44 protein-coding genes (2 of these 44 only partly in view) are annotated in these 57,671 nt (G+C 63.7%); 24 read left to right on the top strand and 20 right to left on the bottom strand.

Going from position 1 to position 57,671, the window contains the following annotated elements:
- Positions 1–1,370, top strand: the 3' portion of a protein-coding gene (locus IVB42_RS07510; RefSeq protein ID WP_026233055.1) for a bifunctional diguanylate cyclase/phosphodiesterase. The gene continues 325 nt to the left of window position 1, outside the view; the window shows 1,370 of its 1,695 coding nt (coding positions 326–1,695); the start codon falls outside the window, past its left edge; the stop codon is at positions 1,368–1,370.
- A 16-nt stretch (positions 1,371–1,386) separates the two neighbouring features.
- Here IVB42_RS07510 and IVB42_RS07505 read toward each other — a convergent pair whose 3' ends face one another.
- The 7 genes from IVB42_RS07505 to IVB42_RS07475 form a co-directional block, all read right to left on the bottom strand.
- On the bottom strand, positions 1,387–2,895 hold the full coding sequence (locus IVB42_RS07505; RefSeq protein ID WP_018455927.1) for a tripartite tricarboxylate transporter permease: 1,509 nt from the start codon (positions 2,893–2,895) through the stop codon (positions 1,387–1,389).
- Positions 2,896–2,899: 4 nt separating this feature from the next.
- Positions 2,900–3,385 (bottom strand): tripartite tricarboxylate transporter TctB family protein, encoded by a 486-nt coding sequence (locus IVB42_RS07500; RefSeq protein WP_085349786.1) that lies wholly within the window; start codon positions 3,383–3,385, stop codon positions 2,900–2,902.
- 154 nt (positions 3,386–3,539) lie between these two features.
- On the bottom strand, positions 3,540–4,517 hold the full coding sequence (locus IVB42_RS07495; protein WP_247398901.1) for a tripartite tricarboxylate transporter substrate binding protein: 978 nt from the start codon (positions 4,515–4,517) through the stop codon (positions 3,540–3,542).
- A 192-nt stretch (positions 4,518–4,709) separates the two neighbouring features.
- Entirely contained in the window at positions 4,710–7,577 is a 2,868-nt protein-coding gene (locus tag IVB42_RS07490; protein ID WP_247469937.1) for a PAS-domain containing protein, read from the bottom strand.
- 226 nt (positions 7,578–7,803) lie between these two features.
- A complete protein-coding gene (locus IVB42_RS07485) occupies positions 7,804–8,679 on the bottom strand; it encodes a hypothetical protein (protein WP_026233056.1) in 876 nt (291 codons plus the stop codon).
- A 37-nt stretch (positions 8,680–8,716) separates the two neighbouring features.
- Positions 8,717–9,697, bottom strand: coding sequence for an amino acid--[acyl-carrier-protein] ligase (locus tag IVB42_RS07480; RefSeq protein ID WP_018455931.1), 981 nt, complete (start codon positions 9,695–9,697; stop codon positions 8,717–8,719).
- A gap of 64 nt (positions 9,698–9,761) precedes the next feature.
- Positions 9,762–10,979, bottom strand: a complete 1,218-nt coding sequence (locus IVB42_RS07475) for an acyl-CoA dehydrogenase family protein (protein WP_026233057.1) — start codon at positions 10,977–10,979, stop codon at positions 9,762–9,764.
- 356 nt (positions 10,980–11,335) lie between these two features.
- Between IVB42_RS07475 and IVB42_RS07470 the strand changes: the two genes are divergently transcribed.
- The 3 genes from IVB42_RS07470 to mtnA all read left to right on the top strand — a co-directional run bounded on the left by IVB42_RS07470 (position 11,336) and on the right by mtnA (position 13,736).
- A complete protein-coding gene (locus IVB42_RS07470; RefSeq protein WP_018455933.1) occupies positions 11,336–11,608 on the top strand; it encodes a phosphopantetheine-binding protein in 273 nt (90 codons plus the stop codon).
- A gap of 124 nt (positions 11,609–11,732) precedes the next feature.
- Positions 11,733–12,608, top strand: a complete 876-nt coding sequence (locus IVB42_RS07465; RefSeq protein ID WP_018455934.1) for an S-methyl-5'-thioadenosine phosphorylase — start codon at positions 11,733–11,735, stop codon at positions 12,606–12,608.
- Positions 12,609–12,626: 18 nt separating this feature from the next.
- Entirely contained in the window at positions 12,627–13,736 is a 1,110-nt protein-coding gene (gene mtnA / locus IVB42_RS07460) for an S-methyl-5-thioribose-1-phosphate isomerase (RefSeq protein WP_018455935.1), read from the top strand.
- 41 nt (positions 13,737–13,777) lie between these two features.
- Here mtnA and IVB42_RS07455 read toward each other — a convergent pair whose 3' ends face one another.
- The gene (locus IVB42_RS07455; RefSeq protein WP_018455936.1) at positions 13,778–14,413 is read right to left on the bottom strand and encodes an HAD-IA family hydrolase; all 636 of its coding nucleotides are present in this window, start codon (positions 14,411–14,413) and stop codon (positions 13,778–13,780) included.
- Between the two features lie 111 nt (positions 14,414–14,524).
- On the opposite strand from IVB42_RS07455, the gene IVB42_RS07450 reads away from it, so the two are divergent.
- On the top strand, positions 14,525–15,283 hold the full coding sequence (locus IVB42_RS07450) for a trypsin-like serine protease (RefSeq protein ID WP_018455937.1): 759 nt from the start codon (positions 14,525–14,527) through the stop codon (positions 15,281–15,283).
- Between the two features lie 125 nt (positions 15,284–15,408).
- On the top strand, positions 15,409–16,911 hold the full coding sequence (locus IVB42_RS07445; protein WP_247398903.1) for an NAD(P)/FAD-dependent oxidoreductase: 1,503 nt from the start codon (positions 15,409–15,411) through the stop codon (positions 16,909–16,911).
- A 213-nt stretch (positions 16,912–17,124) separates the two neighbouring features.
- Here the strand turns inward: IVB42_RS07445 and IVB42_RS07440 are convergent, their stop codons facing one another.
- Complete coding sequence (locus IVB42_RS07440; RefSeq protein WP_007598081.1) at positions 17,125–18,054, bottom strand: response regulator; 930 nt, start codon at positions 18,052–18,054, stop codon at positions 17,125–17,127.
- Positions 18,038–21,409 carry an ATP-binding protein gene (locus IVB42_RS07435; RefSeq protein ID WP_018455940.1) on the bottom strand — a complete coding sequence of 1,124 codons (3,372 nt, stop codon included), beginning with the start codon at positions 21,407–21,409 and terminating at the stop codon, positions 18,038–18,040. Before IVB42_RS07435 ends, IVB42_RS07440 begins: the two co-directional genes overlap by 17 nt.
- A 175-nt stretch (positions 21,410–21,584) precedes the next feature.
- Here IVB42_RS07435 and urtA point away from each other — a divergent pair, with 175 nt between their 5' ends.
- The 9 genes from urtA to IVB42_RS07390 all read left to right on the top strand — a co-directional run bounded on the left by urtA (position 21,585) and on the right by IVB42_RS07390 (position 32,877).
- Complete coding sequence (gene urtA / locus IVB42_RS07430) at positions 21,585–22,844, top strand: urea ABC transporter substrate-binding protein (protein ID WP_018455941.1); 1,260 nt, start codon at positions 21,585–21,587, stop codon at positions 22,842–22,844.
- A gap of 148 nt (positions 22,845–22,992) precedes the next feature.
- On the top strand, positions 22,993–23,919 hold the full coding sequence (gene urtB, locus IVB42_RS07425) for an urea ABC transporter permease subunit UrtB (RefSeq protein WP_018455942.1): 927 nt from the start codon (positions 22,993–22,995) through the stop codon (positions 23,917–23,919).
- Between the two features lie 17 nt (positions 23,920–23,936).
- Positions 23,937–25,076: an urea ABC transporter permease subunit UrtC gene (gene urtC / locus IVB42_RS07420; RefSeq protein ID WP_018455943.1), complete on the top strand. Its 1,140-nt coding sequence runs from the start codon at positions 23,937–23,939 to the stop codon at positions 25,074–25,076.
- 118 nt (positions 25,077–25,194) lie between these two features.
- Positions 25,195–25,950: an urea ABC transporter ATP-binding protein UrtD gene (urtD, locus tag IVB42_RS07415; protein WP_018455944.1), complete on the top strand. Its 756-nt coding sequence runs from the start codon at positions 25,195–25,197 to the stop codon at positions 25,948–25,950.
- A gap of 11 nt (positions 25,951–25,961) precedes the next feature.
- Positions 25,962–26,651 carry an urea ABC transporter ATP-binding subunit UrtE gene (gene urtE, locus IVB42_RS07410; protein ID WP_018455945.1) on the top strand — a complete coding sequence of 230 codons (690 nt, stop codon included), beginning with the start codon at positions 25,962–25,964 and terminating at the stop codon, positions 26,649–26,651.
- Between the two features lie 27 nt (positions 26,652–26,678).
- Positions 26,679–27,908, top strand: coding sequence for a formamidase (fmdA, locus tag IVB42_RS07405; RefSeq protein WP_007598072.1), 1,230 nt, complete (start codon positions 26,679–26,681; stop codon positions 27,906–27,908).
- A gap of 90 nt (positions 27,909–27,998) precedes the next feature.
- A complete protein-coding gene (locus IVB42_RS07400) occupies positions 27,999–28,373 on the top strand; it encodes a zinc ribbon domain-containing protein (protein ID WP_018455946.1) in 375 nt (124 codons plus the stop codon).
- A gap of 40 nt (positions 28,374–28,413) precedes the next feature.
- Entirely contained in the window at positions 28,414–29,454 is a 1,041-nt protein-coding gene (locus IVB42_RS07395) for an aliphatic amidase (protein ID WP_018455947.1), read from the top strand.
- 303 nt (positions 29,455–29,757) lie between these two features.
- Positions 29,758–32,877, top strand: coding sequence for an autotransporter domain-containing protein (locus IVB42_RS07390; protein WP_247469934.1), 3,120 nt, complete (start codon positions 29,758–29,760; stop codon positions 32,875–32,877).
- 3 nt (positions 32,878–32,880) lie between these two features.
- On the opposite strand, the gene IVB42_RS07385 is transcribed toward IVB42_RS07390, so the two are convergent.
- From IVB42_RS07385 to IVB42_RS07365, 5 genes are all read right to left on the bottom strand, one after another.
- Positions 32,881–33,711 carry an MlaD family protein gene (locus tag IVB42_RS07385; protein ID WP_018455949.1) on the bottom strand — a complete coding sequence of 277 codons (831 nt, stop codon included), beginning with the start codon at positions 33,709–33,711 and terminating at the stop codon, positions 32,881–32,883.
- A 158-nt stretch (positions 33,712–33,869) separates the two neighbouring features.
- A complete protein-coding gene (locus IVB42_RS07380; protein ID WP_026233059.1) occupies positions 33,870–36,089 on the bottom strand; it encodes an acetate--CoA ligase family protein in 2,220 nt (739 codons plus the stop codon).
- 159 nt (positions 36,090–36,248) lie between these two features.
- Complete coding sequence (locus IVB42_RS07375; RefSeq protein WP_085361926.1) at positions 36,249–37,229, bottom strand: glycosyltransferase family 2 protein; 981 nt, start codon at positions 37,227–37,229, stop codon at positions 36,249–36,251.
- A 151-nt stretch (positions 37,230–37,380) separates the two neighbouring features.
- Positions 37,381–37,950: a class GN sortase gene (locus tag IVB42_RS07370; RefSeq protein WP_085361925.1), complete on the bottom strand. Its 570-nt coding sequence runs from the start codon at positions 37,948–37,950 to the stop codon at positions 37,381–37,383.
- A gap of 189 nt (positions 37,951–38,139) precedes the next feature.
- Complete coding sequence (locus IVB42_RS07365; protein WP_247338298.1) at positions 38,140–40,401, bottom strand: marine proteobacterial sortase target protein; 2,262 nt, start codon at positions 40,399–40,401, stop codon at positions 38,140–38,142.
- 183 nt (positions 40,402–40,584) lie between these two features.
- On the opposite strand from IVB42_RS07365, the gene IVB42_RS07360 reads away from it, so the two are divergent.
- Positions 40,585–41,355 carry a helix-turn-helix transcriptional regulator gene (locus IVB42_RS07360; RefSeq protein ID WP_247295928.1) on the top strand — a complete coding sequence of 257 codons (771 nt, stop codon included), beginning with the start codon at positions 40,585–40,587 and terminating at the stop codon, positions 41,353–41,355.
- 47 nt (positions 41,356–41,402) lie between these two features.
- Entirely contained in the window at positions 41,403–42,914 is a 1,512-nt protein-coding gene (locus IVB42_RS07355; protein ID WP_018455954.1) for a glycosyltransferase family 2 protein, read from the top strand.
- A 50-nt stretch (positions 42,915–42,964) separates the two neighbouring features.
- On the opposite strand, the gene IVB42_RS07350 is transcribed toward IVB42_RS07355, so the two are convergent.
- Both IVB42_RS07350 and IVB42_RS07345 read right to left on the bottom strand, forming a co-directional pair.
- Entirely contained in the window at positions 42,965–44,185 is a 1,221-nt protein-coding gene (locus tag IVB42_RS07350; RefSeq protein ID WP_247295930.1) for an ABC transporter substrate-binding protein, read from the bottom strand.
- Between the two features lie 73 nt (positions 44,186–44,258).
- Entirely contained in the window at positions 44,259–45,809 is a 1,551-nt protein-coding gene (locus IVB42_RS07345) for a long-chain fatty acid--CoA ligase (protein ID WP_247398914.1), read from the bottom strand.
- 262 nt (positions 45,810–46,071) lie between these two features.
- On the opposite strand from IVB42_RS07345, the gene IVB42_RS07340 reads away from it, so the two are divergent.
- The 7 genes from IVB42_RS07340 (at position 46,072) to IVB42_RS07310 (ending at position 54,841) form a co-directional block, all read left to right on the top strand.
- Positions 46,072–47,208 (top strand): acyl-CoA dehydrogenase family protein, encoded by a 1,137-nt coding sequence (locus IVB42_RS07340; protein WP_018455957.1) that lies wholly within the window; start codon positions 46,072–46,074, stop codon positions 47,206–47,208.
- A 76-nt stretch (positions 47,209–47,284) separates the two neighbouring features.
- Positions 47,285–48,448 carry an acyl-CoA dehydrogenase family protein gene (locus tag IVB42_RS07335; RefSeq protein WP_247295935.1) on the top strand — a complete coding sequence of 388 codons (1,164 nt, stop codon included), beginning with the start codon at positions 47,285–47,287 and terminating at the stop codon, positions 48,446–48,448.
- Entirely contained in the window at positions 48,448–49,104 is a 657-nt protein-coding gene (locus IVB42_RS07330) for a glutathione S-transferase family protein (protein WP_018455959.1), read from the top strand. The genes IVB42_RS07335 and IVB42_RS07330 overlap by 1 nt, the downstream gene beginning before the upstream one ends.
- 170 nt (positions 49,105–49,274) lie before the next feature.
- Positions 49,275–50,075, top strand: a complete 801-nt coding sequence (locus tag IVB42_RS07325) for an AraC family transcriptional regulator (protein WP_018455960.1) — start codon at positions 49,275–49,277, stop codon at positions 50,073–50,075.
- Positions 50,076–50,274: 199 nt separating this feature from the next.
- Positions 50,275–51,141, top strand: a complete 867-nt coding sequence (locus tag IVB42_RS07320; RefSeq protein WP_018455961.1) for a 3-keto-5-aminohexanoate cleavage protein — start codon at positions 50,275–50,277, stop codon at positions 51,139–51,141.
- Positions 51,142–51,254: 113 nt separating this feature from the next.
- Positions 51,255–52,871: a carboxyl transferase domain-containing protein gene (locus tag IVB42_RS07315; RefSeq protein ID WP_247469932.1), complete on the top strand. Its 1,617-nt coding sequence runs from the start codon at positions 51,255–51,257 to the stop codon at positions 52,869–52,871.
- Complete coding sequence (locus tag IVB42_RS07310) at positions 52,868–54,841, top strand: acetyl-CoA carboxylase biotin carboxylase subunit (RefSeq protein WP_018455963.1); 1,974 nt, start codon at positions 52,868–52,870, stop codon at positions 54,839–54,841. The genes IVB42_RS07315 and IVB42_RS07310 overlap by 4 nt, the downstream gene beginning before the upstream one ends.
- 50 nt (positions 54,842–54,891) lie before the next feature.
- Here IVB42_RS07310 and IVB42_RS07305 read toward each other — a convergent pair whose 3' ends face one another.
- The 3 genes in view from IVB42_RS07305 to IVB42_RS07295 are tightly spaced (each overlapping or abutting the next) and all read right to left on the bottom strand, a layout consistent with a single transcriptional unit that may run on beyond the window.
- Positions 54,892–55,878, bottom strand: a complete 987-nt coding sequence (locus IVB42_RS07305) for a dipeptide ABC transporter ATP-binding protein (RefSeq protein WP_018455964.1) — start codon at positions 55,876–55,878, stop codon at positions 54,892–54,894.
- Positions 55,875–56,882, bottom strand: a complete 1,008-nt coding sequence (locus tag IVB42_RS07300; RefSeq protein WP_018455965.1) for an ABC transporter ATP-binding protein — start codon at positions 56,880–56,882, stop codon at positions 55,875–55,877. The genes IVB42_RS07305 and IVB42_RS07300 overlap by 4 nt, the downstream gene beginning before the upstream one ends.
- On the bottom strand, positions 56,882–57,671 hold the 3' portion of the coding sequence (locus tag IVB42_RS07295) for an ABC transporter permease (protein ID WP_018455966.1). It continues 104 nt past the right edge of the window; 790 of the gene's 894 nt are visible here — the last part of the coding sequence; its start codon lies off the right edge, out of view; it ends in the stop codon at positions 56,882–56,884. The genes IVB42_RS07300 and IVB42_RS07295 overlap by 1 nt, the downstream gene beginning before the upstream one ends.

The following is a 57,671-nucleotide window of genomic DNA, read 5'->3' as shown; positions in this document are numbered from 1 at the left end:
CCGACGGTCGCCCGGTGCGTGCGATCGGCTCCGTCCGCATCAACAATGAACGCCATGCCCGCGACGAGGAACTGACGAAGCTGGCCCGGCTCGATCCGCTGACCGGCGAGCTCAATCGCTCGCATCTGATCGCCGCGCTGGCCGAGGCCATCGAGGAGACGACCCGTTTCCGCTCGACCGCGGCCTTCATGCTGGTCGGCATCGATCATCTCGCGCGTGTCAACGAGGCCTTCGGCTTCGACGTTGCCGACGCCGTGATCCTCGACGTCGCCACGCGCATTCGCGCGCGCTTGCGCGGCGGCGACGTGCTCGGCCGCTTCTCCGGCAACAAGTTCGGCCTGATCCTGAAGAACTGCACCGTCGATGACATGAACGTGGCTGCCGAACGTTTCCTCGCCGGCATTCGCGACGAGGTGGTGCCGACCAAATCCGGACCGGTGTCGGTCACCGCCTCGATCGGCGCGGTCAGCGTGCCGCGCTATGCCCGCAACGCCGATGAAGCCGTCAATCGCGCCCACGAGACCCTGGACACCGCGAAACAACGCCGCGTCGGCTCGTTCGCAGCCTGGCGCCCGGATGCCGCGCGCGACGCCCAGCGCCGCGTCAACATCCGCGTCACCGACGAGATCGTCACCGCACTGAATGAGCGCCGCATCAAGCTTGCCTATGAGCCGGTAGTTGCCGCCCTTTCGCGCGACTGCGCCTTTCACGAATGCCTGGTGCGGATGGACCAGGGCGACGGCCAGGTGCTGCTCGCGCCCGACATCGTGCCGGTTGCGGAACGCCTCGGCCTGATCCGCCTGGTCGATCACCGGGTGCTCGAGCTCGTGGTCGCCGAGCTCGCGGCCGCGCCGGACATCTGCCTCAGCCTCAACATCTCGCCCGACACCACCATGGATCCGGATTGGTGGGCGGGAATCGAATCGCTGATGCGTGCCCATCCCGGCGTTGCCGAGCGGCTGATCGTCGAGATCACCGAAACCGTCGCGATCCAGGACATCGACGATGTGCGCGGCTTCGTCACCCGGCTGAAGAATTTCGGCAGCCGCATCGCCATCGACGATTTCGGCGCCGGCTACACCTCGTTCCGCAATCTGCGCAAGCTGGGCGTGGACATCGTGAAGATCGACGGTGCCTTCGTGCAGAACATCACCCGTTCCGCCGACGACCGCGCCTTCGTGCAGACCCTGATCGACCTCGCCCGCCGCCTCGACATCAAGACGGTGGCCGAATGGGTGCAGGACGAAGAAGCTGCGAACATGCTGCGCGACTGGGGCTGCGACTACATCCAGGGCCGCCTGATCGGGCTCGCCTCAGCCGACCGCCCCTGGGGCGCGCCGCCGGATAACGTGCTGCCCGCGGCAGGCTGAGACACCTGCCAATCCCTCACGCGCCCTCATCCAGCGCCACGAGCTCGCGCTTCTTACGCAGCGCGGGTAATAGCGGCGCCATCAGCAGCACCAGCGCGAGCGCAAGACACGCTGCCGAGATCGGCCGCTGCACGAAGGTCCAGAGGTCGCCCTGCGACAGGATCAGCGACTTGCGCAGATTGTTCTCCATCATCGGTCCCAGCACGAACGCCAGCACCAGCGGCGCGGGCTCGAAGCCGAGCTTGCGCATGAAATAGCCGATGATCCCGAACGCGATCATCACGTAGACGTCGAACACATTGTTGCTCGAGCAGTAAACGCCCAGGATCGTGAACAGGATAATCAGCGGGAACAGGATGTTGTAGGGCAACTTGAGCAGCTGCACCCACATGCCGATCAGCGGCAGATTGAGGATCAGCAGCATGACGTTGCCGATATACATGCTGGCGACGATGCCCCAGAACAGGCCGGGGTTTTGCGTGATCAGTAGCGGCCCCGGTTGCAGGCCGTGGATGACGAAGGCGCCGAGCAGCAGTGCCATCACCACATTCGGCGGGATGCCCAAGGTCATCAGCGGAATGAACGCGCCGCCGGCCGCCGCGTTGTTGGCGGATTCGGGACCCGCTACGCCCTCGATTGCGCCATGGCCGAAGCGCTCCGGCGTCTTCGACAGCCGCTTCTCCAGCGCATAGGACGCGAACGAGGCCACCACCGCGCCGCCGCCCGGGAGAATGCCGAGCAGCAAGCCAAGTAACGTGCCGCGCGCCACCGGGCCGGCGCTCGCCTGCCAATCGGCCTTGTTGGGCAGCAGCTGCGTGATTTTGGCGTTGATGATGTCGCGTTTGATCACCTGCTCGGTATTGAGCAGCACCTCGGCGACGCCGAACAGGCCCATCACGACGGGGACCAGTCCTATGCCGTCGATCAGCTCCATGCGGCCGAATGTCAGCCGCGGCTGCGCGGTGATGCTGTCGAGCCCGATCAGTCCGAGCACGACGCCGATACATGCCATCAGAAGCGCTTTCGGCATCGATCCCTGCGTGAGGAAGGTGAGCACGACGAGGCCGAGCACCATCAGGCTGAAATATTCGGCAGGGCCGAACGCGATGGCGATGTTGGCGAGCCGAGGCGCCACCAGCATCAGTGCAACGAGTGAAAATGTGCCGGCGATGAACGAGCCGAAGGCTGAGATGCCCAGCGCGGGGCCGGCACGACCCTGCTTCGCCATCTGGTGGCCGTCAATACAGGTCACGACGGAAGCCGCCTCGCCGGGAATGTTGACCAGGATTGAGGTCGTCGAGCCGCCATACATCGAGCCGTAATAGATTCCCGCCATCATGATGATGCCGGATTCCGGCGTTCCTGACAGTGTCACCGGAAGCAACAGAGACATCGCCGAGATCGGCCCGATGCCCGGCAGCACGCCGACCAGCGTGCCGATGAAGACGCCGATGAAGCAGTAGAGCAGGTTGATCGGCAGGAGAGCGACGCCAAACCCATGCGCGACGTTGAGAAGCGTATCCATGCGATCAGCCGATCCCGAATAGGCCGGAGGGTAACTGGATCAGCAGCAGTCGCTTGAGCATCCACCACATGCCGAGCGGTGCCAGAGCGGCGATCGGCATCGCCAATGTCCACCGCAAGGGATCGATCAAGCGCAACAAAAGCAGCATGAGCGGGATCGATGACAGCAGGAATCCCAGCGGCTCAAGGGCAAAGGAAAACGCGGTAAGGCAGACGATGACGAGTAACGGCTTGCTCCAGCTCACGTTCTGCCAGCGCGAAGCCAGCGTTGGTCCGCCCTCGGTGATGGCCGAGATGATAATGCTGGCCGCGAACACGCACATCAGGATGCCCGTGTAGAAAAGCACGTAGCCGGAGCCAGGGTCGTTGATGGTGCCGAGCTTGAGCTTTAAGCCTTGCCAGATCACGAAGCCGCCGAGTGCGAGCCCGATCAACCCACCCCAGAGTTCGGAGTTGTTGAGGCGGAGTTTGACGGTGGTTTGGTCGTTCATCAATACCTCTCGGCCGTGCCGGGACGCTATGCGGCGCGAAGCGGTGCGCTGCAGATCCGGGATCGATAGATGCGTGGCAAAGGTAGATCCCGGCTCTGTGGTGCAGCGCTGGAGAAGCGCTGCACCACGCCCGGAACACGAAAGTGGCTCAATACTACTTCTTCGCAAGCCCGAGCGTATCGATCACCTTGCGCTCCGATTCCGTAACCTCGACGACGAACTTCTTGTAGTCCTCGGTATTCTTGTAGCTCGGCACCATGTCGTATTTGGCGAGCGTGGCAATCACTGCGGGATCCTCGACTGCCTTCTTGAAGGCGTCGTGCAGCTTGGCGACGATCTTGGGATCCATGCCCTTGGGGCCGGCGATGCCGAACGGGGAATCATAGACCATGGGATAGCCGAGTTCCTTCAGCGTCGGCACGTCAGGATAGTTCGGTGATCGCGCGCCGGTCCACACCATGAGAAGCTTCAGCTTTCCGGCGTCGACCAAGGGTCGCCAACCTGTGGAGTCGGCCTGCAGCATGGTGTGCTGGCCGAGTACCGCGGCGTTGGTCTCTGCCCCGCCCTTGAACGGCACCTGCGTGAGCTTGATGCCGGACATCGCGGCGATCTGCTCCATGCCGATATGAAGCGAGGTGCCGGTGCCGGGCGTCGCGTAGGTCACCTTGCCCGGATTTGCCTTCGCGAACTCGACCACGTCTTTCCAGGACTTGAATTGCGACTCCGCGCTGGTGGTTACGCCAAAGGTGTAGCCGGTGAGATGTATGATGTAGGTAAAATCCTTTGCCGGATCCCACGAGACCTCCTGCATCGGGGGCAGGCGGAAGACGGTGATCGGAAGCTGTGAGATGGTGTAGCCGTCCGGCTTCGCAGCCGCGGCCATGGTGGCTGGTCCAACCGTGCCGCCGCCACCGGCTTTGTTGTCGATCACGATGGGCTGCCCCAGGACCTTGGACGCGCTGTCGGCGATCGCGCGCATCGAGATGTCGGTCGATCCGCCGGCCGGCCATGGAACGATCAGCGTTACCGGTTTGATGGGATAATCCTGTGCACCCGCGGCGGTTGCGAGCAGCGCGCTCACGACGGCATGCATGGCGGCAATGGCAAAGGTCTTCAGCCCGTATCGAGACATCGAAACTCCTCCCTCGCGGTGGCCTCGTTCGGGCCGCCGTTTCTCATTGTTATGACGGGATTGTCCCCGAAATCATGGGAGAAGAAAAGCGCATTGCGCGGGCGCGATACGGTGATCTCGCCGAAAAGCGCACGTGCGACAATTGGTCGTTTGGAGGCGTACCGAGATACGGAATTGGCTTCGGCTGAGCCCTTACGCCACGCGGCGGACTGCGCTCAGCGTCTCGATCATGCGTCCGACTTCCGCGGCCGGGCAGGGCTTGCCGAAATAATATCCCTGAACGGCGGTGCAGCCGCATTCGCGAACGAAGTCGAGTTGTTCAATCGTCTCCACGCCTTCCGCCGTGGTCTCGACGCCGAGCACCGAGCCGAGGCTGGCGATGGTGCGGACGATCGCCACACTCTCCGGACTTTCGCCGAGCGTGCCGACAAAGGAGCGGTCGATCTTGATGCGGTCGAACGGAAACTTGCGCAAATAGCTCAGCGAAGAATAACCGACGCCGAAATCGTCGAGGCTGACGCGCACTCCCAACGCGCGGAGCTGGTGCAGGATCTCGATCGTGGCCTCGCTGTCGTCGAGCAGAGCCGTCTCGGTGACCTCGAGCTCGAGCCGATGCGGCGGCAAGCCGGCCTCCGCAAGCGCGCTCGTCACCATCGTCACCAGCCCGCGCGAGCGGAATTGCACCGGGGACAGGTTCACCGCGACCGTGAGATCGGGCCAGGTCGCGGCGGTCGCGCAGGCTGTGCGCAGCACCCACTCTCCGATCGGAACGATCAGCCCGTTCTCTTCCGCAATCGGAATGAATTCGGCCGGCGGGACGAGGCCGCGCGAGGGATGTTTCCAGCGCAGCAGCGCCTCGAAGCCGGTAAGTTCGGTGGTGTCGAGCCGCACCTGCGGTTGGAACGCCAGGTGGAATTCACGGGCCTCCAGCGCGCCGCGCAGATCGTGCTCGAGCGCGTGCCGGCTGCGCGCCTCTTCCTCCATTTTGGGCTCGAACAGCTGATAGGCGCCGCGCCCCTTGGCCTTGGCCTGGTACAGCGCGAGGTCGGCGCATTTCATCAGCTCGTCGGCATCGAGCCCGTGATCGGGAGCGATTGCGATGCCGACGGAGACGCCGACATGGATCGACTGGTTCTCCAGCGGCGGCGGGTGACCGATGATCTCCACCAGGCGGCGTGCGAGCCTTTCCGCCGATTGCGGCTGCGGTCCGCGCTGGAGAACCGCGAACTCGTCGCCACCGAGCCGCGCGACGGTGTCGTGCTCGCCGACATTCTCCTGCAGCCGCGCCGCGACCCAGCGCAACAGCCGGTCGCCGGCCGCGTGTCCGAGGCGGTCGTTGACGGTCTTGAAATTATCGAGGTCGAAGCACAGCACGGCCATCGCGCCACCTGCGATTGCGACCTGGTTCAGCCCCTCGCCCATCTTCTCGCGGAACAGCGTGCGGTTGGGCAGGTCGGTGAGCGAATCGTGCCGCGCCATATGCGCAACGCGGGCCTGGGCCTTGTGGCGCTCGGTAACGTCCTCATAGGTGACGACCCAGCCGCCATGCTCCATTCGCTTGTGATTGAGCTTGATGATGCGGCCGTCGCCCAAATAGCGGTGCAGTGTGTGCTCGCCCTCGCGCAGCCTCTCGACATAGTCGGCATAGAGCCGCGCGGCGGTGGTGTTTGGATGGATGCCGAGCTCGCAGCTGTGCTCCATGATCTCGCGCATCGACACACCCGGCTTCACCAATTCGGGCGACAGTCCGTACATCTCGATGTAGCGCCGATTGCAGACGATGACGCGCAAGCTCAAATCGAGCATGCACAGGCCCTGGCTCATGTTGTTCAGGGCCGCGTCGAACCGCCGATACTGCTCGCTCAACTGCTCGACTGCGTGCTCGCGCTCGGTGATGTCCTCGTAGGTGGCCACAAAACCACCCTCGGCCAGGGCGCAATAGCGCACCGAGATCGTGGTGCCGTTCGACATCCGTCGGCGTATCGGCGAGGAGTTGCGGTCGGCGATCCTTGCGCTGGCGGCCTCCAGGAGGTGTCGCGGGCTATACTCGGAAGAGAACGCGCCGTTTGCCATCGAGCGTTCGATCAGTTCGCCGAGATGCGTGCCCGGCTTGGCTTCCTCCGGCGAGAGCCGATAGATCTTCCGGTAGGTGGTGTTGCAGACGCGCAGGCGCATCTCGCTGTCGTAGAAGGCGAGTCCGTGCGCCATGTTCTCCAACGCCGCATCGAGCATGAAGTTCTGGTGCCTCAGCATCTCCTCGTATTGCAGCCGCTCGGTGACGTCTTCGTGCACCGTCACCCAGCCGCCGTCGGGCAGAAAACGGGAAACCACCTGCACCATCCTTCCGTCATAGCGCATCACCAGCAGGGTTTTCTCCTTCCTGGTGCGCACGTCCTCCAGCCTGGTGTCGTGGAATTCCTCGCCCGGCATGCCCGGCAGGTTGCCGCGCGACATCCAATGCTCGATGACCGTACAATGCGAGACGCCCGGCTTCACGATTTCCGGGTCGAGGTTATAGAGATTCAGGAAACGTTCGTTGCAGACGACGACGCGGCTGTCGGCATCGTACATGATCAAGCCGTGCGCCATGTTGGCGAGCGCGTGCTGGCTGCGCTCGGTCTGCACGCGCAGCTCCGCCTCGAGCCGGGCGAGGCGGCTGACGTCGTCGCAGATCGTCATCCAGCCGCCGCCGGGAAGCGGCTTCAGCTCGAGCGCCATGACGAGGCCGCTCGCGAGTGTCTGTTGAGTCCGGAACGGCTGGCCGGCTGCGATCCGCGCCAGGCGCGCGGCATAGAGTGCGTCGACTTCCCCCGCGGGGATGTTGCCGAGGGCCACACTGTGGGCGAGCACGTCGCGGTAGCTCGTGCCGACCCGCACGATTTCGGCCGACATGTTGAACAGGCTGAGATAGCGCTGATTGACCAGCACGATCCGGTTGCCGGCATCGTAGACGCAGACACCCTGTTCCATGTGGTCGAGTGCAAGCTGGCTCAGCCCGACCAGGGCCTTCGGGCCCTGCTCGCGGCGTGCATCAAGCTCGTTGTCGCGGATCGACGTCATGGGGCGGCGGGGTCTCGGCGGGCAATAGACTTAACGCAGGGCAATTCAGCCGCCGAGGCTAGCGAACAGGCGGGAAAATTCCCTTAAGCGCCGTAGTTTACGGAGGGTGACCGTGATGCAGAGATGCTGCCAATGTGGAGGGGGGTGCAAGGTAGCGTCGCGCCGGTCGGCCTGCGCAATTGCGCCTTAGGCCCGGATGGACATCGAATGTCTGGTCCAAACGGGCCTACGGCCCGTACAGCACGAGTTCCGTATCCGTGAGATCGGCGAGCTGCGGCCGGTGCGGGCCCTTGAAATATTTGCGGCCGCGACGCTCGGTGTAGATGCCGACGAGGCCGGGAACGGAGCCGTTGGAATCGACGGCGACCGCGATCTTGCCGAGCCGCAGCAGCAGCCGGCCGATGCGGCCCGCGCATTCGGTGTACTCGGCCGCGTTGCGGCAGTAGATCAGCTTCATCGCGGGCGGCGCAATGATGCCACGGCGGATGCGCACCGGTTGCAGGATGAAGGGGAACGCTCCCTTCGGCGTGCGGCAGACGAGGCTGAGGCAATTGTAGCGCGCATGCCGCGTCAAGAGCTCGGTCTCGGCATCGGAAAGCCCGTCGATCGTTTTGGCGTGCTGCGAGATGACCTCGATCTTGCTCCAGCGTGGGACGCGCGCCAGCGCAGGCACGGAGAAGAATATACCCCTGCAATAGGCGCGAAAGCCCTGCGTCTCGATAATCGGCCAGGTCCACGGCGCCGGGCTGATGTTGAGATAGGTGACGTCCTTGTGCCGCTGCGCGATCTTGGTCAGGAGCGGGGCGTAGTTGCGGTAGGCCGGATCGACGTACCAGCTCGACAAATTGCACTGGATGGCGGTCTCATCGCCGTCCCTCCGCGCCGTGTAGATCAGCAGCAGCACGCCGACCGGCGTGCCGTCATTGTCGAGCATGTAGCCGAAGCGCGGGTAGCCATCCGGTACCGGTCGGAAGGCTTGCCGGCGCAGGCCTTGGATCCAATAGCCGCGCGAGCGCCCGACGAAGCCGCGCGTCAGCAAGTCCGCGACCGCATCGACGTCGGACTCGGTGATCTCGCGGCATCGGACCTTGGTGTGGATCACGCTCGTCTTTCCCGTGGAAATGACCGGCCTCGTTCCGTTAGCGCCAGCCTTCGCCGTGGGCATCGGCCGCGATCTGCGGCTGCAGGCCCATGATCTCCCGCACCTTGGCGGGCCAGGCGGAAGGGTCGGTGCCGTGGGTGTGGAACATGGCGACCGCCAGCCGGTCCATGCCGAAAGCGACGCAGCCGGTGTGGGCCGGCTCGCCATTGGCGTCCTTGATGTCCCACGTCGTGCCGAAATGCTCGCGGTGATAATTGAAGCTCATGCAGGCGGTCGGCTGCTCTTCCGAGCGCAGCGGGATCAGCAGTTCGAACTTGAGCTGCTGCTGCTTCTGGCTCACGGCCTTCATCTGACCGACGCGGCCGAAGAACGGATCGCTGGCATAGTCGACGCGGAAGGTGAGACCGAGATCGGTCGCAATCGCCTGCGCGCGCACCATCCAGCGCTCGCGGAAATCGGCCACGTCATCGGGGCTTCCGATGCAGACATATTCCCGCATCCGGAACGATTGCAGCCGGTCGAGATGTTTTGACGGTTCACGGCGGAAGCAGTCGGCGGCGACGTCGAAGCGCAGGCCACCCTTCGGCAACTGGCCGCGGCTCGCCGCGATCGGATAGACGGGATAGCAGGCCGCCGGCGACAGCACGAGGTCTGCCGGCGAGAGCGAGCTGGTCCAGTCACCGCCGGCGTCGAAGCGGCTTACCGCGGCGTTGATCTCGCGCTCGGTGCCGTGCAGGCTGCAGACGCAGCCGAGCAGGTTCGGAAAGCTCTTCAGGTAGCCGGACTTCTCAAGCTGAGATCGGCTCATCACCGGCGGGAAGCGCATCACCTCAGTGCCGGCCTCGCGATGGCTCGTGATCAGCGCGGCGAGCCGCTCGACGATGCCCTCATAAAGCGCGGTGCGGGCGTAGACGCCGTCCGAGCCCATCGGATGAAAGAGCTTATCGGCGAGATGATCGAGCGGATCCGCGATCTGCGGCGCGGTCTCAGGCGAGTTGGGGAGAACAGCAATGTTCATTGTCGGCTTCCTGCTATCTGAAATTATTCTTATTGAACGAAGGCACGTCGGTCTCGAAAGCTCGTCAGTCCCGAAGGCTTGTCGGCACGCCGCTCATCAGGGTCGATGTTGCGGCATTGGCCAGAATGCGGTCGTTGTTGATCATGATCGGCGACGACAGCACGTCGCGCAGGTGGCGGCCCATCGTGAACTCGCCGTCATTGCGGTAGCCGGAAAGGCCTGCGGTGCGCATCGCATGCATCACGGTCTCGACCGCGAGCTCCGAGGCCTGCACCTTCAGAAGCGTGATCGAAGACTGGAAGTCGAGCGAGCCGAGCGCGCGTTCATCGTGCTCGGCGAGAGCAAAGGCGTCGATATTGGCCGATATCAGCGCCCGCAGCTTGGCCAGCGACATCTTGGCGGCGGTGAAATGTGCGGCTGCCGGAGGCATCTGTCCGCCCGAGGTGCGGGCCGCCTTGCGGACGAAGGCCTGCGCACGGGTAACGGCGGCTGCAGCGATACCAGCCCAGGCCGAGGACCAGCACAGATGCGCGAACGGCGTCATGGTCTGGGCGTGGATCTTGTCGTAGGATTCCGGGAAGACGCGGTCGGTGGGGCAGTCGACCTTCAGCTCGAAACCGGTCGAGCAGGTGCCGCGCATGCCGAGCGTTTCCCAGCCCAGCGTCCGCTTCAGCGAATAATCGTCCCTGGCGAGCGCCAACAGCACCTGGTCGGACGCAGAAGCGTCTGTGGCGCGGCGGGCGATGGTCACGAGGCCGTCGGCCTCGGCACCGTAGGAGATCACGGTGGCGTCGCGCAGCAGCGAGACAGTGTCGCCGGCGACGTCGACGGCGGCGGCGCTAGCGCGGATGTTGCCGCCGTTCTGACCTTCGGTGGTGGAGGAGGCGAGCAGCCACTGGTCGCGTGCGACCCGGCGCATCATGGTTTCCATCCAGGGGATGCCGTGGCCGTGCCTGACGACGCAGGCGACCTTCGTGGTGTGCATGGCGTAGATCATCGCCGTGGAGGCGCAGGCGCGTCCGAGCGTGTAGCAGACGTCGGTGGCGTCGTGGATCGAGGCACCGAAGCCGCCGAACTCGGCCGGGATCATGACGCCGAGCAGCTTCTGCTCACGCGCAACCTCGAAAGCCTTGTGGGGGAAGCGGGCATCGCGATCGACCCCGTCTGCGTCGGCAGCCGCCACGGTGGCGGTGCGGGCGGCGCGCTCAATGAGAGAGGGACCATGCTCGAGAAAGCTCGTCTGCGTCTCGTCGACAGTGAGGACTGCTTCACGCACGTTCATATCGTCCGCCTCCGGTTTGCCGTTCAGGATCGCCGGCATCATTCGCGATGCCGCTTGAGCGATTCCTTCGACCATCTTTGCTTATGAGATGAGGCTACGGATTTAATTCAAATTCGTCGATGAAATAGAGGGTAAACAAAGCCCAATTCCGAACGAACAGTTAAGTTCGGGTTGTTTGCCTCGTTCGGATTTCCGCGATCGCGTTAGGGATCTGTAAGAAGCCGGAAATCCAACAATCTGAGTCATCGTTTACTAAGAAACGCGAAGTAATGGTGGCGTCCATTGCGGGATCGGCCCGCCGTGCCCATCGTAGCCGGCAACCGGTCCGACCTTTGTCGACAGATGGGAATTTACCGATGCAGGCTTTCGATACCGAGTTGCGCAATCGCATCATCAAGCTGGTGAAGGGCATCCTCGCGCAGAACTCGCTCTCCGCTGAGGTCACGCCGCAGGCCAAGCTCGTCGACGTCGGCCTGACCTCGATGGACATGGTCAATCTGATGCTCGGCGTCGAAGCCGAATTCGACTTCACGATTCCCCAGGTCGAGATCACACCGGAGAACTTCCAGTCCGTCGAGACGCTGGAGCGCATGGTCGCGACCCAGCTGCGGTCGGCGGCCGCGGCATAGCCGGGAGTGCTGGCGCGCGTTCTCCTGACGGCACCTCTTGACCCCATCACCCGTTCCAAAACCGACGTAAAACTGGCATAGCTTCTCCACGGAATCGCGATGGCGCGAACGGGGTGGAGCAGGCATGACGCAGGCGGTATTGGGCATCATCGGCGGCTCCGGCATCTACGATCTGCCGGGGCTGGAGGACGCTCGCGAAGAGGTGATCAGGAGTCCCTGGGGTGAACCGTCGGCACCCCTGCGGCGCGGCTCGATTGCCGGCCTGCCGATCGTGTTCCTGCCGCGCCACGACAAGGGCCACCGGCTGTCGCCCTCCGACATCAATTATCGCGCCAATATCGACGTCCTCAAGCGCGCAGGGGTCACAGACCTGATCTCGCTGTCGGCCTGCGGCTCGTTCAGGGAGGAACTGCCGCCGGGAACCTTCGTTCTCGTCGACCAGTTCGTCGATCGTACCCACAAACGCGAGAGCTCGTTCTTCGGGAGGGGATGCGTCGCGCATGTGTCGATGGCGCACCCGGTCTCGCCGCGGCTGCGCATCCACCTTGCCACGGCGGCCGAAGCCGAGGGCATCGCGTTTGCGCGCGGCGGCACCTATGTCTGCATGGAGGGACCGCAATTCTCGACCTATGCGGAAAGCATGACCTACAAGACGCTTGGCTATTCCGTAATCGGCATGACCAACATGCCCGAGGCGAAACTCGCGCGTGAGGCGGAGCTTTGCTACGCCACCGTCGCGATGGTGACGGATTTCGATTGCTGGCATCCTGATCACGACGCCGTCACCGTGCAGGACATCATCCGCGTTCTGAGCTCGAACGCCGACAAGGCAAAAGCGCTGGTGGCGCGGCTGGCGAAAGACTTCCCGCGCGAGCATGAGCCGTGCCCGATCGGCTCGGACCGCGCGCTCGATACCGCGCTGATCACCGCGCCCGAGGCGCGCGATCCCGAGCTCTTGAAGAAGCTCGACGCGGTGGCCGGGCGCATCCTGCGAACGTGATACGAAAGGCAGAATCCCATGAAGGTCGACGGCAAGCATTTCCGCAGCATCTGGCGTGAGCGCGACGGCTGGTCGGTCGGAGCGATCGACCAGCGCCGGCTGCCGCATGAGTTCATCGTTGCGAAGCTGACCTCATGCGAGGACGCGGCCCTCGCCATCCGCGACATGCTGGTGCGCGGTGCGCCACTGATCGGCGCGACCGCAGCTTACGGCATGGCGCTGGCGATGCGCGAGGACGCTTCCGACGCCGGCCTGAAGCGCGCCTACGACACGCTCGTGGTGGCGCGGCCGACCGCGATCAATCTGAAATGGGCCCTGGACGAGATGCGCGCGAGCCTCGCGCCGATCGATGCACTGGAGCGCGCGGAGGCCGCCTATGCGCGCGCCGACGAGATCGTCGAGCAGGACGTCGAGATCAACCGCGGCATCGCCGGCAACGGCCTGAAACTCATCGAGGCGATCGTCGCAAGGAAGAAGCCGGGCGAGACCGTCAATGTGCTGACCCATTGCAATGCCGGCTGGCTTGCGACCGTCGACTGGGGCACGGCGACGGCGCCGATCTATCTGGCGCACGAGCGCGGCATCAAGATCCACGTCTGGGTCGACGAGACGCGGCCGCGCAACCAGGGCGCCTCGCTCACGGCCTGGGAGCTTGGCCATCACGGCGTGGCGCATACGGTGATTCCGGACAACACCGGCGGGCATCTGATGCAGCACGGCATGGTCGATCTCGCCATCGTCGGCACCGATCGCGTTGCCGCCAATGGCGATGTCTGCAACAAGATCGGCACATATTTGAAGGCGCTCGCCGCTCACGACAATAATGTGCCGTTCTATGTCGCGCTGCCGTCGCCGACGATCGATTTCGCCGTTGATGACGGCATCCGCGACATCCCGATCGAGCAGCGCAGCGGCACGGAAGTCACCGACATGACCGGCCGCACCGCGGACGGAAGGCTTGAGACCGTGCGCATCGTGCCGGAGGGCTCGCCGGTCGCGAACTATGCCTTCGACGTGACCCCGGCACGGCTCATCACCGGCCTCATCACCGAGCGCGGCGTGCTGAAGCCCGATCGCGCCTCACTTGCCGCGGCGTTTCCGGAGCGGATCGCAGCTGCGGCGGAGTAGTTCTGGCTCGGCGATAGCTCGCAATGACGGAGAATGACGCTCTAGCTCAGCTTCAATCCCGTCGCGGCCTCGAGCCCGGCGATCGCCTGGGCGCCGCTGGTGACCTTGATCGTCGTCATGCCCATCTCGCGTGCCGGCTTCAGATTGACGCCGAGATCGTCGAGATAGACGCAATTCTTCGGATCGACCTTCAGCGTTTCGACCATCAGCTGATAGATGCGCGGGTCGGGCTTGCGCAGGCCGATTTTGGCGGACTCGATGACATGGTCGAACAGCACCATCACCTCGGCGACATAGAGTGAGCGCCCGGTCATGCTGCCGATCGCATTGGCCGGCAGATTGTTGGTAATGCAGCCGGTCTTGAATTGCGCCTTGATGCGCTTCAACGCTTCGACCATCTCGGGGCGCAGATCGCCCTGAAGCAGCGGCAGCACGTCGCGGCCGCGCACCTCCGCGCCGAGCGCCAGCGATTCCGTCGCGAACAGTCTGTCGAACGTGTCGATATCGACCTCGGCGCGCTCGAACTTGGCCCAGGCATTTTCCAGATGATTGGCGGCATTGGTGCGCCGGATGATGTCGATGGGCAGGCCACGCTCTGTCTCGAACCGCGTGAACGCTTCAAACGGCGAACTCGTCAGCACGCCACCAAAATCAAAGATCACAGCCTCGATCGTCAAGATCCCGCCCTCGTCAATTCCTTTCCAAGAGCGCTAGCATGCGCTATCGGCAAGGGCCAGTCCGAAGCCATCCTAATGCTGTCACCGACGCCAACACCAAAGCGTGTTCCCATGAAGAAGCTCGTAACCCTCATTGCGATCGCGCTGCCGCTCGCCACGCCCGCTTATGCCATCGTTGGTGGCGGCACGCCCCAGGCCGATGGCGTCGCGCGCGCCGTCGTCACGATCGTCGGCTCGCGCGGCAATTTCTGTACCGGCACCCTCGTTGCGCCAAAGCTGGTGCTTACCGTCGCCCACTGCGTGCAACCCGGCGCGGACTACAAGATCGTCGATCGCGGCACCGACGGGCAGCCGCAACTGCTGAATGTCCGCACCGTCGCGATCCATCCGAATTTCAACATGCAGGCAATGCAAGCGCATCGCGCTACCGCCGACGTGGCGCTGCTGCAGCTGGAAATTCCACTCAAGGGAAAATCGACGGTGCCCGTCGGCGCGCCGAATATTCCGATCCAAGTCGGCAGCCGCTTCGTCGTCGCCGGTATCGGCGTCACCGTGCGTGGCGAGGGCAAGAGTGGCGGCGCGACGCGTGTTGCCGGCCTCGTCGCGACGGGTCAGCCCGGCACGCTCCAGATCCGGCTGGTCGACCCCGTAACCAACGGTGTTCGCGACGGAATTGGCGCCTGCACCGGCGATTCCGGCGGTCCCGTGTTCGAGGACAAGCCGACCGGATCCGTGCTCGTCGGCGTCATCAGCTGGTCCACGGGGCCGAACGGAGCCGCCGGCTGCGGCGGGCTGACCGGTGTTACGCCGCTCACGCTCTATCGCGACTGGATCTTGCAGACCGCGCGGAGCTGGGGTGCGGCGCTGTGATTTGACCGCGACCCGATCTATGTCATCTTGAAGCGGAAGCGCGATGGGCGACCATGTCCGTCGCGGAGGAAACGCGCCGCCCAACCAAGGGCGGCCACAAAAACAAGCAAGGCATAGAAGCAACAATGAATGTCGCTGTTCGCAGTCACGCCACGGCCAAACAGGCTTCTGAACATTTCGACGTGCTGATCGTCGGCGCCGGCATCTCGGGCATCGGCAGCGCCTATCACATGACCAAGCAGCTTCCGGGTGCGAGCTTCGTCATCCTGGAAACGCAGGCGACGTTCGGCGGCACGTGGACCACGCATCGCTATCCCGGCATCCGCTCCGACAGCGATCTCCACACCTTCGGTTATAGCTTCAAGCCCTGGGTCGGGCCGCCGATCGCGACCGCCGAGGAAATCCTCGCCTACATGAACGAGGTGATCGACGAAAACGATATCGCGCGGCATATCCGCTACAAGCACAAGATCAATTCGGCGAGCTGGTCGAGCGAGCAAAACCTCTGGACTATCGAGGCGGTGACGACCGACACCGGCGAAGCGAAAACATTCACTGCGAACTTCCTCTGGATGTGCCAGGGCTATTACCGCCATTCGGAAGGCTATACGCCGGAATGGAAAGGTGCCGATCGCTTCAAGGGCCGCATCGTTCATCCGCAGACCTGGCCTGATGATATCGACCTCGCGAACAAGAAAGTCGTCGTGATCGGCTCCGGCGCGACGGCGGCGACGCTGGTGCCGAACATTGCCGACAAATGCGCGCATGTCACGATGCTGCAGCGTTCGCCGACCTATTTCCGTCTCGGCCGCAACGCCATCGAGATCGCGGAGGAGCTGCGCCGGCTGCAGGTCGACGAGGCCTGGATCCACGAGATCGTTCGCCGCAAGATCCTGTTCGAGCAGGACGCGTTCACCAAGCTTTGCTTGTCAAAACCCGAGCAGGTGAAAAAGGAGCTGATCGGGCAGATCAGCGCAGTGCTCGGTCCGGAGTACGATGTCGACACGCATTTCACGCCGAGCTACCGGCCGTGGCGGCAGCGCATCGCCTTCGTGCCCGATGCCGATCTGTTCAAGGGCATCGCCAGCGGCAAGGCGTCCGTCGTCACCGACGAGATCGAGTTCTTCGTTGAGAACGGCATCCAGCTCAAATCCGGCAAGCTGCTTGAGGCCGACGTCATCGTCACCGCAACCGGCTTCAATCTCGCGGCGCTCGGCGACATCGCCTTCGAGGTCGACGGCAAGCCGCTCGCTTTCGGCGACACCGTCACCTATCGCGGCATGATGTTCACGGGCGTGCCGAACATGGTCTGGGTCTTCGGCTATTTCCGCGCCAGCTGGACGCTGCGCGTCGATCTCGTCGCTGACTTCGTCTGCCGCCTGCTCGGTCACATGAAGGCCAAAGGCAAGAAGAAGGTCGAGGTCAAGTTACGCGCCGAAGACCACAACATGCCGATCCTGCCCTGGATCGATCCGGAAAACTTCAATCCCGGCTACATGATGCGCAACATGGACCTGCTGCCCAAGCGCGGCGACAAGCCGGAATGGCAGCACAGCCAGGATTACTGGACCGAAAAGGACGAGATCCCGAAGACGAATCTGGATGGCGGGGAGTTTGTGTACGGGTGAGGACTAGGCGCTAACCAAGCATTGCAACGTCGTCCCGGCCTAGTGCGCAATTGCGCACGGGGGCCGGGACCCATACAGCGAGGCCTATCGATTGCGGACGGTGCTAGTCCGAACGACTAGTCTTCGCCAAATCACTCCCTGGGGTTATGGGTCCCGGCCTTCGCCGGGACGACACGGTGTGCTGAGTCACATCCCAACTCACTCGGAGCAAGACTACGAATTCCTTCTTGTCGCATTCGTTGCAATCGCCGCAGCCGCGGTCCGGTTCTCGACTCCAAGCTTGGAGTAGATCTGCTCGAGATGCTTGTCGACCGTGCGCGGGCTCAAGCCCAAAATCTGCGCGATGTCGCGGTTGGTTTTGCCCTTGCTGAGCCAGGCCAGCACCTCGCCTTCGCGGGTAGTGAGGCCGAGCTCGCTGGTGAACTCGGGTGGCGGCGCGGTGCCGGATTCCCTGGAGAGCCGCAGCAAGAACTCGTTCGGTGCGGTCTCGCCCATGTAGTACAGCCGGAGCTGAGGATTGTCGGGCAAGGAAGCCGCCTGAGACTTCGAGCTGCCCTTGCCCTTCGCCTGCTCCAGCCATTGCAGCAATGATACCGGCAGGACGAAATCGTCGTCGGCCTGCGCGCCGTGGTGGTCCGCCAGCAGCTTCTGCGCCTGCGGGGTCGCCCACAACAATTTGCCCTGGCGGTTGACCGCGAACAGGAATCGGCCGGAGACATCGAGCGCGGCGCGTGCGCTTTGCGTCAGCCGCGCATTGCCGAGATGAACGCGGATCCGCGCCAGCATCTCCTCGATCACGATCGGCTTGGTCACGTAGTCGACGCCGCCGGCCTCCAGCCCGCGCACGATGTGCTCGGTCTCGGCGAGCCCCGTCATGAATATCACCGGGACATTGGCAAGGCCCGCATCGCGCTTGAGGCGGCGGCAGGTCTCGAACCCGTCCATGCCCGGCATCACAGCGTCGAGCAGCACGATGTCAGGCGTGATTTGGTCGACGATACGCATCGCGGCCGCGCCATCGAGCGCCACCATCACCGTCATCCCGGCGCTGTCGAGCGCGTCGGTGAGCAGCCGCAGCGTCTCCGGGGAGTCGTCAACAACGAGCGCGACGTCGCGCTTTTTCGACTCAGTGCTCATACGCATGCAACGTCTTCAATGTGGCCATGTACTGGCCGAGATCGAAGCGGTCGATCAGCGACCGCATTTCCGCGACGAAGTCGGCATGTTCAGGGTGCTCACTGCCGATCTCGTCCAGCTTCAACTGGATAGCCTTGACGTAGCCGATCTGACCGAGCCCGATCAGAGCCTCGATGTGTCGTACAGGCGGCCGCGAGCCGCTCTCCGGCCGCCACAGCGGCACCGCGATCTCCTCCGAGCCGTATTGCCATTCGACCTTGAGAAGCTGGCGGATACTTTCCAAAAGCCTGGGAATATCGATCGGCTTCATCAGGTAGCCGTCGTGGAAAGGCTGTGCCAGCGGTGTGCCGTGCGCCTCGAGCGCGCTGGCAGACACCATCAGGATGCGCGCCTGATGGTGGCCGCTGGCGCGCAGCGTCTCCGCCACCGTCCAGCCGTCCATGCCAGGCATGGAGATATCGAGCAGGAACAGATCAGGCCGGCAGTGCTGGGCTAGCGCCAGGCAGCCAGGCCCGTCGGGCGCGCTGAGCAGGATGAAGCCGAGTGGGGTCAACACCTCGCGCAGGAGGTCGCGATGCACGGGATCGTCGTCGGTGATGAGGATGGTCTTGCGCGCGCCGTGATAGCCCGAGATCGGGGCCTCCACCGGCGCAATGCGCTGCGGATTGGTGACTTCGGATAGCAGCATCTTGACCTTGAACGTGCTGCCGCTGCCGACCGTGCTCAAGACCTTGATGTCGCCGCCCATGACGCCGGCGAGCAACCGGCTGATGGTGAGGCCCAGCCCCGTGCCGGTCTGCGGCTGCGAGACACCGAGCGCGCCACGTTCGAAAGGTGCGAAGATGCGTTCGAGATCGTCGCCCTGGATGCCGGGGCCGGTGTCGATCACCTCGAACTCCGCGACCGGGCTGCGATAGTGCACCACGAACTGCACACTGCCGACCTGGGTGAATTTGATCGCGTTGGACAGCAGATTGATCAGCACCTGGCGCAGCCGCTTCTCGTCGGCATAGACCACGACCGGCAAATGCGCCGGCCGCCTGAACACGAAGTCGATGCTCTTGGCCGCGGCCTGAAGGCGGAACATGCCGACGAGCTGGTCGAGGAATTCGGTCAGGCGCACCTCGTCGCGCGACAGGTACAGCCGCCCCGCCTCGATCTTGGAGATGTCCAGAATGCCGTCGATCAGGCCGGAGAGGTGATCGGCGCTGCGGCGGACGACGCGGACCTGGTCGCGCGGCTTGGTGTTGAGCGTGGTGTCCTGCTCCAGGAGTTGGGCATAGCCGCTGATCGCATTCAGCGGCGAGCGCAGCTCGTGGCTCAGGCCCACCACGTAGCGGCTCTTGGCGAGGTTGGCGGATTCTGCGATTTCCTTGGCGCGCTGGAGCTCGGCATCGGTGCGCTTGTGGGCGTCGATCTCCTGAATCAGCAGCGTGGTCTGGCGTCGGGTCTCGGCCTCGGCGGCCCGTCGGCTCTGCTGCGCCAGCACGAACAGCCAGGCCACCACGCCGATGATGATGCTGAGCGAGAAGAACACCTTCCAGAGCACGTTGGAGACGAGCATGTTCTCGCCAGGCACGCTGACCGAGCTCTGGAGGTAAATCAGCCCCAGCACCAGCGCGACGAGGCCCGCGGAGACCACGAACACACCGATGTAGTGGCCGAACTGCGAGTTGATCCGCTGATAGATCGCCTGCGGCAAGATCCTGGCGAGTGCGTCGGCGAACTGCACCTGCGCGCGCGCATGCGGTTTGCACAAATCGTGGCAGCGCGCATCGAGCGAGCAGCATAGCGAGCAGATCGGGCCGGCATAGGCAGGACAGGAGGTCATGTCCTCCGGCTCGAAATGGTGCTCGCAGATGCAGCACTGGATCGATTCGATGTTGGCCCAACTCCTCTTCGGCTTGCGCGCGATGTAATATTTTCCGTCGGTGAGCCAGGCGATGACGGGCGCGGTGACGAAGGCGACCGTCAGCGCGACGAAGGCCGCGAGCGCTTTCATGGTCGAGCCGAACAGGCCGTAGAATGCCGCGATCGAGACGATGGTCGCGATCGTCATCGCGCCGACGCCGACCGGGTTGATGTCGTAGAGATGGGCGCGCTTGAACTCCATCTGCGGCGGGCGCAGGCCGAGGGGCTTGTTGACCACGAGATCAGAGACCAGCGCACCGACCCAGGCGATCGCGACATTGGAGTAGAGCGCGAGCGTCTGCTCCAGCGCCTTGTAGACGCCGATCTCCATCAGCAGCAAGGCCACCATCACGTTGAACACCAGCCAGACGACCCGGCCCGGATGGCTATGAGTGAGACGCGAGAAGAAGTTCGACCAGGCGATCGAGCCTGCATAGGCGTTGGTGACGTTGATCTTGAGCTGCGACAGGATCACGAACGCGCCGGTGAGTGCCAGAGCCATGTCCGGCTGCGACAACACGTAGCGAAACGCCTCGAGATACATGTGCGCAGGCTCGGCCGCCAGCTCGCTGGAGAGGCCGTGGCTCAGCGCGAAGAAGGCGAGAAACGAGCCCAGCAGCAATTTCAGCGCGCCGAAGATGATCCAGCCGGGCCCCGCGATCAGCAGGGCGGCCCACCACGACGTTCGCGAGGTGCGGCGGTCGCGCGGCAGAAACCTGAGGAAGTCGACCTGCTCGCCGATCTGAGCCACCAGCGAAAACACCACGGAGGATGCTACGCCGAACAGCAGTAGATCGAAATGTCCGCTGGGGTCGCCGTGCTCGCCGGCGAATTTGCGCCATTCCGTGAACGAGTAAGGGTTGGCCCAGGCGATCGCCGCGAAGGGCAGGATGTGCAGGATGATCCAGATCGGCTGCGTCCAGAGCTGGAAGCGGCTGATCAGCGTGATGCCGTAGGTGACAAGCGGGATGATCGCGACCGCGCTGATGAGATAGCCGATCGGGCGCGGAATGCCGAAGCACATCTCGAGCGCCGTGGCCAGGATCACCGCTTCGATCGCGAAGAAGATGAAGGTGAAGGAGGCGTAGATCAGCGACGTGACGGTCGAGCCGATATAACCGAAGCCGGCGCCGCGGGTGAGCAGGTCAATGTCGATGCCGCATTTGGCGGCATAATAGGCAATCGGGACGCCGCAGCAGAAGATGATGATGGAGACGACGAGGATCGCGGCGGTGGCGTTGGTAACCCCGTAATTCAGGGTGATGGTGCCGCCGATCGCCTCAAGCGCGAGAAAGGAGATGGCGCCCAGGGCAGTGTTGGCGACGCGGGCAGCGGACCACCGGCGCGCGCTCTTGGCGGTGAAGCGCAGCGCGTAGTCTTCCAGCGTCTGGTTGGCGACCCATTGGTTGTACTGGCGCCTGACGCGATCTATTCGCTGCCGCCCTGCCACTTCAGCCCCCACTCCTACTCCCGAACGCGCCGGACCCCCTCGCAAAATCCGTACCAAAAGCCTACGTCGTCATTTTGCGGTGCAGTATACGCGATCTTGCGTATGCTTGCAGTGCACAAATTCGAGCCATCCTCACGGCACCAATCGCGTGTCCTCGAACAACAGTGGGGTGCTCATGTCAGACGAAGCGAACAAGGGCCTGTTATCGCCGCTCCGGCGCAAATTATTGATGGGAATGGCGGCCGTGCCGGCCATCACCATGCTACCGCGAGCATCTTTTGCGCAGGCCCCAGCGACCTCGGCAGTCAACACCACGGGTCTCGCGGTCACCGACACCGAGGTGACGGTCGGCATCCTGCATTCGGCGACCGGCACCATGGCCATCTCCGAGACCGGCTCGATCGAAGCCGAAAAGCTTGCCATCGAGCAGATCAATGCCATGGGCGGCGTGCTCGGTCGCAAGATCAAGTTCATCCAGGAAGACGGCGCCAGCGACTGGCCGACCTTTGCCGAGAAGGCCAAGAAGCTGCTGGTCAACGACAAGGTCGCGGCGATCATGGGCTGCTGGACCTCGGCGTCCCGCAAGGCCGTGCTGCCCGTCATGGAGCAGTACAACGGCATGCTCTATTACCCGACCTTCTACGAAGGTCTCGAGCAGTCCAAGAACGTGATCTACACAGGTCAGGAAGCCACTCAGCAGATCCTCGCCGGCCTGAACTGGATCGCCAAGGAGAAGGGCGCCAAGTCGTTCTTCTTCATCGGCTCCGACTACATCTGGCCGCGCACCTCGAACAAGATTGCGCGCAAGCATGTCGAGAACGTGCTGAAGGGCAAGGTGGTCGGCGAAGAGTATTATCCGCTCGGCAATACGCAGTTCAATTCGGTCATCAACAAGATCAAGCTGACCAAGCCCGACGTGATCTTCACCGACGTCGTCGGCGGCTCGAACGTCGCGTTCTACAAGCAGCTCAAGGCGGCCGGCATCGACCTCTCCAAGCAGGCGCTGCTCACGATCTCGGTGACCGAAGACGAGATCGACGGCATTGGCGGCGAGAACATCGCGGGCGCCTATGCCTGCATGAAGTACTTCCAGTCGCTCGACAATCCGAACAACAAGACCTTCGTTCCTGCGTTCAAGAAGATGTGGGGCGAGAAGACCGTGATCGGAGACGTCACCCAGGCTGCCTATCTCGGACCGTGGTTGTGGAAGTTGACGGTGGAGAAGGCGGGCTCCTTCGACATCGACAAGATCGCCGCGGCGTCGCCGGGCATCGAGTTCAAGGGCGCTCCGGAAGGCTATGTGCGCATCCACGAAAATCATCACCTCTGGTCGAAGACCCGGGTGGGACGCGCCAAGCTCGATGGCCAGTTCGAACTGATCTACGAGACCGCCGATCTGGTCGAGCCGGATCCGTTCCCCAAGGGCTACCAGTAAGACGAGATCTATCAGTTAGTCACGGCGTTCGTCGCCGTTTCCCTCTCAGGCAAAACCTCTCCCTGGCGTGGACCGCAAATCCACGCCCAAGACCCCCGCGTCGCGAACCTGCTCGCGACGCGGGACCCTTTCCCGACGGAGGACATCGATGTTCGGCGACTACTCGCTTGGTGACCTTGGCTCCATCTTCGTCATGCAGGGCTTTGCAGGACTGATCCTGTTCTCCGTCTACGTCCTGATGGCGCTGGGTCTTGCGATCATCTTCGGCCAGATGGGCGTCATCAACATGGCCCATGGCGAGTTCATGATCCTTGGGGCCTACGTCACCTGGATGACCTCGAGCTTCTTCCAATCCTATTTGCCGAGCCTGTTCAGCGGCTATTTCTTCCTCGCGATGATCCTGGCCTTTGTCGCATCCGGTGCGTTGGGGATGCTGGTGGAATGGGTGCTGATACGGCATCTCTACAAGCGCCCGCTCGACACGCTGCTCGCGACTTGGGGCCTCAGCCTGATCCTGCAACAGGCCTATCGCTCCGTGTTCGGCGCGCGCGAGGTCGGCGTCGAGCTGCCGCAATGGATGCTCGGCTCGCTGCACGTGACCGACAGCATCGAAGTGCCGATCAACGGCGTCTTCGTGATGTGCCTCACCGTCCTGATCACTGTCGGCGTCGCCTACGTGATGTACAAATCGCGCTGGGGTCGACAGGTGCGCGCCGTCGTGCAGAACCGCATCATGGCCGGTGCCGTCGGCATCAACACCGAAAAGGTGGATCGCTACACTTTCGGCCTCGGCTGCGGCATTGCCGGTGTCGCTGGGAGCGCCTTCACCATGATCGGCTCGACCGGGCCGACCTCCGGACAGCTCTACATCGTCGATACGTTCCTGGTGGTCGTGTTCGGCGGCGCGGCAAGCCTGCTCGGCACCATCGCATCGGCCTTCTCAATCTCGCAGACCCAATCCACCCTCGAGTTCTTCCTGTCGGGCTCGATGGCTAAGGTGCTGACGCTGCTTGCCGTTGTCGGAATCCTGATGCTGCGGCCGCAGGGTCTCTTCGCCCTCAAGGTCCGCAAATAACAAGAAGCAGGCAAGTCATGGTCATCAACTCACGCTTCTTCAATCGATCCGAGCTCATGGGCTTCCTCGTGCTGGCCGCCGTGCTGTTCGTGATCCTGCCGCTCTCGCTGGATGTGTTCCGTCTCAACCTCGTCGCGAAGTATCTGACCTACGCCTTCGTCGCGCTCGGTCTCGTGCTGTGCTGGGGCTACGGCGGCATTCTCAGTCTGGGGCAGGGCGTGTTCTTCGGCCTCGGCGGCTATTGCATGGCGATGTTCCTCAAGCTGGAGGCCTCCAGCGTCGAAAATACCAAAATCCAGTCGACGCCAGGCATCCCGGACTTCATGGACTGGAATCAGATCACGTCACTGCCACTGTTCTGGCAGCCGTTTCACAGTCTCGCCTTCACCATCCTCGCCATCATCTTGGTCCCCGGCATCTTCGCGCTGATCATCGGCACTGCGATGTTCAAGCGGCGCGTGGGCGGCACCTACTTTGCCATCATCACCCAGGCGGTGGCGGCCATCCTCACCATCCTGATCGTGGGCCAGCAGGGCTACACCGGCGGCATCAACGGCATGACCGACCTGCGCACCCTCAAGGGATGGGACATCCGGCCCGACCACGCCAAGGTCATCTTGTACTTCGTCGAAGTGGTGCTGCTGTTCGCCTGCATCGGCATCGCGCAGTTCATCCGCCTGACCAAGCTCGGCCGCATCCTGGTGGCTATGCGCGAACAGGAGGACCGCGTCCGCTTCTCCGGCTACAGCGTCGCCAACTTCAAGATCTTTGCGTTCTGTATGGCCGCGGTTTTCGCCGCGATCGGCGGGGCCATGTTCGCGCTCAATGTCGGTTTCATGTCGCCGTCCTTTGTCGGCATCGTGCCGTCGATCGAGATGGTGATCTACACCGCGGTCGGCGGACGGATGTCGATCTTTGGCGCGATATGGGGGGCCATTCTGGTGAACTTCGCCAAGACCAGCCTGTCGGAATCCTTTCCGCAACTCTGGCTGTTTGGTCTCGGCGCGCTGTTCATCGCGGTCGTGCTCGCTTTCCCGAACGGCCTGTCGGGGCTCTGGGCCGACTATGTGCAGCCGCGCGTCGACCGCCTTTTCGCCTCGCGCAAGAAGCCGGGCTGGAGCGACAATTCGGTTGCCGACGGCGCACCAGCAGAGTGAGGAGACCATCATGCTCGTCGGTCATCACGATGCCGATGCCATGCTGGCAGTGAGGAGATAGGTCATGCTCGTCGGTCATCGCGATGCCGATGCCACGCTGGCAGTGAGGAGATAGATCATGCTCGTCGGTCATCAGCCCAAGGAATTCCTGCTCGCGGTCTCCGGGCTGACGGTTTCCTTCGACGGCTTCAAGGCCGTCAACGATCTCTCGTTTTACGTCGAGGAGAACGAGATCCGCGTCATCATCGGCCCCAATGGGGCCGGCAAGACCACGGTGCTTGACCTGATCTGCGGCAAGACCAAGGCGACCGAAGGCTCGATCCAGTTTCGCGGGACCGAGCTGACCAAGCTGAAGGAGAACGAGATCGTCAAGGCCGGCGTCGGCCGCAAGTTCCAGACGCCGTCGGTGTTCGAAGACCTCACCGTGTTCGAGAATCTCGAGATCTCGTTTCCGCGCGGCCGCACCGTATTCGGCTCACTCACGTTCCAGCGTGACCAGCTGGTGAGGTCACGCGTCGGAGAGGTTGCCGAGATGATCTTCCTCAAGGACAAGCTCAACACCTATGCCTCCGAGCTCAGTCATGGCCAGAAGCAATGGCTCGAGATCGGCATGCTGCTGATTCAGGATCCTGACCTGCTCATGCTGGACGAGCCCGTCGCCGGCATGAGCGTGTCCGAACGCACCAAGACCGCCGAGCTGCTCAACCGCATCATCAAAAACCGCTCGGTGCTCGTGATCGAGCACGACATGAAGTTCGTCGAGGACATCGCGCACAAGGTCACCGTGCTTCACCAGGGCCAGATCCTCTCGGAAGGCACCATGGAAAAGGTGAAGAACGATCCCAAGGTCGTCGAAGTTTATCTCGGTCACTAAGGAGCGCGACGATGCTGGCTATTTCTGATCTTCACGTCGCCTACGGCCAGAGCGAGGTGCTGCACGGGCTCAACGTCAAAGTCGCGCCCAACGAGATCGTGGCGATCATGGGTCGCAACGGCATGGGCAAGACCACGCTGATGAAATCGCTGATGGGGATCCTGCCGGCCAAGAGTGGCTCGGTGACCATGGACGGCGCCGAGCTCGGCAGCCTGCCGAGCTACGAGCGGGTGGCCAAGGGGCTCGCCTATGTGCCGCAAGGCCGCATGATCTTTTCTACCATGACGGTGAAGGAGAACATCGAGACCGGCCTCGTGGTCTCCGGCGGAACCGAAGTGCCCGGTGACATCTACGAACTGTTTCCGGTGCTGCTGGAGATGAAGGACCGCCGTGGCGGCAATCTCTCCGGCGGCCAGCAGCAACAACTCGCGATCGCTCGTGCGCTGGCGACCAAGCCAAAAGTGCTGCTGCTCGACGAGCCGACCGAAGGTATCCAGCCGTCGATCATCAAGGAGATGGCGCGCACGCTCAAGCACATCCGCGACGAGAAGGGGCTTTCAATCGTCGTGTCCGAGCAGGTCCTGAGCTTCGCGCTCGATATCGCCGACCGTGTGCTGGTGATCGAGAACGGCGAGATCGTCCGTGATGATCCGCGCGGCGCCGTCGATGCCGCACAGGTCTCGAAATATCTGTCCGTCTAACCAACCGTGTAAAAGGGGAGCCTCTCGATGCCAGAGACACTGATCAAGGTCGATCTCACCAAGTCGGCCTATGAAAATGACATGGTGCATAACCGCTGGCACCCCGACATTCCGATCGTGGCCTGGGTCAATCCCGGCGACGACTTCATCATCGAGACTTATGACTGGACCGGCGGTTTCATCAAGAACAACGATTCCGCCGACGACGTGCGCGACATCGATCTGTCGATCGTGCACTTCCTCTCCGGCCCGATCGGCGTCAAGGGCGCCGAGCCCGGTGACCTCCTCGTCGTCGACCTGCTCGACGTTGGCCCGATGAAGGAGAGCATGTGGGGCTTCAACGGCTTCTTCTCCAAGCAGAACGGCGGCGGATTTCTTACGGATCATTTCCCGCTGGCGCAGAAGTCGATCTGGGACATCAAGGGTCTCTACACCTCGTCGCGGCATATTCCGGGCGTCAACTTCGCCGGCCTGATCCATCCCGGCCTGATCGGCTGTCTCCCCGATCCGAAGATGCTGGACACCTGGAACAAGCGCGAGGCCGAGCTGATCGCAACCAATCCGACCCGTGTGCCCGGCCTCGCCAATCCGCCGTTCGCGCCGACCGCTCATGGCGGCCGCGCCAAGGGCGAGGTCAAGGACAAGATCGGAGCCGAAGGCGCGCGCACCGTGCCGCCGCGGGAGCATGGCGGCAATTGCGACATCAAGGACCTTTCGCGCGGCTCGAAGATCTACTTCCCGGTCTACGTGCCCGGCGCCGGTCTCTCGATGGGCGATCTCCACTTCAGTCAGGGCGACGGCGAGATCACCTTCTGCGGTGCGATCGAGATGGCCGGCTGGCTGCATCTGAAGGTCGAGGTGATCAAGGACGGCATGGCGAAGTACGGCGTCAAGAATCCGATCTTCAAGCCGTCGCCGATCACACCGAACTACAAGGACTATCTGATCTTCGAAGGCATCTCGGTCGACGAGGCCGGCAAGCAGCACTATCTCGACGTCACCATCGCCTACCGCCAGGCCTGCCTGAATGCGATCGAATATCTGAAGAAGTTCGGCTACTCCGGCGCCCAGGCCTATTCGATCCTTGGTACGGCACCGGTTCAGGGGCACATCTCCGGCGTCGTCGACGTGCCCAATGCCTGTGCCACATTATGGCTGCCGACGGAAATCTTCGACTTCGACGTGATGCCGTCCTCGGCAGGTCCGATCAAGCACATCAAGGGCGATATCCAGATGCCGATATCGCCGGACAAGTAATCCCTGCGCGACCGGATGCGAGACGGCGTATCTGCCGCCCCGCATCCGCCGCGACAGTTCTCTCACAGACAACAGCGTAGGGATGATGCGATGCCGGTCTATGAATATCTCTGTGACGATTGCGGTCCGTTCAAGGATATGCGCCCGATGGCCGAATGCGACGATCCGCAAGCCTGTCCGCAATGTGAAATCATGGCGCCCCGCGTGATTCTGACCGCCCCGAACTTCTTCTGCATGCCGTCGGAGACGCGCAAGGCTCACGCCGCCAACGAGCGCAGCACGCACGCGCCGCAGACGCTGGCGCAATACAAGGCCTCGCATGGCCCCGGTTGCGGCTGCTGCTCCACGGGCAAGAATTCGTCAAAGAACGCGCCGGATAAGAACAAGCCGGCGCGGCTGGTGACCAAGACCAGGAGCGGTGCCAAGGGTTTTCCCACCGCGCGGCCCTGGATGATCAGTCACTGATTCACGCGGCAATCTCAAACAGAGTAGAGGAGCAATTCAAATGCTTCACGGTGACATCTCCAGCAGCAACGACACCGTCGGCGTCGCGGTGGTCAACTATAAGATGCCGCGCCTGCACACCAAGGCCGAGGTGCTCGACAGCGCCCGCAAGATCGCCGACATGGTGGTGGGCATGAAGACCGGCCTTCCCGGCATGGACCTGGTGATTTTCCCGGAATACTCCACCCAGGGCATCATGTACGACTCCAAGGAGATGTATGAGACCGCTTGCGCGGTGCCCGGTGAAGAGACCGCGATTTTTGCGGAGGCCTGCCGCAAGGCCAAGGTGTGGGGCGTGTTCTCGCTCACCGGCGAGCGCCACGAGGAGCATCCGCACAAGGCGCCCTACAACACCCTGATCCTGATGAACGACAAGGGTGACATCGTGCAGAAGTACCGCAAGATCATGCCGTGGGTGCCGATCGAGGGCTGGTATCCCGGCAATTGCACCTATGTCTCCGACGGCCCGAAAGGGATGAAGGTCAGCCTGATCATCTGCGACGACGGCAACTTCCCGGAGATCTGGCGCGACTGCGCCATGAAGGGGGCCGAGCTGATCGTGCGCTGCCAGGGCTACATGTATCCGGCCAAGGAGCAGCAGATCCTGATTTCAAAAGCGATGGCATGGGCCAACAATGTCTATGTCGCGGTCGCCAACGCTGCCGGCTTCGACGGCGTCTATTCTTACTTCGGTCACTCCGCGATCATCGGTTTCGACGGCCGCACCCTCGGCGAGTGCGGCGAGGAGGACTACGGCATCCAATATGCCCAGCTGTCGAAGCATCTGATCCGCGATGCGCGCCGCAACGGCCAGTCGCAGAACCATCTCTACAAGCTGGTCCACCGCGGCTACACCGGCATGATCAATTCCGGCGAAAGCCCGCGCGGCCTCGCCGTCTGCCCCTATGATTTCTACAAGAACTGGATCGCCGATCCCGAAGGCACCCGGGACATGGTCGAGGCGATGACGCGCGCGACGCCCGGTACCGCCGAATGCCCGATCGACGGCATCCCGAATGAAGCGGCGCCCACCAATTACTAAGCCGTTGCCCAAATCAGTGTGTGTGAAGGCGTGCCGCTCGCTCCCGTTGGGACGCGGCGCCGCCCCAGATGATCAGTCATTGATGTGAACGACGGTCAATACTGCGACCGAACCGCACACGCAAACGTCGTGGATCGACCAGGCTGCGCCGGAAAAGCGTGCCTCTGGTGCAACATGGTCCGCTGAATCAGTCCGGTTTTGCTGTCCCCCAGCGATTCCGCCGATTCCGTAGTTCCACGGAGGGGCCCGGCGGCCTAGTTTGCCGGCGGCGCCGCTGGGGAGCGCTGGACTGAGGGCATCAAAGTGGAATTTGGGCCGCCGAAGGCTGGTCGGATTGGGCTGCGCCTTGCCGCGGTCGCTTCGTCTGTCGTGGCGGTCGTTCTCAGCCTCGGCCTATCGGCGACACCTGCGCAGGCGGACTGCGCGCCCGACCCGGCGGCAAGCGGGCAGACCGTCACCTGTAGCGGCACCGATGCCGACGGCTTTGCGGCAAGCGGCGGCGTCACCAATCTGACCGTAAATGTGCTGACTGGCGCCAGCGTCAACGATAACGGCACGGCGGCGATCAACGTCAATGACAGCAACGTCATCACTAACAACGGCACGGTGGCGGCGGGCTCGGGCCTCACCGGCATCAATGGCGGCAATTCGAACACCGTGACCAACAACGGCGCCATCACGGTGCTTGATAACGGCCTCGGTATCTCCGCGCTCGATCACAACATCATCATCAATGCCGGGACCGTCACCACCGGCGACCACGGCAGCGCGATCTCGGTAGGAAACAACAATAGCGTTAGCAACAGCGGTGCGCTGTCCATCGGCGCGTCGGGCGCGGGCATCTTCGCGGTCCAGAGCAACACGATCACCAACGCCGCGACGGGCACGATCACCGGACTCGATGATTCAATCGGGATTTTCGCTTCGTTCGGTGGCACGACCGTGACCAATGCAGGCGCGATCAAGGTCGGCGATTCCTCCGGCTTCTCCGGCGGCATCGTTGCGACCATGGATAACAACACGGTCACCAACACCGCCACCGGCACGATTTCGGTCGGGCAGGGTGCCGCTGGCATCTTTATGCAGGGTAGTTTTCAAATCGTCAGCAATTTCGGCGCAATCACGGCCGGCGACTTTGGTGCCGGCATCGCCTTGTTCGGTGATGACGCCAAGGTCACCAATAGTGGCTCGATCAAGTCGGGCGATGGCACGTCCGCCGGCATTGCGGTGCAGGGCAATCGGGTCGCGATCAACCAAAACGGGACGATCAGCGTGGGTCTGGGCGGTGCGGGCATCGCGTTTACGGGCCTGTCCTCCACGATCAGCAACAATGGACGGATCACAGGGGCCGATTTCGCCGAGGGCATCGTAGCTCTCGGTGATTCCAACACCATCATCAACAGAGGTACGATCACGGTCGGCGATTCCGGCTTCGGCATCGACGTGAGCTCGTTCACAACGACAAACCACGTTGTCAATACCGGAACCATCACCGTCGGTGCTGGCGGCGTCGGCATCAGCGTGAGCGGCGGGGCCAACGTCTTCAACTCCGGGACCATCAACGCTGCGGCCGGAATCGCTGCAATCGAGTTTTGTGTCTGCGGCCCCAACACGCTGACGCTAGGACCCGGCAGCATCATCAACGGCCTGGTGCTCGGCACTGGCGTCGACACGTTCCAGCTCGGAGGCATCGGCAAGGATACGTTCAACCTCGACCTGATCGGTCCCCTTCTTCAGTATGACGGCTTCTCGACCTTCAACAAGGTCGACAATTCGACCTGGACGGTGACCGGCACGGGTAATCAGGACTGGAACGTGCTGGGCGGCACGCTCACGCTGGCCGGCACCATCAATGGCAATGTGAGTGTCGCGGCCGGCGGCACGTTCGGTGGCGTCGGCACGGTCGGAAGCTCCATCTCCGTCAACGGCGGTACGCTAGCACCGGGCAGTCCCACCGGGACGCTCAACGTGTCCGGTGATCTCTCGTTTACGTCGGCGTCGCACTACATGGTGCAGGTCTCGGGCACCAGCAACGGCGTCGCGGTCGTCACGGGAACGGCGACGCTCGCCGGCGCCACGGTCGTCGTCGTACCGACCGGCTCGATCGCGAAGCACTACACGATCCTGAACGCGGGCACGCTGCCCGACAGCTTCAATCCGGTCGTCGCGGGTTTGTCATCGAACCTGCATGCGACCCTGAGCTACGACCCCAACAACGTCTTCCTGGATCTCGCGCTGGGCTATGGCGGCGGCCTCAATATCAACCAGCAGAATGTCGCCAACATTCTGACGCACTACTTCGACAACACCGGCAGCCTTCCCGTGGTGCTGGCGAATCTCTCGCCGACGGGACTGACGCAAGCCTCCGGCGAATCAGGGACGGGATCGCAGCAGACGACGTTCAATGCGATGAACCAATTTATCGGCTTGTTGACCGACGTCTTCAGCGCGGGACGCGGCGGCGCACCGGGCGCGACGCCCTATGCCGACGAGACGAACGCGACTGCCTATGCCGCGACCCGCAAGAACGCGAACGAAGCCCTTGCTTCGATCTACCGCAAGGCACCGCCGCTGACATTCGAGCAGCGCTGGGACGTCTGGGCCGCCGGCTATGGCGGCTCGCAGGCCACTGACGGCAATGCGGCGCTTGGCTCGAACAACGCCACCAGCAGCGTGTACGGCACGGCGGTTGGTCTGGATTATCGCTTCTCGCCGTCGACGATCGTAGGTTTTGCGCTCGCCGGCGGCGGCACCGGCTTCAATGTCACCGGGCTCGGCTGGGGCCGCTCGGATTTGTTCCAGGCCGGCGCCTTCGTGCGTCACAACGCAGGACCGGCCTATGTCACGGCCGCGCTGGCCTATGGCTGGCAGGACGTCACGACCAATCGCATCGTCACCGCCGCCGGCGTGGATCAATTGCGTGCGCAGTTCAACGCCAACGCGCTCTCGGGCCGTGTCGAGGGCGGCTATCGCTATGCCTGGCAGTGGATCGGCCTCACCCCCTATGCGGCGCTCCAGGCCACCGTGTTCAGCCTTCCGAGCTATTCGGAGTTCGCTGTGGTCGGCAGCAACGTCTTCGCGCTGAATTATGCCGCCAAGGACGTGACCAGCACCCGCACCGAACTCGGCCTGCGCGCGGACAAGTCCTTTGCCGCAGCCGGCGGCCTGATAACCTTGCGCGGCCGCGTCGCCTGGGCGCATGACTACAATCCGGATCGCACCATCGGTGCGGTCTTCCAAACGTTGCCGGGATCGGCGTTCGTGGTGAACGGCGCCGCCCAAGCACACGATTCCGCGCTGACCACAGCGGCGGTGCAGATGAGCTGGATGAACGGCTGGTCTGCGTCGGCGACTTTCGAGGGCGAGTTCTCGAACGTCACCCGCTCTTACGCCGGCAAGGGCGTCGTCCGCTACGCGTGGTAGGCGCTACCGTTTCTGCTGCGCCGGCTTCCGGGGCGGTCGCGGAGCGGCGGCCGGCGTGGGTGTCCCGCTCATCTTGTTGGCGGCTTCGCTGACGTCGAGCAGCGAGCGACGGATGTCATCGAGGAAGTTCGCCGATTTCTTTTTCATGGTGTCGGCGAGTTCGTGCAATCCCTGGATCTTTTCGAACAGCTCATCCGCCTTGCCGTCGGCAAAGCCGGGCACCACGCCTTCGATCTTTGTGACCGCCTTGTCGAAGCCCGCGAAGGCGCTGTCGACCCTGGCCATGACGGAATCGATTTCGCCGCCCTTGCTCCGGAGATCGGCGGTGTAGTTCTCGAACGTGCGCAGGCCTTCCTTGATCGCCGGGGCGTTGCTGACGATCGTACGGTCGACGCTATGCAGGGTGTCGACGATCGATTCGGCATCGCTGAGATCGGCGGTCAGCACGGGGACGCCGTCCGAGTCCAGCGGCACTGGCGGCGCCGAGGGCGCGCCGCCGATCAGCGAGACCGCGGCGACGCCGGTGAGGCCCTGGAACTCGATGCCCGCGACGGTGTCCTTGCGTATCGGCGCGGTATTGTCGAGCATCACCAGGGCCACGACCTTGCGCGGATTGTCCAGCTTGATCGACAGGATTTGGCCGGCGGGGACGCCATCGAAATTGACCGGTCCGCCGCGGCGCAATCCGCTGGCGGAGCCCCCCTCGAATACCACGCGCAACTGGCTGCGGCTCTGGAGGGTGCGCCATTTCTGCACGCCGAGCACGCCGCCGAACGCCACGGCGATCACCGCCAGCGTCGCCGTTCCGATCACCAGATTGCTCGCGCGTGCCATGCGGGATGATTTTACGGCCAAAGCGGGGAAGTTGGAAGGATGATGGCGTGGCCGCAATAATAGGATGGGCGAGTTAGGGAAGCGTAACCCGCCACTTCCTCTCGCGTTTTGTCGCAAGGATTGGCGGATTACGCTGCGCTAAACCGCCCTCAGCGACATCAATGCCCGGCGGTGTTCTTGGCCGCAGCATTGTTCAGCACGATCAGGGCATCGACGGCGACGCCTGTTTTGGCATTGATCAGGAACGGATTGACGTCGATCGAGGCGATCCGGTCGCCAGCATCCGCGATCAGGTTGGACAGGCCGACCAGCGCCTTCACCGCGGAGGCCTCGTGCAAGGCCGGTTTGCCCCGATAGCCGCGCATCTTGATACCGGCCTTGGTGCGGCCGATCAGGAGTCGAGCCTCAGCCTCGTCCAGCGGCGCGCCGGCGAGCGCGACGTCCTTCATCAGCTCGATGTCGATGCCGCCAGTGCCGAACAGCACGACCGGGCCCATCTCGGCATCGAGGGAGGCGCCGACCACCAGTTCCAGATCTGCCTTCACCTGTTGCGCGATCAGGATGCCGTCGAGCTTCGGCTTGCCCTTCAGCTTGCTCAGCCGCGCGGTGATGTCGGCGAACGCCTTCTTCACCGCGGCCGGGTTGTTGAGATTCAGCACCACGCCGCCGATATCTGATTTGTGCAGGATCTCGGCGCTGACGACTTTGGCCACGACGGGGAAGCCGATCTGCTTGGCGATCTTCACGGCCTCGGCTGCCGTCTGTGCGATTGCCTCCTTCGAGATCGGGATGCCATAGGCCTTCAGCAGCTTCTTGGAGGCGACCTCGTCGAGCGCGGCGCCAATTGCCGATTTCAGCGCCTTCTCAAGCACGGCGCGCGCTGCAGGCTTCGAGCTGGAGACGATATCAGGCACTTCCTTGCGCAGCTTGGCGTAGTCGAGCAGCGACTTGATCGCAGTCACCGCGCGATCCATGCCCTGCATGACCGCGAGATGCGGCAGCGACTTGCGCAAGGTCTTGGTGAACTCCGTGAAGCCGATCGACATCGCGCTGATATAGATCACCGGCTTGCCGGCCCGGCTCGCCATCTCGTCGACGATGCGCAGATTGCGCTCGCGCAGCTCGTGCGGCGCTTTCGGCAGCTCGGCATCGATGATGACGATGTCGATATCGGGGTCGTCGATCATCAGCCCGATCGATTTCATGTAGACGGAGGGATCGACCACCGCGGCAAAGCCGGCGTCGAGCGGGTTGCCGACGATCGAGCCCGGCCCGAGCATCTTTGCCAGCTCCGAGCCGACATGCGAGCTGAGTGGTGCAAAATTCAGGCCTTCTGCATCGAAGGCGTCGATCAGCATGCCGCGCTTGCCGCCGGATAGCGTCACTGCGGCGAGCCGGTCGCCCCTGGGCACTGCGGCGTGGACGAAACATTCGGTGGTCTCGATCAGCTCGTCGAGCCCGCCGACCCTGATGACCCCTTCGCGCGTTGCAATGGCGTCGAAGGTCTCGATCGAGCCCGCGAGCGCGCCGGTATGTGCCATCGCCGCCGCGCGGCCGCCCTCGGACGCTCCGAGCTTGAGCGCGATCACCGGTTTGCTCGCGGCGCGCGCCGCCTTGCAGGCGTCCCGGAATGCCTTGGTGTTGCGCACGCCTTCGAGGTAGACCACGATCACCTTGATGCTAGGATCCTCGGCGAAATAGCGCATCAGGTCCGGCGTCTCGAGCCCTGCCTCGTTGCCGGTCGTCACCATGTAGCCGACCCCGACGCCGCGATCTTCCAGGGCCTGGCGGATCGCCATGACGATGGCGCCGGATTGCCCGGCAATCGCCACCGCGCCCTGTTCCATGGTGACGATACGGTCGTCGATATTGGTGAAGAGCTTTTCGCCCGCGCTCAAATTGCCGAGGCAGTTCGGGCCGGTGACCGCCAATCCCGTCTCGCGCACGGCCGCTTGCAGTTCGGCGGCGAGCTTCTGGCTTTCCTCGTCCTGCAACTCGCTGAAGCCCGAGGTGACGATGGTGGCCGAGCGCGCGCCGGCCGCGGCGGCATCGCGGATCACCTGCACGGCAAAGCGCGCCGGCACCAGCACCAGCACGTGGTCGGGCTTCTCCGGGAGGCTTGCAAAGTCCTTGTAGCAGGGGACACCCCAGATGGTGTCGCGCTTGGAATTGACGGGATAGAGCCCGCCCTCGTAGCCGTATTTGACCAAATTGTTCCAGATGCGCTCGGCATAGTTGCCGGGCTTGTCGGTCGCGCCCACCAGCACGATGTTGCGCGGATGCAGCATGGCGTGGATGCCCTTGACGATGTCGCTGGCATCGGGCGGCGGAGACCATGGGCGCGATGAAGCTGAGGCGGCAGATACGCGAGCTTCCATGGTGTGACCTCACCTGTTGTTCTTGTTGGCGGTGCGTCACTCTGTTCTATGGCGAGTTCTTCGGACTGGCAACCACGTGGGCGGGTATGCCGTGCGGTGGAATGAGCGCGCGCCAAGCCCTGGTGATCGACATTTTGGGATCACTGCTCGCGCCGTGGTTCAGTATCGCAGGATGCCGAGCTTGTAGGCGTAGTGATAGGCCAGCTGCTTCGCCAGATAAGGAGCGATGGCGCGCCGGATCTGCATCTGTGTCGGTTCGAAGCCGAGAATGCGTCGCCGCAGGATGCCCATCTCCCTGACGCCGACCGCATAGGTCGATGCCGTCTTTTGTGCGTCATGGATTCGGAAGCAGGCGAGAAATCGCGGCAAGCGTGCAAATTTGAATCCTGCGGCTTGCGCCCGCAGGATGAAGTCCCAGTCCATCGCGTAGTGTAAGCTCTCGTCGATCGGCCCGATCCTGTCCCATACGCGCTTGCGCCAGAACATCGTCTCTTGCGGAATGTAGTCGGCATATCGCAACGCCTTGCCGTCATGAGGCGGCAGCACGGCGCGGCCGACCTCGAGTCCCTCGCGATCGATGAAGACGCGATGGCCGTAGACGACGTCGACACGCGGATGTGCGATGAAGTAATTTGCGACATACGCAAGTGTCCCGGGCAGCAGCACGTCGTCGCTGTTGAGATAGGCCATGATCTCGCTCTCGGCGCCGACGAAGCCGAGATTGATGGCGCTGGATTGCCCCTTGTCCGGTTCGCTGCTCCAGCTCAGGCTATCGCCGCGCCTCTTCAGGAGATCGAGCGTGCCGTCGATCGAGGCGCCGTCCTGCACGTGATAATACAGGTCCGGATAGTTCTGGCTGACGATGCTGTCGATCGTGGCGCCGAGATATTGCGCATGGTTGTAGCTCGGAGTGACCATCGCGATTCTGGGCGCGCCCGGATGGATCGCAGGAGCTCGCGGGAAAGCCGTCAGGTTGAGCAGGCGCGGCGGATATTGCTCGAAGGTCCACATCGGCGGGCGGCGCCAGAGGCTCCGAAGCGAGGAGCGTCTTTGCCCGGCGGCGATAAGATCCTGGTTCCTCTCCAGGAGCGCGACGCGGCTTTCCAGCTGTTCGAGACGCTGCCTGAACTCCTCATCCATCACCGTCTTCTCGCAAATTACAGCGGAAATGCTCAATAGGCCATTCTGATGGGTCTGCGGTCGACGGCGCCGGTTCAGGGGTTCCATCGAGCGGCATTGTCCCTACAGGTCGGGCGGATTCAAGAGGGGGGTGCGGATCGATTGCGAACCGCTATTCATCAGTGCCGATCAGGGTAGCATGCAGGATGTAGCGCTCGGGGCCGGACGCGACGGCGTTGAACGGCCAGCAGGTCGCGAGCACGAGTTCGGCTGCCCGTGCCGCAGGATCGATCCCCGAGGCATCGAAGCGAACCACAGCGGAGGAATCCGCGCGAAAACGAAAGTGCTTGCCATCACTGCGTGTGACGTCGATCAGGTCACCAATGGCGACATTCCGCAGGAAACGGAAATGAGTGTCGCGGTGCGCTGCATATACGGCAACGCCCCGCTCGCCCGCGTCAGCCGTTTGGCGGATATGGCCGGGCCCGAAAGCGAGCGCCTGGCCGCTCGCGCCTTCCAGTACGATCGCGCGGGCGCCGATCCGCCTCACCTCGATTCGCGCAACCGGCCAAGTATCGGCCCATGACCATGGCCTGACCACCTCGCCGGTCGCAACGCTCTGGTCGAATGCGCGCTCCAGCAGCACCTGCGCGAGCCATGCTTTGGCATGGATGTAGGCGCCGTCGCCGAACAGGATGATGCCGATCAGGGCGAGAGCGAGGGGAGAGATGATGCGCGGCATTGTACTAATTCCCGTCATTGCGGGGAGCGAAGCGACGAAGCAATCCAGACTGTCTCCGTGGATGAGTTTCTGGATGCTTCGCTTGCAATGACGAAGGTGAGAGGGCGAGTTCAAAAAGGCGCGCGCGGCCGTTGGTGTGTGGGACGGGCAGCCGCGCGCGCTAACAGAGGAGTTCGGGGGGCTCCTCTCTCAAGCGGCGTCAGTGAGCAAGGACTGACGCCGCTTGAACACGAACAGGATCAGGGCGAGCACGACCAAGATCAGGCCTGCGGTCATTTTCAGCTCGGCCGAGGTCGCGGTCTTGGGCAGGCGGATCGCATCCGGTGCAGCGGGCGTCGGTCGCCTCGTGGCCGGCTGGTTGCGTGCATCGGCGTGACGCTCGCGGAGCTGCGCTGGGACCTGCTGTCGTTCGCCAAAGACCTTCGCGAAATCCCAACCGGCCGGCAGGTTGATCGGCAATTCGCTGGGCTTGAGCGGCTCGCCTTCGGGACGGCTCGGCGTCTTGTCGACCGCGACGAGGCTGGTGAGCCGCGTGACGATCTGATGGTCGAGCGCCAGTGCCAGGATTGCCTTGTCCGAGTCTTCGGGCGTCATTTCGCGCAGGGTGCGCGCCACTTCGGCATCGGCGATCTTGCGCTTGGCCCAAAGCTTCGACAGGCCGTTGCCTTCGGCCGTATTTTGCAGCGGCAGCGTCACCGACCATGGGCGGTCACCGACGCGGCCCTTGATTTCGACCGAGCCCGCAAGCGTGTCGAGCTTTGCCGCCAGCACCAGCGGCTCGTCGCGATAGACGTCGGGAATGATCGTCGGTGTGACGTCGGCCTTCGCTTCGGAGAACTTTACGCTCAGCCCGGTCACGGCCGGGTTCTCGAGCTTGGCAAACAGGCCGCGCATGCGCTCCTCGACCTGCTCGACGGAGCCGATATGGGTGAAGGCACCGCGGCCGAGCTCGGCGGCGCGCGTCATCAGATAGGTGTTGGGCGCCGACCCGATGCCGACCATGAACACGCGCGAGCGGCCGCGCATCGCCGTGATCGTTTCGAACAATTGCTGCTCGTTGCCGATCGCACCGTCGGTCAGGAATACGACCTGGCGAACCATGCCGGCGTCGCCAAGCTTGTCGGTCAGCGCGGCCCGCATCGCCGGCACCATCTCGGTGCCGCCACGCGCCTGCAGCGCGCTGACGAACGAGGTGGCTTCACCGACACGCTCGGCATCCGCCGCGACGGAGACCGGAAACAGCACGTCCATGGTATCGTCGAAACGGATGACGTTGAAACGGTCGGTCGGCTGGAGACGGGAGAGCGCGTAGGTGAGGCTCGCCTTGGCCTGAACGATCGACGTGCCGCCCATCGAGCCGGAATTGTCGATCACGAATATCACCTCGCGCGGCCGCGGCTTCTGCGTCGCCTGCTCGGCGGCGGGCGGGGTGACAAAGGCAAGCAAATAATCGGCGTCGCCGACGCGCTCGCGAAATAAGCCGACCGACGGCGCCTTCACGGCCGCTGGCTTCCAGGTCAGTTCGAAATCGCGGTCGGCAGCCACGGCACCGTCGGCAAGCGAGACGATTCGCATCGTATTGTCCGGGCTCGCGACCTTGACGTTATGATGGGGGCTCGTGACCTCGCCGAGCGCAAAGCCGGCGTTCAGACGCACCGTGATGCTGGTCGGATTGACCGGTGCATTCCTGGCGGGATCCAGCACGGGCGGCGAGATGCGGTCGCGGTCCGGCACCGGGTCCGAGTTGGTCGCGCCCCAGCCGGAGCCATCGTTGCGGAAATCGACGCTCTGGACGATCGGCGCCGGATTGTAGCGCGGCCCGACCACCAGCGGCAGGCGCAGCGAATATTCGTTGCCGGATTGATGCACCGGCTCCTGATATTCGATCTGCACCAGCACGGTTTCGCCAGGGCCGATATTGGCGACCGAGTTGGTGAAGATGTTCGGCCGCTCCTGCTCGGTGAGCGCGGCCTTCTGGCCGGCGCGGCGCGCCTCTTCGTAGATCATGCGCGCCTGTTGCCGCTCCTTGATGTCCCCGACGATGACGCGGTTGCCGACCACCATCTTCAGCGAATCGACGGCGCCGTCCGCGGGGAGCGGATAGACATAGGTCGCCTCGACCCAGTCCTTCGTCGGGTTGCGAAAGATTTGGGTGACTCGTGCTCGCAGTGTCGGGCCCGACACCGTGATGTCGACGTCGATGCCGAGGCGGATCGCTTCCGTGTAGGCGCCATCCTCCTTGAGGAGGAGAGAACCGGATTTGGCATCGCCGGGCTGGAGCAGGCTGGCCTGCTCCGTCGTCGCCGACCAGCCCGGCTCGAAGCTCACCAGCAGGGCCACGAAGGCGACCAGCATCACCGCGATGCCCTGCGCCAGAAGGAACAGTCCGACCACGATCAGTCTGCCCAGCCAAGGGTGTTCGTTGCTGTCCGTCGTGTCAAAAGTATCCATTTGGCCTGCTCCCGAGCATGTTTGCTGGCCCCGAGCATCCGCCGGGACGGCCCGATTTCGCGAGCAGAATGATCGGCAATGTTCCGCCACGGCCGGCCCGGCCGGCCGCCTCCGAGATGGCGAAGTGCGGTTTTGTGCTGGTTTGTCCGTCCTGCTAGGATGTCGTCCTGGAGCAGGGCCACGATGCAGACGCAGGACAAATTCACCGACAAGCAGCTGTCGGACGAGCAGAGCCGCGAGATCGCGGAGACCATTCGCGAGGAGCTCGCCAGGCGCCGGATCTCCCGGCAGGCGCTGGCCGAGCAGGCCAAGCTCAGCCTGTCGACGCTGGAGAAGGTGCTCGGCGGCCGACGGCCGTTCACGCTGGCGACCACGGTGCGGCTGGAGCAGGCGCTGGGCGTCTCCCTGCGCAGAAGCGCCGCCGTAGTGACGCCTCCGGCCGCAAACGATGTCGCGCCCGACAGCCTCGGCTCCTATGCCCATCGCGCGGTGACGTGGCTCGAGGACGTCTACATCACGCTGCGACCGTCGTTCGGCGACAAGGACGCGATCTTCGCCTACCGCACCGAGATCGTCTGGGAGCCGAAGGTCTCTTCACTGGTGTTCCGCGAGGGCGAGCGGACCGATGCCGCCTATGAACACACCGGCGAGGTCGCCGTGCCGCATCAGTCCGGCTTCATCTATCTCGTCATCATCAAGCACGGCCAGCATCGCGTGATCACTGTGTCGCGGCCGACGGTCGCCGGCGAGATGTACGGGATCATCTCGACGCTCCGCGCCGGTCCCGGCTCGCAGCTGACGCCGATCGCAGCGCCGATCGCTTATGTGCCGCTCCGAAACTTCGCGAAGCCCTCGCTGGGTCGGGTCGCGCCCGGCGATGCTAACCACGAATTGTACCAAAAGCTTCTGCGCCGAACGGTGGAAGAATCGTTCGCGCTGTTTCTGTCGGTATAGCCCGCAAGAAATTATCCGGAATGACGAGCATGCGTCTATAAGGGGACATGCAGGACGCGTCCGCACTCTACGACGGCGAATCTCCGCTGTTCTCAATCATTATCCCGCTCGAATCTCACCGCGGGCAGTGGGAGATGTCCTGGCTCGGCTGGACGTCGCAAACTGCCGACACATCGCTCTACGAGATCATTCTGGTCGTGCCTCCGGATTTCACGGCACGCGAGCAGTTGAAGGCGCTGGCCGGCAACAGGGCTCGCCTCGAATTCACCGATTCCGAACACGACATCGGGCTCTGCGCATTCGGCGCGACGAAGGCGCGCGGCAGCTATCTGTTCTTCACGGAATCGCACTGCCGGCCCGAACCCGACGTGATCGAACTCTGCATTCGCGCGATCGATGCTCATCCCGATTGGGCCGGCTTTTCCTGCCGTTCGATCCCGATCTGCCATAACCGGTTATCCGTGGCAGAGGCCGCCATGTACCAGGCCGACATCGAGTTCGGTATGAAGCAGCATCCCTGGCGCAAGGTCCTGGATCAGTGTTTCGTGACGCGGCACGACGTCTACCGGGAATGCGGCGGCCTGCGCGAGGAGCTCGGTCATTTCGCCGAATGGGTGCTCGCCGCCGCCTATCACGCGAGAGGTCATTCCATCGGCTATCTCGAGGAGGCGCGCTTCCATCACTACTATGTCGGTGAGATCGGCGAGCTGAAGCAATTCACGCTCGACTTCGTGCAAGGCGAGATTCGCTATCTGAGCGAGGCCCGCAACGATGCCGGCAGCGAGCTGCTCGACATTCCGGTCGAGTGGAGCTCGCGGAGCGAGGCCGGCGCGTCGCTCGCCCGCAATGCACTGAACGCGCTCCTGCGCTCCAGCCTCGGTGACGGCGGGGGAGGGCCTGGCGAGAAATGGCTGGCGGTATGGCGTTGGGCCGTGCCGGCGCTGCTCGGCGGTCTCGGCGCGCGCGGTTTCGCGCGGCTGGCGGCATGGCACGCGCGGGCCGTGCTGGTCGCTGTGACGGCCGCCGGATCGAGCGATGCGATCGCGCGATGGATGCGGCGATACATCGCCGCGCTGATCCGGCATCAGAGGCTCGATTGCATTCACCGTCTCGGACGAGATGCGGGACCTGTTGACGGGCTCCTTGGTGAGCGCGTTGTCGCGCAGATCGGATTCCATGCCGAAGAGTTCTCTGCCGGTCACACTTTCCGCTGGAGCGAACCAGAGGCAGCCGTGCGCATCAAGGGGAAGCCGGGCCGCACCATTGTCCGCGTTCGAAGCCCCGCACTTCGCGCACCGCTAGATACGATAGACACGCGATTCTATGTCGATGGCACGGCCATCCGCCCCGAAGCGGTCGTGACCGGTTGTGACAGCTACAGGCTGAGCCTCGATCTGCCGCCGTCAGGCATCGCCACCCTCGCCTGGGCATGCCCCATGTTCAGGGGCGTCGGCGATTCGCGTCGTCTCGGCCTGCCGATCGCGGGCATCGACGTCGGCGACGACATGATCGAGGTTGAAAGCGCGGGAACAGCGCCGTCGCTTGCTGGAAAAGAATAGCGGCCCTTCGGCCGCTATTCGGTCGATTCAGGCTGTTGCTCTCAGTCGAACTAGCCGCCCGTTTCGGCGCTGATGATATCGCCGAACAGTTCCCACTGGCCCTTCTTGAACCGCCACATCTTGAGCTGCTCGATCGGCGCGAAGTCCGTGGCGGAGGTGTTGATCTTGATGCCCGGGATCAGTGTGTCGGGCACGAAGTCCTTGAGGCTCGCTGCCTGCTTCATCACATTCTCACGGGTCAGATTGTCGCCCGCCTGCTTCAGCACCTGCACCATGGTCTGGGCTGCGGCATAGGCGTAAACCAGATTGGCGTCCGAAATATTTGCACCGGGTATGTATTTGTCGACGAAGACCATGAACTTCTTCATGCCCTCATCATCCTTCCACTGCGGATCCGACGCATCCTTCAGATAACCAGCCGACAGCACCCCTTCGGATGCCTCGAGGCCGGCAGGCTTCATCACCGCGCCGATGGACACCGAGACATCGGTCATGAGATGCATCGGCTTCCACTCCAGCTCCGCGATCTTCTTGATCGCCTGCGCCGCGAATTTCGGCGTGGCGATGTTCACGAAGACATCGGCGCCGGTGCCCTTGAGCTTGACGATATGAGCATCGATCGAGGGTTCCGACGTCTCGTAGCTCTCTTCGGCCACGATCAGTTTCGATGCCTTGTCACCGAACACGTCCTTGATGCCGGCGAGGTAGTCCTTGCCGAAATCGTCGTTGGCATAAAAAATCGCGACCTTCGCGTCCGGCTTCTCCTTCAGAATATACTTCGCGAAGATCTGTGCCTCGACGCGGTAGCTGGGCTGGAAGCCCATCGTCCAGGGAAAGTTCTTCGGGTCATTCCACTTGCTGGCGCCTGTGGCGAGGAACAGCTGCGGCACCTTCTTGGAATTGTGATACTTCTGCACGGCGGTCTGGGTCGGCGTGCCCAGCGCGTTGAACACCAGGAAGACCTCGTCGCTCTCGATCAGCTTGCGGATCTGCTCAACGGTCTTAGGCGGCGAGTAGCCGTCGTCGTAGGAGATCCAATTGATCTTTCGGCCGTTGATGCCGCCCTGATCGTTGATCATCTTGAAATAGGCTTCCTCGGTCTTGCCGATGACGCCGTAGGCGGAAGCCGGGCCGGAATAGGCCTCGACATTGCCGATCTTGATCTCGGTGTCGGTGACGCCGGTGTCGTACGCCTTTTGCGCATACGCGGTTTGGGCTGTCAGCAGCATCAGCGCCGTTGCTGCGGCGAGCAGGGAGAGTTTCTTGTTCATGAAAATTCCTTGGCTTTTCTGGGTTGGAACACGCACGTCAAAAAGAAAAGTGCCCGCGAGAGGGGCGCTTTGATCAGGCGTTGGCGGCTTTCTTGTCGACTTCCGAGGCGCCTGAGAATTCCTTGCGCAAGGTCGGCTTGTGGATCTTGCCGGTGGCGTTGCGGGGTAACGCATCGACGAAGCGGACCTGGCGTGGACATTTGAAGCGCGCGAGATTCGCCGCGCAGTGCGCGAAGACATCTGTCTCGGTCAACCGCTGGCCGGGCTTGGCCGCGACGATGGCGAGGCCAACCTCGCCCCATTGCGGATCGGGAATGCCGATCACGGCGGCTTCCGCGATAGCGTCGAGTTGGTGCAGGACGTTCTCGACCTCGGCCGGATAGACGTTCTCGCCACCGGAAATGTACATGTCCTTCCAGCGGTCGACGATGTAATAAAAACCTTCCTCATCGACGCGTGTCGCGTCGCCCGTGTGCAGCCAGCCATCGGTGAACGACGTCTTGTTCGCCTCCGGCCTGTTCCAGTAGCCGGGCGTAATGTTCGGTCCCTTGACCCAGAGCTCGCCGAGTTCGCCGACATCGGCGTCGCCGCCGTCAGGACGCACGATGCGCACTTCCGTGTGCAGCACCGGCTTGCCGGCGGAGCCGGCTTTCCGTGCCGCATCCTCGCGGTCGAGCACCAGCACGGCCGGCGAGGTCTCGGTCATGCCGTAGCCCTGCTGGAGTGCGACGCCACGCGCCTCCCACACCTTGAGCAGCGGCACCGGCATTGGTGCGCCGCCGACACCTCCCACGATCAACCGGCCGAGGTCGGTGGTCGCGAACGCCGGATGCTGGGCCATGAACTGGTAGATCGCGGGCACGCCGAAGAACACGTTGATGCCCTGTGCGGGATCGTTGATCAGGCCGAGCGCCGTGCCGGGATCGAAGGCGCGCATGATCATCACGGTGCCGCCGGCGTGCAGCACCGGATTGGTGTAGCAATTCAGGCCGCCGGTGTGGAACAGCGGCAGCACGGTGAGCAGCACCGAGGACGGCCCGATGCAGGCGGGGCCGCCGAGATTGACGCAATTCCAGAAGGTCATGCCATGGGTGATGGTGGCGCCCTTGGGATGACCCGTTGTGCCCGAGGTGTACATGATGGTCGAGACGTCATCGAGGGTCATCTCCTCGATTTTCTCGAGTGGCTTTGCGGCGGCGATGCCGGCCTCATAAGTCCCGCTGGGGCCAAGCAGCAGGCTCGTCGCAATGCCGCAGAGCCTTGCCACGGCCAGCGCCGTTTCGGCGAGATCGGTGTCGTGGATCATCACCTTCGGCGCGCAATCTGCGGTGATGAACTGGAGTTCGGGAACGGTGAGGCGGGTGTTCAGCGGCACGAAGATCGCACCTAACCGCCCGCAGGCGAATTGCACCTCCAGCGTATCGGTCGTGTTCAGCGCCAGCACCGCGACCCGCTCGCCGCGCGAGACTTTCAGCGCATGGCGCAGAAATGACGCGAGACGCGAGATGCGCGCGTCGAGCTGCGCATAGGTAAAGCGGCGCTCGCTCGCGAGGTCTATCACCGCAATCTTGTTCGGTGTGCGGCGGCCATGGTGGGCGATCCAGTCGTAGTAACGAACGGCCAAGAATTCCTCCCTCGGCGGACTTGTGCCGCCCGCGTCCCTATTGCCATGCACCATGCCCGGCATGGCCCAAGGGCCAGCCGGAGTTTGTGCACCATCCTTTTTTTGATCCGGAGTTGGCGCGCGAGCGATGAAAATCGTCTTGCGTTGAGTTGCTAGAGCGAGCTTGCTTGGAGCGGGGCTCGGCCAGCCACTCCGCGCAAGTGAGCCGCCAAGGTTCCGGCCATGGTGGACGAGACGAATCCGCCAGCAAGGCGAGAGTGCGATGATGAGCCCGTTCTATACCGCCGAGCATGACGCCTTTCGCGAGGTGATGCGCCGCTTCGTCGACAAGGAGATTGCGCCCTTCGCCCACGAGTGGGATGAGGCCGGTGAATTCCCCCGCGCGCTCTATCGCAAGGCGGCCGAGATCGGGCTCTTGGGACTCGGTTTCCCCGAGGAATATGGCGGGATCGCCGCCGACCAGTTCATGAGGATCGTCGCCAGCCAGGAGTTGGCGCGGGCTGGCGCCGGCGGTGTCAGCGCCAGCTTGATGAGCCATACGATCGGTTCGCCGCCGGTCGCGCGGGCCGCGCGCCCCGAGGTGAAGGCGCGCGTGCTGCCTCAGGTGCTCGCGGGTGAGAAAATCTCCGCGCTCGCGATCACCGAGCCGGGCGGCGGCTCTGATGTCGCGGGCCTCCGCACCAAGGCGCGGCGCGACGGAGATCACTACGTCGTGAGCGGCGAGAAGACCTTCATCACATCCGGGATGCGTGCCGACTATCTGACCGTTGCGGTGCGCACCGGCGGCGAGGGCGCCGGCGGCGTCAGCCTGCTCCTGATCGAGGGGGATACGCCCGGCCTGTCCCGGACAAAGCTGAAGAAGATGGGCTGGTGGGCCTCCGACACCGCGACCCTGCATTTCGACGAGTGCCGCGTACCGGCGGAAAACCTGATCGGCGAGGAAGGCCAGGGGTTCAAGATCATCATGCGGAATTTCAACAGCGAGCGCATGGGCATGGCGGCGGGCTGCACCGCGTTCGCGCGCGTCTGCCTCGACGAGGCCATTGCCTACGCCAAGGAGCGCAAGACCTTCGGCAAGCCGCTCGCGCAGCACCAGGTGATCCGCCACAAGATCGTCGACATGGCGCAGAAGGTCGCCGCATCGCAAGCGATGCTGGAGATGCTGGCCTGGCGGCTGGAGCAGGGCGAAAGCCCGGTCGCCGAAATCTGCATGATGAAGAACCAGGCGACCCAGACCATGGCGTTCTGCGCCTCGGAAGCGGTGCAGATTTTTGGCGGCGCCGGCTTCATGCGCGGCATCAAGGCCGAGCGCATCTACCGTGAGGTCAAGGTCAACGCGATCGGCGGCGGCACCGAGGAGATCATGAAGGATCTCGCGTCGCGGCAGATGGGGTTGTGACCTCTTTCTCCGTCATGGCCGGGACGAGCCCGGCCATGACGAGCACCTCAGAGATACCAAGAACTGGGCTAACAAGATGCTGTTCACCGCCGACCACGACGAGATCCGTCGTTCCTTGCAAAAATTCATTGCCAACGAGATCAATCCGCATGTCGATGAATGGGAGAAGGCCGACATCTTCCCGGCGCACGAGCTGTTCAGGAAGATGGGCAGGCTCGGCTTTCTCGGGCTGAACAAGCCGGTCGAATTCGGCGGCTCCGGCCTCGACTATTCCTATGCGCTGATGATGGCGGAGGAACTCGGCGCGATCAATTGCGGCGGCGTGCCGATGGCGATCGGGGTGCAGACCGACATGGCGACTCCTGCGCTGGCGCGGTTCGGCTCCGATGAAGTGCGGCGCGAATTCCTGGCGCCCTCGATCTCTGGCGACTATGTGGCCTGCATTGGCGTCTCGGAGCCCGGCGCGGGTTCTGACGTGGCCTCGATCAAGACCAATGCGCGCGGGGACGGCGACGATTACGTCATCGATGGTGGCAAGATGTGGATCACCAACGGCACCCAGGCCGACTGGATCTGTCTGCTCGCCAATACGGGCGACGGGTCCGTTCACCGCAACAAATCGCTGATCTGTGTGCCCATGAAGACCAAGGGCGTCACGGTCGCGCGCAAGCTCGACAAGATGGGCATGCGTTCCTCCGACACCGCGCAGATCTTCTTCGACAATGTCCGCGTGCCCAAGCGCAACCGGATCGGCGAGGAGGGCAAGGGCTTTACCTACCAGATGATCCAGTTCCAGGAGGAGCGGCTCTGGGGTGCGGCCGCCTGCCTGAAGGCGCATGAATACATTATCAACGAGACCATCGAATACACCCGCAATCGCAAGGCCTTTGGGAAGTCGATCCTCGACAACCAGGTCGTTCATTTCAAGCTCGCGGAGATGCAGACCGAGGTCGAGCTGTTGCGCGCGCTGATCTACCGTGCCGGAGAGGCGCTTGTGGCGGGCGAGGATGTCACGAAACTTGCGACCATGGCCAAGCTGAAGGCCGGGCGACTCGGCCGCGAGCTTACCGACGCCTGCTTGCAATATTGGGGTGGAATGGGCTTTACCAACGAGACGCCGGTCAGCCGTGCCTATCGCGACAGCCGTCTGACATCGATCGGCGGCGGCGCCGACGAGGTCATGCTGATGGTCCTGTGCAAGATGATGGGGACGCTGCCCGGCAGCAAAGGAAGTTCCTGATGATCACGCTCTATCACTGCGACGCCGCGCGCTCATTCCGTCCGCTCTGGATGCTGGAGGAGATGGGGCTGCCCTACGAGCTCAAGATGCTGCCGTTCCCGCCGCGGGTCTTCGCCAAGGAGTATCTCGCGCTCAATCCGCTGGGCACGATTCCCTTCATGGTCGACGGCGAGACGAAAATGACCGAGTCCTCCGGCATCTGCCACTATCTCGGCATCAAGCATGGACCGACGCCACTGATGGTCGGACCCGAAGATCCCGCCTATGGCGCGTTCGTGAACTGGATGTATTTCAGCGACGCCACGTTAACCTTCCCGCAGACGCTGGTGCTCCGATACACCCAGCTCGAGCCGGAAGAGCGCCGCAATCCGCAGGTCGCCGGCGACTATGCCAAATGGTTTTTGGGCCGCCTGCGCGCCGTCGAGGCAGCCACCGCAAATACCGAGGCCTTGTGCGCGGGCCGCTTCACTGCCGCCGACATCGTGATCGGTTACGCGCTCCGCCTCGCCGATACTATCGGGCTTGCCAAGGATTTTGGGCCAAATGTCGCAGCCTATTGGGCACGCTTGCAGCAACGGGATGGTTTCAAGCGCGCGGTTGCTGCGGAGCAACAGGCCGGCGTCGAGCAGAACGTGGCGCCAAGGGTGAGGGCCTGATTGTCGTTCTGGCGAAAGCCGGGACGGCCATGTTGCCGGGAGTTCCGGGTCGTCGGGACTGCCGCTGTTTTGCGCTTCATGATAGCGCTATCCCGCCGTGACAGCGCCCAGATTTCCGCTAAGGTGACCTCCGTCCGCAGCGGCCAAAGAGCCGCGCGAGGAGGATCCCAATGGAAGATAACGGTCGCGAATCCGACCATTTGATGCTGATCACGCCGGAGCGGGTATTCTATGCCGGCCTGCTCGGCCGCCCCCGCAAGCGGACGCCCGGCTGCTGCCATGTCTATGTCGCGGTGAAGGGCAGTCTGCATCTGACGATCGATGATGCGCTCGCCACCGGCGAGCTGTTCGTTACCCTACCGAACCAGCGGCATTCCATTGCGAGCGACTACCGCACCGCGATCAGCGTGACGCTGGAGCCGGAGAGCATGCCCGATGGCGTGATCGAGGTCCTGGCCGAGCGGCTCACCGGACCCGACAGGGCCGTCTATGCCCGCAAGATCCTCGCCGCCTACACGCTGCTGCGCCAGCGTCGCTACGGCGACATCACCACCGCCGAATTCGACCAGATGTGTTTTGGCGAGGCGCTGCCGCGCCGCGTGCTCGACCCCCGCGTGACGCGTGCGGTCGCCCGTATCGGCCGCTTCACGGGCGAACCCGTGACGGCGGACACATGCGCGGCGGAGGCCGGACTTTCCGCTTCGCGCTTCCTGCATCTGTTCAAGGAAGAGACCGGCATCTCGTTCCGCTCCTTCCGCGCCTGGAAGCGGGCGCGTCACCTGCTGCACTTCGCCAACCAGGACCTCAACCTCGCCCATCTCGCGCAGGACATCGGCTATCCCGACTCCACCCATTTCAGCCACTCGATCCGCCGCTTCTACGGCCTGAAGCCGCGCGCGATCTTCGTCGGCTCGCGCGATCTCGCGATCTATCGCAGCAGCGAGACCGTGAGGCTGGCGGAGGCGAGCTAGCGTCGTCTCGTAGGGTGGGCAAAGCGAAAGCGTGCCCACCATCTTCGCGAGGTATTGAGAGATGGTGGGAAGGGCGCAAGAGCGCCTTTGCCCACCCTACGGTTTATCGCCTTTTTCCAGCTTCTCCGCGCAAGAAGCCGCCTGCCGCCCATCACATGATCGCAAACGTTGAATTATCAACGTGCGAGACATTCAAGGCATGAGCGACAAGGCCGTCATCACCTGCGCGCTGAACGGCGTGCTCACCGACCCGAAGCAGCACAACGTGCCTGTCACGCCCGAGCAGATGGCGCGCGAGGCCAAGGCTGCGTTCGATGCCGGCGCGTCCATCATGCACATCCATCTGCGTCAGCAGGCGCCGGACAAGGGGCATCTGCCGTCCTGGGAGGTCAGCGTCAGCAAGGAGATCCAGCAGGCGATTCGCGAAGCCTGCCCTGGCGTGATCATCAATCACACCTCCGGCGTCTCCGGGCCGAACTACAACGGTGCGCTGGATTGTATCCGCGAGACCAGGCCGGAGATCGCGGCCTGCAATGCCGGCTCGCTAAATTACCTGAAGGTGAAGGCCGACAACAGCTGGGCCTGGCCGCCGATGATGTTCGACAATGCGGTCGAGAAGGTGAAGGACTATCTCGACGTCATGAACGCGGTCGGTACCATCCCCGAATTCGAATGTTTTGACGTCGGCATCGTCCGCTGCGTCGGCATGTACCGCCAGGTCGGCATGTACAAGGGCCCGCTCGAGTATAACTTTGTGATGGGCGTCGCCTCCGGCATGCCGTCGGATCCCGATCTGCTGCCGATCCTGATCAAGCTGAAGCGTCCCGAGGCGCAATTTCAGGTCACCGCGATAGGCCGCGAAGAAATCTGGCCGCTGCACCAGCGCTGTGCGGAGCTCGGCGGTCATCTGCGCACCGGTCTCGAAGATGCCTTCTATCTCGCCGACGGCAAGAAGGTAACGTCGAACGGCCAGCTGATCGACGCCATCGCCGCCTGCGCCCGCCGTGCCGGCCGCGAGATCGCGAGCCCGGCGGAAGCGCGAAAGATTTTTGGGACGAATAGGTAAATTATCGCCTCAACCGTCATTGCGAGCGAAGCGAAGCAATCCAGAATCTTTCCATGGATGCGCCTGGATTGCTTCGTCGCTTTGCTCCTCGCAATGACGAGCAGGATTGAGTTATGTCCATTCTCGAAAACACGATTTCTCCCGGCAGTGCCGCCTATCGCGCCAACCGCGACGGCATGCTTGGCCTGATCGACCGCATGCGCGCGCTGGAAGAGCGCACGCGTGCGGCATCAGCCGCGGCGAAAGACCGCTTCCACAAGCGCGGCCAGCTGTTGCCGCGCGAGCGCGTCGCGCTGGTGCTCGATCCCGGCGCGCCCTTCATCGAGCTGTCCACGCTCGCCGGCTACATGTTCGACGTATCTGATCCGGACAAGAGCGTCCCCGGCGGCGGCGTCATCGCCGGCATCGGTTTCGTCTCGGGCATCCGTTGCATGGTCAGCGCCAACGATTCCGGCATCGATGCCGGCGCGCTTCAGCCCTACGGCCTCGACAAGACGATACGCGTGCAGGAGCTCGCGCTGGAGAACAAGCTGCCTTACGTCCAGCTGGTCGAAAGCGCCGGCGCCAATCTCCTGCGCTACCGCGTCGAAGACTTTGTCCGCGGCGGCAACATCTTCCGCAATCTCGCGCGACTCTCCGCAGCGGGCCTGCCCGTCGTGACCGTAACCCATGGCTCCTCGACCGCCGGCGGCGCCTATCAGACCGGCCTGTCCGACTACATCGTCATGGTCCGTGGCCGCACCCGCGCCTTCCTCGCCGGGCCGCCGCTGCTGAAGGCCGCCACCGGCGAGATCGCGACCGAAGAGGAGCTTGGCGGCGCCGAGATGCACACGCAGGTGTCGGGACTTGGCGACTACCTCGCCGAGGATGACCGCGACGCCCTGCGCATCGCGCGCGAGATCACGGCGGCGCTGGAATGGGAACGGCCGGGCAGGGCGAGCGCGGAATATAAGCCGCCGCGCTACGATCAAGACGAACTGCTCGGCATTATGCCGATGGACCACAAGCGCTCCGTGGACATGAAGCAGGTGATCGCACGTATCGTCGATGATTCCGACTTCACCGAGATGGCGCCGAACTACGGCCCGGCCACCGTCTGCGGCCATGCCCGCATCGAGGGCCAGACCATCGGCATCATCACCAACAACGGTCCGCTCGATCCGGCCGGTGCCAACAAGGCGACGCATTTCATCCAGGCGTGCTGCCAAACCCGAACGCCGCTGCTCTATCTGAACAACACCACCGGCTACATGGTCGGCAAAGCTTACGAAGAAGCCGGCATGATCAAGCATGGCTCCAAGATGATCCAGGCGGTGACGTCGGCGACAGTGCCGCAGATCACCATCTATTGCGGCGCCTCGTTCGGCGCCGGCAATTACGGCATGTGCGGGCGCGGCTTCCATCCGCGCTTCTGCTTCTCCTGGCCCAACGCCAAGACTGCCGTGATGGGCGGTGAGCAGGCCGCCGAGACCATGGCGATCGTCACCGAAGCCGCAGCCGCGCGTCGCGGCAAGCCGGTCGAAAAAGAAAAGCTCGATGGCATGAAGGCGCAGATCGTCGGCGTGTTCGACGGCCAGATGGACGTGTTCTCGACCAGCGCGCGCGTGCTCGACGACGGCGTGATCGATCCGCGCGACACCCGCGCGGTGCTGTCCGAAGTGCTCGCGATCTGTCGTGAAGGTGACGCGCGGAGCCCACAGCGCATGCAATTCTCGGTGGCCCGCCCATGAGGAACGGATCAGTGCAGCACCGGCCGTTCTTCAAGGTCCTGATCGCCAATCGCGGCGAGATCGCACTGCGGGTGATGCGCAGCGCGCGGAAGCTCGGCCTCGGCGTCGTCGCGGTCTATTCGGATGCGGATAGGGATGCGCTTCATGTGCAACAGGCCGACCAGGCCGTGCGAGTCGGCGAAGCGCTGCCGGCGCAGTCCTATCTCAACATCGCCGCGATCATAGCGGCCGCAAAGGCCAGCGGCGCGGATGCCGTTCATCCCGGCTATGGCTTCCTCGCCGAGAACGAGGAGTTTGCGCAAGCCTGCAAGGATGCCGGCCTCGTCTTCATCGGCCCGTCGCCGCAGGCGATCGAGACAATGGGCAACAAGGCCGGTGCCAAGGAGATCATGAAAAAGGCCGGCGTGCCCGTCGTGCCCGGCTATCAGGGCGCCGATCAGGGCGATGAAGTCATGCTCGCGGAGGCGAGAGAGATCGGCTTTCCCGTGATGATCAAGGCGGTCGCCGGCGGCGGTGGACGCGGGATGCGGCTCGTTGCGGATGCCAATTCGTTCCCCGAGGCACTGCGTAGCGCGCGGTCCGAGGCGAAGGCGGCGTTTGGCGATCCCACGGTGATCCTCGAACGCGCCATCCAGAATCCCCGTCACATCGAAATTCAGGTGTTCGGCGACAGCCATGGCAACGCCATCCATCTTGGCGAGCGCGACTGCTCGGTGCAGCGGCGGCACCAGAAACTAATCGAGGAGGCGCCGTCGACCGCAGTCACGCCCGACCTGCGTGCGAAGATGGGCGAGGTCGCGGTCGCCGCGGTGAAGGCGTTGCGTTACGAGGGCGCCGGCACGCTCGAATTTCTGCTCGATGCGAGCGGCGGATTCTACTTCATGGAGATGAATACGCGTCTCCAGGTCGAGCATCCCGTCACCGAGGCCATCACCGGGCTCGATCTCGTCGAATTGCAGCTGCGCGTCGCGCGCGGCGAGTCGCTGCCGCTCAAGCAGCAGGACATTCGCTTCACAGGCCACGCCATCGAGGTGCGGCTGTGCTCGGAGGACGCCGCGCAGGATTTCATGCCGCAGTCCGGGCGCATGGCGCGCTGGCAGGTGCCGGATGGCATCCGCGTCGAACATGCGCTGCAATCGGGCTCCGAGATTCCGCCGTTCTACGATTCCATGATCGCGAAGGTGATCGGCCATGGCGCGACCCGCGAGGAGGCGAGGGGGCGGCTGATCGTCGGCCTGGAGCAACTGACCGGATTTGGTGTGACTACCAATCAGACTTTCCTGATGTCATGCCTGCGTCATCCCGGCTTCGCCAAAGGCGAGGCGACCACGGCGTTCATTGGTGCCCATCGCGACGAGCTGCTGGCGCCGCGCGCGGACGCCGCATTCGACATGGCCTTGGCCGGCCTGCTGCTCTACGTCACGAACCCCCAGGCACCGTCGTGGCGCCGCGGACGGAGCCTCGCGGCAACGTTCCCGCTGCCGGCGAAAATCGAGATCGCAGGCCAGGCGCTTGAGCTAGAAGTCTGGCGCGAGCGCGATGGCAGCTACATTGTTGCCAGGGACGGCCGGCAAGACAAGTTCGAGATCGACCAACTCGATCTCGACGTGATTCGCTTCCGCCATGACGGCGTGATGGACAGTGCCAAATTCCTGCGCGACGGCGACCGGCTCCACCTCCAGCGCCGCGGCATCCCGCTCGCGGCGACCGATCTCACCCTCGCCGCGCCGAAGGCGGCCGCAAGCAACGGAGACGGCAAGGTTCGCGCTGCCATGAACGGCCGCGTCGTTGCCGTCCTGGTCAAGCCGGGCGACCGCGTCACTGCCGGCCAGCCGGTGATGACGCTGGAAGCGATGAAGATGGAGCATGTCCACAAGGCCGGCATCGACGGCGTCGTCGCCGCGATCGACGTCGCCGAGGGCGAGCAGGTGACAACGGGCCGGATCGTGGCGGAGATCGGGGCTGAGTAGGGCGGCAAGCTCAACTCGTCGCCCCGGCGAAGGCCGGGACGACAGCGGAGCTACTGGCTCCGCCCCGTTCCGCCATTGAGCAAGCACGCCACCTGGTGCCCGTCCCCCGCGTCCACCAACGCCGGTCGTTCCGTCCTGCATCGCTCCATCGCATACCGGCAGCGGGTGTGAAACGCACAGCCCGGCGGCGGATTGACCGGGCTTGGCACGTCGCCGTCGACCAGCGGCACGAGCTTTTTGGCGAGCGGGTTGGCGACCGGTACCGAGGCGAGCAGGGCCTGCGTGTAGGGATGGCGCGGATTGCGGAACAGCTCGTCCTTGTCCGCGATCTCGACGATGCGGCCGAGATACATCACGGCGACGCGGTGACTGATATGGGCGACCACGGCGAGGTCATGCGCGATGAAGAGGTAGGAGAAGCCGTGCTGCCGTTGCAGATCGATCAGGAGATTGATCACCTGCGCCTGGATCGAGACATCGAGCGCGGAGACCGGCTCGTCGCAGACGATCAGGCGGGGCCCGAGCGCCAGCGCGCGGGCGATGCAGATGCGCTGGCGCTGGCCGCCGGAGAATTGATGCGGGAAGTTGCGCATCTGGTCGGGCCGCAAGCCAACCTGCTCGAACAGCTGTGCGGTACGTGCCTCCAGCGCTTTGCCGGTCGCGAGCCCGTGCACGAACAGCGGCTCGCCCACGATGTCTCCGGCAGTCATGCGCGGGTTGAGCGAGGCGAAAGGATCCTGGAATACGATCTGCATCGAACGACGGTGTGGCCGCAGCGCGGACTTGGAGAGATGCGTGATGTCCTCGCCTTCGAGGCGAATCTGGCCCGAGGTCGGCTCGACCAGCCGCAGCACGCTGCGCGCCACCGTCGACTTGCCGCAGCCGGATTCGCCGACAAGGCCCAGCGTCTCCCCGACCCCAACCGAAAACGAGACGCCGTCGACCGCATGCACTGTGCCGATTTGTCGGCGCAACACGCCGGCGCGCACCGGATAGTGCTTCTTGAGTTCGGTGACTTCGAGCAGTGCGTCGGTCATGCCACCTCCGCCACTTCGGCTGCGCGCCAGCAGGCCGCGAGATGGCCGCCGCCCCAATCGATGAGCGGCGGATATTCGGCCTCGCAGCGCTTGATCGCGAGCTTGCAGCGTGGCGCGAACGCGCAACCTTTGGGCAGCCCCACCAGCGACGGCACGGTGCCGGGAATTTCGTTCAACCGTGCCGGCGCGGCAACGCCGGGCGCCGGCACCGCCGGGATCGATGCCATCAATCCGCGCGTGTAGGGGTGCTTTGGCGCGGCGAACAGCGCCTCGACGCTCGCTTCCTCGACCTTGCGTCCCGCATACATCACGATGACGCGTTGCGCGGTCTGCGCGACGACGCCGAGATCATGCGTGATCAGCACGAGCCCGGTGCCGAGCTCTTTCTGAAGGTCTAGGATCAGCGCCAGAATCTGCGCCTGGATGGTGACGTCGAGCGCGGTCGTGGGCTCGTCCGCGATCAGCAGCACCGGCCGGCACGCCAGCGCCATCGCGATCATGGCGCGCTGGCGCATGCCGCCGGACAGCTGATGCGGATATTCCCGCGCGCGCCGAGCCGGCTCGGGGATGCGCACCAGGCGCAGCATCTCGATTGCGATGCCCCGGGCCTCTTTGCTCGACATGTTCCGGTGCAGCCGCACGGTCTCGACGATCTGGTCGCCGATCCGCATCACCGGATTGAGCGAGGTCATCGGCTCCTGGAAGATCATCGAGATGCGGTTGCCCCTGACGGCACGCATCTCTGCTTCGTCCAGCGTCAGAAGGTCGGTGCCTTCGAGCGTGACGGAGCCGCCGACGATGCGGCCGGGTGGATCCGGCACCAGCCGCATCAGCGATAGTGCAGTGACGCTCTTGCCGCAGCCGGATTCGCCGACGATCGCCAGCGTCTCGCCGCGCTTCACCGTGAAGGAAACATCATCGACGGCCTTGAACAGACCGGAGTTGGTGAAGAACACCGTCTTCAGGTTCTTCACCTCGATCACGAGATCGGAGTTCTCAGCCATCAGCCGCGCTGCCGGGGATCGAGGATGTCGCGCAAGGCGTCACCGAACAGATTGGCGCCGAACACCGCGAGGCTGATGGCGATGCCCGGGAAGATCACCAGCCATGGCGCCGTGCGGACATATTCGGCGGCGGATTCAGAGAGCATGCGCCCCCACGACGGGTACGGCTCGGGAATGCCGAGGCCGAGGAAGGAGAGCGAGGCTTCCGTGAGGATAGTCGAGCCGAGCTGGGCCGTCGCAAGCACGATCAGCGGCGCCAGCGTATTCGGCAGCACGTGACGGAGCGCAATGCGTACCTCGCTCATGCCGATCGACTTGGCGGCCTCGATGAATGGCAGCTCGCGCAGCGCCAGCGTGTTGGCGCGGATGACGCGCGAGACGGTCGGGATCAGCGGAATGGCGATCGCAATGATGACGTTCGGCAAGGACGGCCCAAGCGCCGCGGTCATGATCAGGGCCAGCACCAGCAGCGGCAGCGCCTGGAGGACATCGGAGACGCGCTGGAACACGAGATCGACCCAGCCGGAGAGATAGCCGGAGGTGAGGCCGACGATCACGCCGATGCTGCCGCCGAGCGCCGTCGAGCCGATGCCGACCGCGAGCGAGATCCGCGCGCCATGAATGATGCGGCTGAAGACATCGCGGCCGAAGGAATCCGTGCCCATCCAGTGTGCCAGGCTTGGACGCGCCAGTGCCCGAGCGGCATCGATCGTCAGCGGATCGTAACGCGCGATGAAGTCGGCGAAGATCGCGGTGAACACGAACAGGGTCATGATGACGAGCCCGGCC

The organism is Bradyrhizobium sp. 45 (genome assembly GCF_023073155.1).
Lineage (GTDB): Bacteria > Pseudomonadota > Alphaproteobacteria > Rhizobiales > Xanthobacteraceae > Bradyrhizobium > Bradyrhizobium canariense_D.
This window is presented reverse-complemented; position numbering and strand designations above follow the sequence as displayed.

What these genes read in the sequence shown, in the direction of transcription:
- IVB42_RS07465 (WP_018455934.1), top strand. Translation starts at nt 11,733, where the DNA reads ATGACGCAGGCGGTATTGGGCATCATCGGCGGCTCCGGCATCTACGAT.
- IVB42_RS07385 (WP_018455949.1), bottom strand. Translation starts at nt 33,711, where the DNA reads ATGGCACGCGCGAGCAATCTGGTGATCGGAACGGCGACGCTGGCGGTG.
- IVB42_RS07315 (WP_247469932.1), top strand. Translation starts at nt 51,255, where the DNA reads ATGTCCATTCTCGAAAACACGATTTCTCCCGGCAGTGCCGCCTATCGC.
- IVB42_RS07360 (WP_247295928.1), top strand. Translation starts at nt 40,585, where the DNA reads ATGCAGACGCAGGACAAATTCACCGACAAGCAGCTGTCGGACGAGCAG.
- IVB42_RS07495 (WP_247398901.1), bottom strand. Translation starts at nt 4,517, where the DNA reads ATGTCTCGATACGGGCTGAAGACCTTTGCCATTGCCGCCATGCATGCC.
- IVB42_RS07490 (WP_247469937.1), bottom strand. Translation starts at nt 7,577, where the DNA reads ATGACGTCGATCCGCGACAACGAGCTTGATGCACGCCGCGAGCAGGGC.
- IVB42_RS07340 (WP_018455957.1), top strand. Translation starts at nt 46,072, where the DNA reads ATGATGAGCCCGTTCTATACCGCCGAGCATGACGCCTTTCGCGAGGTG.
- urtE (WP_018455945.1), top strand. Translation starts at nt 25,962, where the DNA reads ATGCTGGCTATTTCTGATCTTCACGTCGCCTACGGCCAGAGCGAGGTG.
- IVB42_RS07375 (WP_085361926.1), bottom strand. Translation starts at nt 37,229, where the DNA reads ATGGATGAGGAGTTCAGGCAGCGTCTCGAACAGCTGGAAAGCCGCGTC.
- IVB42_RS07480 (WP_018455931.1), bottom strand. Translation starts at nt 9,697, where the DNA reads ATGAACATTGCTGTTCTCCCCAACTCGCCTGAGACCGCGCCGCAGATC.
- IVB42_RS07505 (WP_018455927.1), bottom strand. Translation starts at nt 2,895, where the DNA reads ATGGATACGCTTCTCAACGTCGCGCATGGGTTTGGCGTCGCTCTCCTG.
- IVB42_RS07400 (WP_018455946.1), top strand. Translation starts at nt 27,999, where the DNA reads ATGCCGGTCTATGAATATCTCTGTGACGATTGCGGTCCGTTCAAGGAT.
- IVB42_RS07500 (WP_085349786.1), bottom strand. Translation starts at nt 3,385, where the DNA reads ATGAACGACCAAACCACCGTCAAACTCCGCCTCAACAACTCCGAACTC.
- IVB42_RS07445 (WP_247398903.1), top strand. Translation starts at nt 15,409, where the DNA reads ATGAATGTCGCTGTTCGCAGTCACGCCACGGCCAAACAGGCTTCTGAA.
- IVB42_RS07305 (WP_018455964.1), bottom strand. Translation starts at nt 55,878, where the DNA reads ATGACCGACGCACTGCTCGAAGTCACCGAACTCAAGAAGCACTATCCG.
- IVB42_RS07335 (WP_247295935.1), top strand. Translation starts at nt 47,285, where the DNA reads ATGCTGTTCACCGCCGACCACGACGAGATCCGTCGTTCCTTGCAAAAA.
- IVB42_RS07320 (WP_018455961.1), top strand. Translation starts at nt 50,275, where the DNA reads ATGAGCGACAAGGCCGTCATCACCTGCGCGCTGAACGGCGTGCTCACC.
- IVB42_RS07365 (WP_247338298.1), bottom strand. Translation starts at nt 40,401, where the DNA reads ATGGATACTTTTGACACGACGGACAGCAACGAACACCCTTGGCTGGGC.
- IVB42_RS07350 (WP_247295930.1), bottom strand. Translation starts at nt 44,185, where the DNA reads ATGAACAAGAAACTCTCCCTGCTCGCCGCAGCAACGGCGCTGATGCTG.
- IVB42_RS07370 (WP_085361925.1), bottom strand. Translation starts at nt 37,950, where the DNA reads ATGCCGCGCATCATCTCTCCCCTCGCTCTCGCCCTGATCGGCATCATC.
- IVB42_RS07450 (WP_018455937.1), top strand. Translation starts at nt 14,525, where the DNA reads ATGAAGAAGCTCGTAACCCTCATTGCGATCGCGCTGCCGCTCGCCACG.
- IVB42_RS07355 (WP_018455954.1), top strand. Translation starts at nt 41,403, where the DNA reads ATGCAGGACGCGTCCGCACTCTACGACGGCGAATCTCCGCTGTTCTCA.
- fmdA (WP_007598072.1), top strand. Translation starts at nt 26,679, where the DNA reads ATGCCAGAGACACTGATCAAGGTCGATCTCACCAAGTCGGCCTATGAA.
- urtC (WP_018455943.1), top strand. Translation starts at nt 23,937, where the DNA reads ATGGTCATCAACTCACGCTTCTTCAATCGATCCGAGCTCATGGGCTTC.
- IVB42_RS07325 (WP_018455960.1), top strand. Translation starts at nt 49,275, where the DNA reads ATGGAAGATAACGGTCGCGAATCCGACCATTTGATGCTGATCACGCCG.
- IVB42_RS07440 (WP_007598081.1), bottom strand. Translation starts at nt 18,054, where the DNA reads ATGCGTATGAGCACTGAGTCGAAAAAGCGCGACGTCGCGCTCGTTGTT.
- IVB42_RS07475 (WP_026233057.1), bottom strand. Translation starts at nt 10,979, where the DNA reads ATGAACGTGCGTGAAGCAGTCCTCACTGTCGACGAGACGCAGACGAGC.
- IVB42_RS07470 (WP_018455933.1), top strand. Translation starts at nt 11,336, where the DNA reads ATGCAGGCTTTCGATACCGAGTTGCGCAATCGCATCATCAAGCTGGTG.
- IVB42_RS07310 (WP_018455963.1), top strand. Translation starts at nt 52,868, where the DNA reads ATGAGGAACGGATCAGTGCAGCACCGGCCGTTCTTCAAGGTCCTGATC.
- IVB42_RS07380 (WP_026233059.1), bottom strand. Translation starts at nt 36,089, where the DNA reads ATGGAAGCTCGCGTATCTGCCGCCTCAGCTTCATCGCGCCCATGGTCT.
- urtB (WP_018455942.1), top strand. Translation starts at nt 22,993, where the DNA reads ATGTTCGGCGACTACTCGCTTGGTGACCTTGGCTCCATCTTCGTCATG.
- urtA (WP_018455941.1), top strand. Translation starts at nt 21,585, where the DNA reads ATGTCAGACGAAGCGAACAAGGGCCTGTTATCGCCGCTCCGGCGCAAA.
- IVB42_RS07300 (WP_018455965.1), bottom strand. Translation starts at nt 56,882, where the DNA reads ATGGCTGAGAACTCCGATCTCGTGATCGAGGTGAAGAACCTGAAGACG.
- IVB42_RS07395 (WP_018455947.1), top strand. Translation starts at nt 28,414, where the DNA reads ATGCTTCACGGTGACATCTCCAGCAGCAACGACACCGTCGGCGTCGCG.
- IVB42_RS07330 (WP_018455959.1), top strand. Translation starts at nt 48,448, where the DNA reads ATGATCACGCTCTATCACTGCGACGCCGCGCGCTCATTCCGTCCGCTC.
- urtD (WP_018455944.1), top strand. Translation starts at nt 25,195, where the DNA reads ATGCTCGTCGGTCATCAGCCCAAGGAATTCCTGCTCGCGGTCTCCGGG.
- mtnA (WP_018455935.1), top strand. Translation starts at nt 12,627, where the DNA reads ATGAAGGTCGACGGCAAGCATTTCCGCAGCATCTGGCGTGAGCGCGAC.